Origin of the sequence: Rhizobium sp. BK313, from assembly GCF_014193655.1 — a bacterium.
GTDB lineage: Bacteria > Pseudomonadota > Alphaproteobacteria > Rhizobiales > Rhizobiaceae > Rhizobium.
In genome coordinates this window covers 1-57246 of the sequence record NZ_JACHZQ010000016.1, presented here as the reverse complement: position 1 = coordinate 57246, position 57246 = coordinate 1, and the positions used below count along the sequence as shown (strand labels likewise).

Genomic DNA, 57246 nt, shown 5'->3' with positions numbered 1-57246 from the left:
CTCCACCTCCCAGGGGGCGCCGGCTCGCCGATCAATCCGCAGGCAATCAAATAAGAACGGCAGCGGATATCCAATCTGGAGGAAGAATAGGAATGACCCAAGAAGTCGCCGAAACCAAAGATGATATGCAAATCATTTGGGATCAGCCGATCGTAATGGACGATGGGGTGGTGCTCAGAGCGGACGTTTTTCGCCCGGTAGGCGAGGGGTCCTACCCTGTCATCATGACTTATGGCCCGTATGGTAAAGGACTGCATTTCGAGGAGGGCTACAAAACAGCCTGGGACCGAATGTGCGCCGAAGATCCTGACGCCGTCAGCAACACCTCCAACAAATATGCGAATTGGGAGGTAGTCGATCCGGAAAAATGGGTGCCAGATGGCTATGTCGTAATCCGGGTCGACTCGCGTGGTGCGGGACGGTCTCCGGGTTACCTTTGCCATAACAATGATCGCGAGCAACAGGACTACTATCAATGCATCGAGTGGGCGGGCAGCCAGCCCTGGTCAAACGGCAAGGTTGGTCTGAACGGAATTTCCTACTACGGCGCTAACCAATGGCGCGCTGCGGGAACACAGCCGCCTCACCTCGCCGCAATCTGTGTCTGGGAAGGGTGGCACGACAATTACCGAGATGGCAACCGCCACGGAGGTATTCTTTGCACTTTCCGAAAGCATTGGCAGGATATGCAGGTCAAAACGGTGCAGCACGGCGTCGGCGACCGAGGCCGACGAAGCAGAGTCACGGGGGAACTGGTTTGCGGACCCGAGACACTGAGTGACGAGGAGTTGATCGCAAACCGGGAAAATATGCACGAAGAAATGCTCGCGCGCGAGATGCTGACCGATTACTATCTCGAGCGCTCGGCAAAGCCCGATCGAATAAAGGTGCCGGTTCTATCCGCTGGCAATTGGGGCGGCGCAGGCCTCCACGCCCGGGGTAACTTCGAAGGGTTCCTCGCCGCTGCCTCGCAACAAAAATGGTTGGAGGTCCACGGCGGGTCTCACTGGGCTCCTTTCTATACGGACCGTGGGGTCCATATACAGAAGCAGTTCTTTGATTACTTCCTGAAGGGGCATGACAATGGCTGGAACGAGCGTCCTAAGGTTCAGTTGTTGGTCCGGCATCCCGGCGAACGCTTCGTTGAGCGTTACGAAAATGAGTGGCCTCTGGCGAGGACATCGTGGGAGAAGCTGCATCTCTCTCACCTGAGCGGAATTACGCCGACAAAACCAGCCGTCGAAAAGCAATTGTCATTCGATGCGATGGGCGATGGCTTGACCTTCCTGACAGAACCAACCGAGGCCGACACGGAAATTACTGGCCCTATCAGTGCTCGATTGGCGATCTCGTCGTCTACTAGGGACGCTGATCTATTCCTGATCGTGCGCGTGTTTGCACCCGATATGAAGGAAGTAACGTTTCAAGGCGCGCTCGATCCGCATACGCCGATCGCGCAGGGTTGGCTTCGAGCGTCCCATCGCAAACTCGATCCGAAAAAAAGCCTTCCTTACAGACCCTGGCACACTCACGATGAAAAGCAGCCACTAGAGCCAGGTCAGATCTATCAGCTCGACATCGAGATCTGGCCGACGTGCATCGTCGTTCCCAAAGGCTATCGCCTCGCTCTCAGCATACGGGGTAGGGATTATGTCTATCCGGGTGGCAGCGGAGGGCGTTTGTCAAACATGAAGAACGAGTTTACCGGATGCGGTCCGTTTCTGCATGATGATGAGAATGATCGGCCCCCCGAAGTGTTTGGCGGTACAACGACTGTGCATCTTGGAGAAGGACACGATAATTATGTCTTGCTTCCGTACATCCCTGCTACGTCGTAAAGGTCGTATAAAGCACACCAATATTCGGGGTTTAAGCCGGCGCGATGTGGCTTGGCGGCTTTCCTTCATCAGCGCGCTGGCTTTTGGCGGGGGGTGGAGCCTGTTCCGTGATTGGACTTCGGACCTCGCACAGGGTTACTGCTGCTATAGCAAGGAACCAGGCAGACAGCAGGATTTCTATCAGCATAAGCGGTTTGGTCACCGGGGATTTGGTAGGATCGATCTGGACAGAGCAGGAGCGCATGGAAAACCTGATCCCGGGTCTGACCCCGGCTCCTAATCGGTAAGACCCCGCACGTGGAGTCTTCAGCCTGTCTCTCACGTAGTCGACCCCGCGGGGTCGACTACGAATGCCATTCCGATCGGCGGACGCGTTGGCAGGTACCATCGCCGAATATGTCCGCTCCTCCGCTTGCCCTACGGCGGTTAAACGGGTTCCGGTTTCCATAGTAGATCGGTCGTTAGTAGATCGGTCGTTCGGATATAAGCGCGAGCGCCTGACATTCTTGTGCCACCGACACAGGCGGATGCGATTGCACGAAGGCCGGGATCCGGCATTTTGTGCACATGCCGGGATCCACCATCAAAGGTACGGCGATCGAGAGCAGCGGTCAGCCAGGCGAGTGAATTTGGCACGCGCTCGACACTCGCTCAATACATCTACAACAAGCAGCAAAGGCCGATTTTCTATAGTGATGCGGCCGGTCGCACGAGCGCGATCGAGCACAATGCTGCCGGTCAAATGACCTCGTTCACCGACGCGCTCGGCGAAAGGACCACGTATCAATACGACGCGAATGCAAATCTGGCATCGGTCACGAATGCCAACAATGCCACAGCGGCAAGCTACATCTACGATGCCTTTGCCCGCGTGCGGACCTATACCGATTCTGAAGGTTGGACGGTCACATTCGACTATGACACTGCCGACCGCATCACCAAAATCACTTACCCGGACGGGACATCGGCTCGCTACACCTATCAGAGGCTGGAGTTCGTCTCCTACAAGGACAGAGAGGAACGGCTTTGGCGATATCAATTGACGCCAACAGACGTCCAATTGCCGTTGTCGAAGGCGCCGACCATGCCCTGGTAACACTCCCGGCACAGCATCCAGCGAGGATTGCGGACCTCATCGGTGCCAAAAATCCGGCGCGCCGTGTAGACCTTGACCAGCCGGAACGTATGGCAGTCCGGGCAAACCCGACGCAAAAGGGCATACGTCTCCGCCTCATGGTTCACGACCGCGCTCTGCAATGCAGCCATGATCTTCTTGCCCTTGTCGATCGACAAGCCAATGTCGCCGTCGAACCGGCGCTCCCAGCACTTATCGATGCGGACCTCCTTCCGGCAGATGTCGCCAAATTCGTTCCTGCCCTCGATCGTGATCGTCCATTCCGCTGCCATGGCTTTGTCGCCGAACAAAGCGATGACGATGGACTGCTCCGGCCTAACAATCCGTATTCGACCCCAGAAAAATTACCGGAAGGCGGCGCCCGATGAGCCAGCATGTGATGCCGTGCAGCAGAATCCAGTACGTGCGGTAGGCAAAGGCGGAGCGCGCGCTCGTCAAGTCCGTGAGCACAACATGCGCCAGCCCATCGGCAACTTCGATATGTCCTTTCGGGTCCTCCAGGACAATGTTCAAAAAACGCAGCGCCCGCTGCAGCGCCTGGTCGAGGGTCTTGGCATGCAGCACACAATGGCAGAGCAGCGTGAAGCTGCCGCGCCGCATAGGTCTGCCGCCCATGCCAAAGAATTCGTCTTCTATCTCGGCCGCGATCGCAAGCCAGAGCGCACCGTAGCTTTCCGCGGAGATCGGCGCGTCGATCCGGGTGACAGGCCGAGCGCCGTCAGCGCTCGTTCGGGGGACTTTCCTTGTCGCCGAAGGCAGTCGATCGCCTCCTTCACGAAGAAAGCTGATATCATCCGCCGTCCGGCTTCCGTCATCGTCATCCCTTGTGAGGTATGGTAAAACTGTCCGAAAGTTTGAGGCGCTTTTGTCATCGAATGCAATATCGTGCGGCGATAGGGTAGGGCAAGGCGCAATGCAAATCGCGTCGTGCCGGGGGATGCGATGCGGCGGGCGACTGCGCGACGCGGGAGGCCCTCGGTTGAAATCGCCTGCGCTGGAGGAGAGCGACGATGTTGATCCGCGGGAAGACCTTTGTCGTCACCGGTGGTGGTTCGGGCCTTGGCGCGGCGGTCACGCGTATGCTCACACGTGAGGACGCGAACGTCGTGATCGCCGACGTCAACACGGGTGCCGGCGCCGAGATCGTCAGCGAATTTTTAACCAGCGTGGCTTTCATCAAGACGGATGTCACCCAAGAAAAGGACGGCCAGGCCGCGGTCGATATGGCGCTGGAACGCTTCGGCCATCTGCATGGGCTGGTCAATTGCGCCGGCGTCGCTCCCGGCGAAAAAATGATCGGCCGCAATGGCCCGCACCGGCTCGACAGCTTTGCCCGTACGGTCGGCATCAATCTCGTCGGCACCTTCAACATGATCCGGCTCGCTGCGGCGGCAATCGCCAAAGAAGAGCCGGACGCAGAAAGCGAGCGCGGTGTCATCGTGAACACGGCCTCGGTCGCCGCCTTCGATGGGCAGATTGGTCAGGCGGCCTATGCGGCTTCCAAGGGCGGCGTCGCCGCCATGACGTTACCGATCGCCCGGGAATTGGCTGGCAGAGGCATTCGGATCGTCACCATCGCGCCAGGCATCTTCGAGACACCGATGATGGCCGGCATGCCGCAAGAAGTGCGGGATTCGCTCAGCAAGAGCGTGCCCTTTCCGCAACGGTTCGGGAAGCCGGTGGAATTTGCAGCATTGGTGCGCCACATCTGTGAAAACGTCATGTTGAATGGCGAAGTCATCCGTCTTGATGGTGCGTTGCGCATGGCGCCACACTGAGGCAGGCTCGTTGCGGGAGGTTTTGATATGACGTTAGAAGATCCGATCGTCATCCTTGGCTCGGCCCGTACTCCAATCGGCGGCTTTCAGCGGGACCTCAGAGTTTCCACCGCGCCCGAACTCGGTGCGGCAGTTATCCGCGCTACGCTCGACCGCATCGGCATCGGTGTGGACGCCGTGGAGGAGACGGTCTTTGGTTACGTTCTGCCCGCCGGTCAAGGCCAGGCACCGGCCCGCGATCGGGGCTGGCTTACCGTTTGCCACGGGAGCGACCACCGTCAACAAGTTGTGCCGTTTGGCAATGAGGGCCGTCATGTTGGCACATGATCTTATCAGCACCGGCAGCGCTTCGATTGCCGTTGCCGGGGGATGGAGAGCATGACGAATGCCCCCTTTCTGCCCGATCGTGCCCGCGGCGACTACCGGCTCGGGCACGGGCGCGTCGTCGATCACGTGTTCCCGGACGGGCTGGAAGATGCCTCTGACAAGGGACGCCTCATGGGCACCTTCGAGGCCGACCAGTTTACCCGCACCGCACAAGATGACTACGCCATCACGTCCTTGACCTGTGCACGGAATGCGATCGAGGCGGGGGCGATCGACGCCGAGATCATTGCCGTCACGGTGAAGGCAGGGCGGTGCGAATTGGTCGTCAGTCGCGACGAGCAGCCCGGCGAGGCGAAGCTGGAGAAGATTCCGACGCTGAAGCCGGCTTTTCGCGAAAACGGTACGGTGCCCGTTGCGAACGCGTCTTCCATATCCGGCGGCGCGGCCGCGCTGGTGTTGATGTGGCGCTCTCAGCTGAGTGCGAGGGCATCGCCCCGCAGGATGTCGACCTGTTCGAGATCAATGAGGCCTTTGCAGTCGTCGCCATGGCGGCGATGCGCGACCTCGACCTGCTGCACGACAAGGTCAATGTTCGCGGCGGTGCCTGCGCAATCGGCCAACCGATAAGCACCTCTGGCGCCCGCGTGATTGTCACCTTGCCTTCCGCGCTCAAGCGCTTCGGCATGAAGCGCGGCATGGCGACGCTCTGCATCGGCGGCGGCGAAGCGACTGTGATGGCCGTCGAACTGAACTGAACGGTTTCGAGGAGGAGACCCGGGATATGATCCTGACTGAAGACCAGGTCCAGATTCGCGACATGGCGCGAGATTTTGCCCGCGAGCGGCTGGCGCCGGGCGCGGCCGAGCGCGACGAGAAGAGCCGCTTCCCCCGCGAGGAACTTAGGGAGATGGGCAAGCTAGGCTTCCTCGGCATGCTCGTGCCTGAAGCCTACGGTGGCTCGGAAACGGGCGTGATCGCCTATGCCGTGGCACTCGAGGAGATAGCCGCCGGTGACGGCCCTTGCTCCACCATCATGAGCGTGCACAGTTCCGTCGGCTGCGTGCCGATTTTGAAATACGGCACAGAGGAGCAGAAGCAAAACTTCCTGCCGAAACTTGCGAGTGGTGAATGGATCGGCGGCTTTGCCCTCACCGAGCCGCAGGCCGGCTCCGATGCCTCGAACCTGAAGACCCGCGCTCGCCGCGACGGCGATCACTATGTCATCGACGGCGCCAAGCAGTTCATTACCTCGGGTAAGAACGGCAATGTCATCATCGTCTTCGCCGTCACCGACCCGAATGCGGGCAAGAAGGGCATTTCCGCCTTCATCGTGCCAACCGACACGCCCGGTTACCAGGTCGTGCGTGTCGAACACAAGCTGGGCCTGCACTCGTCCGACACATGCCAGATCGCCTTTACCGGCATGCGCATCCCTGCAGACCATCGGCTCGGTGAGGAAGGTGATGGCTACCGCATTGCCCTGTCGAACCTGGAGGGCGGGCGCATCGGTATCGCATCGCAGTCCGTCGGCATGGCGCGTGCAGCTTTCGAGGCGGCGCGCGATTATGCCCGCGAACGCACGGCCTTCGGCTCACCGATCATCGACCATCAGGCGGTGGCCTTCCGGCTTGCCGACATGGCGACACAGATCGAGGTAGCCCGCCAGATGGTGCTCCATGCGGCCCAGCTGAAGGAGGAAGGGCAACCCTGCCTTACCGAAGCGTCCATGGCCAAACTGTTCGCCTCGGAAATGGCCGAAAAAGTCTGTTCCGATGCGATCCAGATCCATGGTGGTTACGGATACATGGCGGACTACCCGGTCGAGCGCATCTACCGCGACGTCCGCATCTGCCAGATCTACGAGGGAACCAGCGACGTCCAGCGCATCGTTATCGCACGCAATTTGTAGAATTTTTGCGGCCATACCCGCCGAGGGGAGTAACGGTGGGGCGGCCGGCAAGGGAGGTATCACAGCATATGAATGAGGTTCCAAATCTGAGCCTGCACGTCCCCGAGCCGGCGGTCCGGCCCGGCGGCCAGCCGGATTTCTCCAACGTGAAGATCGCAAAGGCCGGGTCCGTGCCGCGACCGGCGATCGATGTGGCACCGGAAGATATCCGCGATCTCGCCTATTCCATCATCCGTGTTCTCAACCGCGACGGCGAGGCGGTCGGCCCATGGGCCGGGTTGCTCTCGGATGAGGAACTGCTGACTGGCCTGCGCAACATGATGAAGCTCAGGGCCTTCGACGCCCGCATGCTGATGGCGCAGCGACAAGGAAAGACTTCCTTCTACATGCAGCACCTCGGCGAGGAAGCCGTCGGTTCCGCCTTCCGCAAGGTGCTGAACAAGGGGGACATGAATTTCCCGACCTATCGACAGGCGGGGCTCCTGATCGCCGACGACTATCCGATGGTCGAGATGATGAACCAGATCTACTCGAACGAGGCGGATCCCTTGCGTGGCCGGCAGCTGCCGATCATGTATTCGTCGAAGGAGCATGGCTTCTTCACCATCTCCGGCAATCTCGCCACCCAATATGTCCAGGCTGTCGGCTGGGCCATGGCGTCGGCCATCAAGAACGACAGCAAGATCGCGGCCGCCTGGATCGGCGATGGCTCGACCGCCGAATCCGACTTCCATTCCGCCCTTGTCTTCGCCTCCACCTACAAGGCGCCTGTGATCCTCAACATCGTCAACAACCAATGGGCCATCTCGACCTTCCAGGGCATTGCCCGCGGCGGCTCCGGCACCTTTGCCGCCCGTGGCCTCGGCTTCGGCATCCCGGCGCTGCGTGTCGATGGCAACGACTACCTGGCGGTCTATGCCGTCGCAAAATGGGCCGCCGAGCGCGCACGGCGCAATCTCGGCCCGACGCTGATCGAATACGTCACCTATCGCGTCGGCGCCCATTCCACGTCGGATGACCCGAGCGCCTACCGTCCTAAGACCGAATCCGAGGCCTGGCCGCTCGGTGACCCGGTGCTGCGGCTGAAGAAGCATCTGATCGTGCGCGGCGTCTGGTCCGAGGAGCGCCACGCCCAGGCGGAGGCCGAGGTTCTCGATGAGGTCATCGAGGCACAGAAGCAAGCCGAGAGCCACGGAACGCTTCATGCCGGCGGCAAGCCGTCGGTGCGCGACATCTTCGAGGGCGTTTATGCCGAAATGCCCGCCCATATCCGCCGCCAGCGGCAGAAGGCAGGATACTGACATGGCAAGAATGACAATGATCGAGGCCGTGCGCAGCGCCATGGACGTCTCGATGGGGCGTGACGACGATGTCGTCGTCTTCGGCGAAGACGTCGGCTATTTCGGTGGCGTTTTCCGCGCCACGCAAGGGCTCCAGGCCAAATATGGCAAGACCCGCTGCTTCGACGCACCAATCAATGAATCCGGTATCCTCGGCACTGCGATCGGCATGGCGGCCTACGGCTTGAAGCCATGCGTCGAAATCCAGTTCGCCGACTATATGTACCCCGCCTATGACCAGATCACCCAGGAGGCGGCGCGCATCCGCTACCGTTCCAACGGCGACTTCACCTGCCCGATCGTCGTACGCATGCCGACCGGCGGCGGCATCTTCGGCGGGCAGACGCACAGCCAAAGCCCCGAAGCGCTGTTCACCCACGTCTGCGGACTGAAGGTGATCGTGCCTTCCAACCCCTATGATGCCAAAGGCCTGCTGATCGCGGCGATCGAGGATCCGGACCCGGTGATGTTCCTCGAGCCCAAGCGGCTCTATAACGGCCCCTTCGACGGCCATCACGAACGGCCGGTCACGCCCTGGTCGAAACATGAGCTCGGCGAGGTTCCGGAGGGGCACTACACGATCCCGATCGGCAAGGCGGAAATCCGCCGGCCCGGCAACGCGGTCACCGTAATCGCCTATGGCACGATGGTGCATGTAGCGCTTGCCGCGGCAGAGGAGACGGGGATCGATGCCGAGGTGATCGACCTGCGCAGTCTGTTGCCGTTCGATCTCGACACCATCGTCCAGTCGGTGAAGAAGACCGGTCGCTGTGTCGTCGTACACGAGGCGACGCTCACCTCCGGTTTTGGCGGCGAAATCGCTTCGCTGGTTCAGGAGCACTGCTTCTATAGTCTCGAAGCGCCGGTTGTGCGCGTGACCGGCTGGGACACGCCCTATCCGCACGCACAGGAATGGGACTATTTCCCTGGCCCCGCCCGCGTCGGCCGGGCGTTGAAAGAAGTGATGGAGGGCTGATGATGGGCGAGTTTGTCATCAAGATGCCCGATGTGGGCGAAGGCGTGGCAGAGGCCGAGCTGGTCGAGTGGCACGTCAAGCCTGGCGACCCAGTACGCGAGGACATGGTTCTCGCCGCCGTCATGACAGACAAGGCGACGGTGGAAATTCCCTCTCCGGTCGATGGCGTCGTGCTCTGGCTCGGCGCCGAGGTCGGAGACACGGTCGCCGTCAAGGCACCGCTGCTGCGTATCGAGGTCGCCGGCGAGGGCGCAACCGAGGCGGCTCAAACCACCACGACTGCGCCGCCTGATAAGGCTGAACCGGTTAAAGACAAGACCACAGAGGCCAAGACGACTGCACCGCCTCCCGCCAGACCGGTCGCCGAAGCCAAAATCATCAAGCCGGAAAAATTCGCCGAACGCCCTGTCGCTCGCGAACCGGCGGAGCGACCGCTTGCCTCGCCTGCCGTCCGCTTGCGTGCCCAGGAGGCCGGCGTCGACCTGCGCCAGGTGGCTGGTACCGGCCCGGCCGGTCGCATCACCCATGACGACCTCGACCAGTTCATTGCGCGCGGCACCCAGCCCGCCGCCGTTGCTCCAACCGGGCTCGCCCGCAAGACCGCCATCGAAGAGATCAAGGTGACCGGCTTGCGACGCCGCATAGCCGAGAAGATGCGTTTGGCAAGCTCGCGCATTCCACATATCACCTATGTCGAAGAGGTCGATGTCACCGACCTCGAGGACTTGCGCGCGACGATGAATGCCGGCCGCAAATCCGATCAGCCGAAGCTGACTATCCTGCCCTTCCTGATGCGGGCGCTGGTCAAGACGATTGGCGAGCAGCCCGGCGTCAACGCCACTTTCGACGACGATGCCGGTGTCGTTACCCGCTACAGTGCCGTCCATATCGGTATCGCCACGCAGACGCCGTCCGGCCTGACGGTGCCCGTTGTCCGGCATGCGGAAGCCAGGTCGATCTGGGATGTCGCCGCCGAACTCACGCGCCTCGCCGATGCCGCCCGCAACGGCACCGCCGCGCGCGAGGAACTTTCCGGTTCCACGATCACCATCACCTCGCTCGGCGCGCTCGGTGGCATCGTCACGACGCCGATCATCAACCATCCGGAAGTGGCGATCGTCGGCGTCAACAAGATCATGACCCGGCCCGTCTGGGACGGCACGCAGTTCATCCCGCGCAAGATCATGAACCTGTCGTCGAGCTTCGACCATCGGATCGTCGACGGCTGGGACGCGGCGGTCTTCGTGCAGCGGATAAAGGCGCTGCTCGAAACCCCCGCACTGATCTTCATCGAAGGTTGATGACATGAAAGAAATCGTCTGCAAGCTCCTCGTCGTCGGCGCCGGCCCCGGCGGCTACATCTGCGCTATCCGTGCTGGCCAGCTCGGCGTCGACACGGTGATCGTTGAATCGGCGAAGGCCGGCGGTACCTGCCTGAACATCGGCTGCATCCCCTCCAAGGCGCTGATCCATGCGGCCGAGGAATTTGATAAGGTCCGCCACATGACGGCTCAAAACGCGCTTGGCATCATGGTCGAGGCACCGAAGCTCGACCTCGCTCAGACTATGCGCTGGAAGGACGGCATCGTCGGCCGGTTGAACAGCGGCGTGCTTGGCCTCTTGCGCAAGGCCAAGGTCAAGATCGTACACGGGCAGGCGATGTTCCGCGACGGCAAGACCGTCGAGGTCGAGACCGAGACCGGAACACAGGTCATCCGCGCCGAAACGGTGGTGATCGCGACAGGCTCCGAACCGGTCGAATTGCCGTTACTTCCCTTCGGTGGAGCGATCCTCTCGTCCACCGAAGCACTGTCGCTGACGAGTGTTCCGAGCACACTTGCCGTCGTGGGCGGCGGCTATATCGGCCTGGAGCTCGGCACCGCCTTCGCCAAGATGGGCGCGCAAGTCACCGTGGTTGAGGTAATGTCGCAGATCCTGCCGCAATATGATGCCGAGCTCGTCAAGCCGGTCGCCAAACGCCTGAATGAACTGGGCGTGCGCGTGCTGACCGGCGCAACGGCAAAGAGCTATTCCGGGGAGGCGTTGGTGATCGAGACCGTCGCCGGCGAGGATGAACGAATTGCCGCAGGCAAGGTGCTCGTCACCGTCGGGCGCAAGCCGCGCACCGAGGGATGGGGTCTCGAGGAACTCGATCTCGATCGCGCCGGCCGCTTCATCCGTATCGATGAGCGCTGCCGCACATCCATGCGCGGCGTCTACGCGATCGGCGACGTCACCGGCGAGCCGATGCTCGCCCATCGCGCCATGGCCCAAGGCGAGATGGTCGCGGAGATCGTGGCCGGCCGGAAGCGCGCCTGGGACAAGCGTGCCATCCCGGCGGTCTGCTTCACCGACCCCGAGATCGTCACCGCCGGCCTTTCCCCGGACGAAGCACGCGCTCAAGGCTACGATATCCGTGTCGGCCTCTTCCCCTTCGCTGCCAACGGCCGCGCCATGACGACCCAGTCGGAAGATGGTTTCGTCCGTGCCGTGGCGCGCGCGGATACGAACCTGGTGCTTGGCCTGCAGGCGGTCGGCGCTGGCGTCTCGGAGCTCTCCAGCGCCTTTTCCCTGGCGCTCGAAATGGGAGCGCGGCTAGAAGACATCGCCGGCACCATCCACGCCCATCCGACCCGCAGCGAAGGCCTGCAGGAAGCCGCATTGAAAGCACTTGGCCATGCTCTGCACATCTGAACCAATTTACCAATTACCCGCGAGGGGCGCCAAACTTCAGATTTTCCAGCATTGATAAAGTCCGGGATGCATGGTGTGCCAACTGCTTTTGTCCAAGCCGTCCATGAGCTAGCGTCGACGTAGGAGTTTCCTGACTGTCTTCCGGCGCACGGTTTGACCCCACCATAGGCGTCTAAGGCTAACCCCTGACACGCCTAAAGAAATGAAGATCTAGCAAAGCATTAAGTTGCGTCGACTAGGGTTAATTTTCGAGGCCGAAAGGGGTCAGAGTTGCCAGCCGATTCACATGCTTCAACGGCCGCATGCGTGACGAACTCTTGAACGAAAGCCTGTTCTTTGGCCTAGATCATGCCCTCGGCGCCATCGCCGAATGGGCGGACGATTACAACCATTTCCGACCGCACTCGTCGCTCGGATACAAGACCCCGGCAGACTATGCCGGAACCGGCTCCAACGCTGCGCAAGATGAAAGCTTCGCGTTTCCGCCGGTTGCTCACACCGCGCCACTTGGCCTATTCAGAACCGCCGGGGCTCTAGTCGCCGCTGGATGAAAGTTCCATGGCAGGTCACTTTGGCTCGGCGGGTCGAACATCTAACGGGTTAATCTCGTCTGAGCCTCAGGGTTTCGGGTGCAAGGGGCGGATGATTTCGTCGGCACGTGCCGGCTGGAGGCTTTGCTCGTCCGGATGCTGAATAAGTAGCTTCATTTGACCTGGCCCTACCTCTACCCGGTCATGCCAGCAGCCAAAAATCCACTCGATGCGATAGAGACCAGGCTGAAGATCGAAATGGGCGGGATCAAATGTCCGGCTGACGTCGTTGACGAGATTGGGGGAAACCTCGGAATAGATTTTACGCCCAGCAAAGCCGAGGCCTGCGACACAGTCGGCGGCCCTGCCTGCCGGTCGTTCGAGCCGAAGTGAGAATGCATGAACGCCGGCAGTTCTTATCGCCAGGTAGGCGAGACCTTTGGCAACATACATCGGCTCTGCCGGGCGCATGGCAAGAACGCGATCCATGTCGATCCCTGGACCTTCCACGGTGAATCCGGTGAGTGGCGTTGGTTCGATCTTGATCTCAAGCAGCGGGTCGATATGGACGGCGTTTATGACAGCCTGCCATCCTTGCGTTGCACCGACAAACATGCCGTCCGTGCCGACGGCAGGAAGCGGATGGGCAGGTGCAACTGCCTGGGGTTGATTGCCGGTGCCCCAAATTTCGGGCTTGCTGATTTGGGTAGCCCAAGGCGGCAAAGTAGGGGCCACCCTGCTGGCGGGCAATGACGAGGAAACCCACCAAACAGTGCCGGCGATGATGATGCCGACGATAGGGGCCGGTCCGGCAAGCAGGCTTACTCGATAGAGCCAATCTCGACGCCACAGTTCGCGATGAACAAAGCCTAGTTTTCCGATCAGGGAAGTCATGAAAATTCCGCAGTCGCCGTGCTGATATCTGCATGAGTGATTTCAGCCAGATTAATATTCCTTTGGCCCAATAACGGCGCAAGCCGTGCAGCTTGTGCTTCGCGAGCGCGTTCAAGAAGTGTGCGGGCCGTGCGCGCATTGCCGAAGTTCGGCCTTTGCATAGCCGATGCAAAAAACGCTTTGAGTGTTTCTTCGGACTCAGCCGAGATATTCAGACCGTCCCGCCGGGCCATGACATGGATGATCTTAAGAAGGTCTTCGACACTATAACCATCGAAGTGGATTGTTTTGGCAAAACGCGACGGCAAACCTGGGTTGCTGGTCACAAATTGCCGCATCAAGTCGGGGTAACCGGCTGCGATAACGACCAATCGATCCCGCTGGTCTTCCATCTCCTTCAAGAGGGTATCGACAGCCTCCTGTCCAAAAGCATGTTGGCCATCGCGCGATGTCAGGGAATAGGCCTCATCGATAAACAGAATTCCGTCTCGAGCTTCGTCGATCTTTGCTTTGGTCTTGATAGCCGTCTGACCGACATATCCGGCGACGAGGCCGGATCGGTCGGTTTCAACAAGAAGGCCTTTTTCCAATACGCCCAGATCACGCAGAATGGCTCCGTAAAGACGAGCGACGACGGTCTTGCCCACGCCTGGTGGTCCCGTAAAGATCATGTGGAGTGAAATCGGCGCGACAGGCAGGCCCTGCTCCCGGCGCGCTGCTTCCACTCTAAGACGCTGCACCAACGTGCTGATTTCCGTCTTGACCGAGTCGAGGCCAATCATCTGGGCCAGTTCGTCTAGCGCAGCTGTACCCAATGTGACATTGTTTCCGTCCACGACGGCCTGCCGCAAGGCTACGGTCTGACGTGGTTTTATACGATAGGAACCTGGGATTGGCCCGCCGACCACCTGGAACCACAAACGGGTCACGGAAAACAGAAAATAGAATGTCGCCGAGACTACAATTCCGAGCAGGAAGCCGTATCCGAGCCAAGGCGGAAGGCTCGGGGTGATCTTGAAGGTGGATAGAAGACCGACGATCGTCATCACGATCATGCATAGGCCGACAAGCGGCGCCGGACCGAGTTGCGTCTTGAGCCAGGAACCTAAGTTAGCCATTGGCATCACTACACTGTTTGATCGGCCGCCAGTACACATTGTGGGCAGCTATATTGCCCTGACGAAATGAAACGGGCCAAGGCGGTACAAGAGAAATCGTCGCCGTTGCTTCTGTCCCAAGGACCATCAACTGGCCCTTTCCCATTTCATAAGGTGATGGAAATGGAATTGCGACCCGCACTGGTGTTTCTGAAAGATTGAAAACCGGTGACAGATAGCCTCCAGACCGCAGCCTGATTGTTCCGGATGATTGTCCTGGCGGTTTTGCGATCGACACCCAGGCCAGGGGCAGGGGACACCCTGTGTCTTTTTGCCTGAAGCGATCGAGGAATTTTGGAAGCCCCCCCATTGTCGTCAAGGCGTCTGCGATCTCCTGATCGCCGACCTGCGCGAGTTCGCTGCCTATGAGCTGGCCGTCTGTATTTGCTTGAGGCAGGGCAGAGTCCGCCATAGTCAACCAAAGCCAAAAGGCTGATCCAACCAAAATCGCGACGACAGCGAACAATGGCAACCCTGGTGATCCACTCTGCTTGGCGGCCGCCGTTCCGGAGCGCTGCGAAGTTTCAGTATTTTGAACCATGATGATCTGGTGTTTGGGAGAGATCCAATATTTCGCGGAATGCGCGTAGATTCAATCCAACTATAAGCAAAGTCTCTGAAAATTCATTTTCGCTTCAGTTTGGCTTAATCTCCGTAGAAAGCATGTTGTTACACTCGTCTTCTTTAGTTGGCGGAAGATTAATTTTTGCATTTCTCACGAATTTGTGATCGGTGATTGTTTTAACTTTAGGTTGTGTTTTCCATTAAACTACCGCCCACTATCCTTGCGAAGTTTGTTTCTCAACATCTTCTATAAATGTCCCCTTCACCCTGATTGCCTGCCTTCCGCGGATAGCTCGGATTGATCAGCGCGGACGGCATGCTGTATTGCGGGGCCCCACTGGAAATCGCGTTAAACGTTGAGCGAGTGTTGATCACTGTCTATTCTTTCATGAGCAATATAGCATTTGTGGATCCTGATGCTCTTACCAACTATGGCAATGCTCGGAAGGCAGTAACAAAAGATCTTCCTGGCCCATGACCCTGTGTGGTCATCCATCACGCTACCCCATGACTAGCTTTCCAATGGACCAGTCGCGCAAATCCTAAAATTTGCGACAGCTCTGCACCGCCGAAATCTCAGGTAAATTTCTGTCGCAAAATCGCGCGCAAAAGTCCGCCTTACGCGGCGGACTTTTGCCACAGCCGAATGACCGCTTGGCCTTGTCTTTTCAGGCAGGAGCATGGATGGTTCATTGGCGCCACTTTACGGACTGGAATGGCTACGCCGGATATCGCGGTAAACTGCGTGACCTCGGCCGTTGCCCGCACGCCCGGCGCCGTGGAGCAGACCCCGCAACATATTGCCTACATGCTGAGCCGCATTCCGCGTGGACGCTTCCTGGAGCTGAACGAGGCCGCGGCCATGATCGCCTGGCTCGTCGCAAGGAAAATTCTTTCACCACGGGTGCGGTGTTCGATCTCCCAGGTGGACGTGCGACTTATTGAGCCCGGAAACTGGATCAATGTGCCGACGACTTAAATGACTAACATACGCAAATTGATGTTTCCAAGCAGCCTGCGTTCCAGAGCCCAGGATTTTGATGCGCTCACACCAGGCACCAGCTTAACCTTTGGCCTTCTGCTCCAAATATTCCGCGGTGGTGGCCTCATCTGGTGGATAAAGTCCCGGAAGACGTCGTCCATCCAGAACTTTCTGCAGGATCCATTCTTCGAGTGCCTCAGCTTCATGCCCGGCTTCGACGACCGCGTTGACGAGAGCCCTGGGGATGACCACGGCGCCGTCTCGATCTGCAACCATTATGTCGTTCGGATATATTGCAACGCCGCCGCATCCAATTGGCTGTTGCCAGTCAACGAACGTCAGGTGCGCGACTGACGGTGGTGCGCAGATCCCGCTGCACCAGATCGGCAGCCCAGTCTTGCGAATGCCCTCGACGTCTCTCATCGCTCCGTCTGTGACAAGTCCGACCGCGCCCCGCGCTGCCATTCGAGCGCACAAGATGTCACCGAAGATGCCGGCATCTGCGATGCCGCATGATGCGACGACTGCTACGGCTCCTTGCGGAATTTCCTCGATGGCGAAGCGGGTCGATCTAGGAGATGACAATGAATCAGGAGTTGCCAAATCTTCTCGTCCGGGAATGAATCTCATTGTAAAGGCCGGCCCCACGATCTTCGGTTGATCCAAAGTCAGGGTATTGGCACCACGTATCCAGACGTTACGCAGCCCCTTTTTCAAGAGGACCATCGTGATTGTCGCAGTGGATATTCCTTGCAGCGCGTCTACGAGATGAGGTTCCATCGTCGGTCTTTCTGATACGTTCGACTCAAATGCTGGGGATCAATCCGCCGTCGACTCTGATCGTCGACCCGGTGACGTAGGAGGCTCTACAGCTGGCGAGGAAAGCTACGACGTCAGCATATTCTTCCGGCCTACCATAGCGTCCTACGGGAATGTCCTTTGCGCTCTGCGCTGCGATCTCTTCTACACCTCGCTGTTCGCGTGCCGCCTTTGCGGCGTCGAGAGTATGGACCCTGTTCGTCGCGATCCGGCCAGGAACGACGACGTTGACGGTGACGCCGTCGGCAGCCACTTCGCGCGCCAAGGTCTTCGACCAACCCAATAGGCTGGCGCGTAGTCCGTTCGAAACCGCCAGATTAGGAATTGGAACAATCACGCCCGATGAAGTGCTGGTAATCAGGCGCCCCCAACCGCGCTGCCGCATGCCGGGCAGGACGGCGTTGCTTGCGGCAATGACACTGAGAACCATCTTATTGAAATGATCGGTCCAGTTGTCCAGTGGGGTATCGACCGCGAGCGTCGGCGGGGGGCCGCCCGTATTGTTGAACAGGATGTCAACAGGACCAAGTTTGCGTTCGATTTCCGCAATCCGATCCGACAGATGGTCAGTCTCCGCCAGGTCCCAGGAGATCAGGCACGTCTCCGCTTTGTCACCAATTTTGTCGCGCACCCTTTCCAGGCCGCTCGCATCGACGTCCGCCAGTGCAACTTTGCAACCTTCGTTGGCCAGGCGTGTCGCGACGGCGCTGCCGAGACCGCCTGCGGCGCCGAGCACCAGCGCCACTTTGCCTTCTATATCCAAGTCCATTTGTCGGAGCCCCGTCAGTGCCTCTATCGCGATGACACTATCGCTGTCCTTGAGGGGACGACCTATAAATTTGTCTAATGGTCTCCGAGCGGCTCAAGTGTTCCGGATTTTTTCACCGATCAACGTGGCCGACTCCGCCCAGGGGGCGTGGGTACGAATCAGCGGCAGAAGTTCATTTTCAAGCAGGGTGGTCGTCAGCCCTGCTGCCAATTGAGGAACCTTCGCCAGTTCGCGGGCTCTTGAAAGAAGAGAAAGACGCCGTTTGAAGCCTGGTCCAGGCAAAGGAAAGCATTGCAGCTTGCTGACCAGGTCCCCGGCCTCATAAAGGCAGAGTGGTGTGGTAATCGCCCAGGCGCCGCCGTTGGCGACCATAGCTGCAACGCCGAAGGGTGTATCGAACTCGTGGGTTCTAGGTAGGTCGAGGCCAATGCGCCGGAGGTGGCGTTCGATCGAGACGCCCATCTTCCGTCGGGGATGATAGCGGATAAAGGCTAGCGACTGGCAGAGTGCCTGCAGCTGCTCCCGCGTCTCAGGCGCCGGCGTTCCATAAGGTGCAACCACAAAAAATGGCTCTTCGATCAAAGGCCAGGTTTCCAATCCGTCCACGGTCTCGAACTCATCGATCCCGAGCAGGACATCCAAACGTCTGGCGAGGATGTCGTCCACATGTGAGGCAGTTAACCCGGACACAAAGGAGACATGCTCGGCACGCTGAATGAGATGGTTGAAGAGCTCAGGAATGAGCAGCCTGGAAAAGGAGTCGACCAATCCCACCCTGATCAGCGGAAGTTTTCCACGCCCGACATCCTGCAGGAGCGGCGTGATCAGGCGCGCATCCGCAATCAGCGAGCTTGCACGCTGGCGCAGCACGACGCCGCCGAGCGTCAGGCCGAGCGGCCTGACCTCGCGATCGAATAAGCGACTTTTCGTCCTCTGTTCAAGATCGTTGATGACCTGCGACACTGCCGACTGGGTAAGCCCCAATGCGCGGGCCGCCGCCGACATCGTGCCGTGCTCGCATACGCTCAGAAATACTTCGAGGGAGCGAAGTTCGAAAGGCAGCATCTGGTGTCTCCTCGGCCATTACTAAAACTTATACTGCATAGAAAGCTGATCTTGGGTAGCGTCGAAGTGCGGCGGGAGGAAGCCGAATTTCGGAGGAGAGAGACATGGGCAACAAGCTTCTAACGATCGGAACGGGTCTGGCTCTAGGCATATCGATCGGTTCTTTACCAGCGCATGCTGATGACTACGTCGACAAGGCCAAAGCATACATCGCTTCCATAACGAAGCCGGGCGGAGAGTGGACCGGCCCGACGTCAGGCCCCAAGGTCCAGGGCAAGAAGACGATCGTATTCGTGAACTACGATCAGCGGAATAGCGGTGGACGGGCGGTCGGCGAGTTTGCAGGCGAGGCTGCCAAGATCGTCGGCTGGGACTATCGCGTTCTGGACGGTCAAGGAACGGTGTCGGGACAGACCGCCGCGTTGAACCAGGCAATCGCTTTGAAACCGGATGGGATCATATTGGGCTCCGTCGATGCGCTGGAACACAATCCCGAGATCACCGAGGCTGTCAAACAGGGGATCAAGGTCGTGTCCTGGCATTCCGGAACGACTCCGGGCACGATCCAGGGGTCACCCATTTTCACAAATGTGACTACCGATCCGACCGAGGTCGCCACAGCAGCAGGCCTCTATGCCGTCGCAGATTCCAATGGAACTGCGAAGGTCGTTCTCTTCACCGACAGCGCTTACCAAATATGCATCACGAAGACCAACGCTGAAAAAGCAGCGATCGAGGGGTGCAAAAACTGCAAGGTATTGGATGTAGAGGATACGCCCCTGGGGGAGGCATCGACCCGCATGCCCCAGCTCACGACAACGTTGATGGCCAAGTATGGGGAAAATTGGACACACTCGATCGGCATCAACGATCTGTATTTCGACTACATGGCTCCGGCGCTTCAGGCAGCCGGTATCGATGGGGCGGGCAAACCTCGCAATATCTCGGCCGGTGACGGCTCTGAGTCCGCGTTTCAGCGCATCGACACAAATCAGTTCCAGATGGGGACTGTCGCAGAGCCCCTTCGTCTTCATGGTTTCCAGCTTATCGACGAGCTGAACAGGGCGTTCTCGGGTGAAAAGGCCAGCGGATACTCCGCTCCGGTTCATCTGTTTACACCCGAGAATGTCAAGTCTGATCGCGGGCCTGGCGGGATTTACGATCCGGCGAACAACTACGAGCAGCATTACAAGACGATCTGGGGTCTATCTTAACACCTGCCACCCGCACAATCTTTCAGGCTGTGCGGGCTCCCTTCTCTGAGATCCACTGTCGAGGCCACCATGTCTTTTATCGAACCGCCACAGTACAGCAAAAACATGCGCCTGATCGGCCATAGTGATCAAGGTGGTAGGCCCGACGCCGTGCAAATCATGGTCGAGAACGGCTTTGCCTACGTCGGCCACCTGTTTTCGAACGGGATCAGCGTTATCGATGTCCGCGATCCGAAGAATCCGGTCACCATAGAGTATATCCCGGCTCCTCCAAATACCTGGAATCTTCATCTGCAGGCTCACGACGGCATTCTGCTCGTCGTTCACGCCAAGAACATGTGGGCACAACCGGATTTAGCCGACGAACGCAACTATTACCGCGCCAAAACGACGGATATTCACGAGCATGCCCGTGTCAAGGATGAGTCAGCTTGGTCTGCGGGTGTGGCTGTGTACGACATTTCGAAGCCGGGAAAGCCAACGAAGATAGGGTTCATGCCGATCCGGGGCGCCGGCCTGCATCGCATCTGGTATGTGGGCGGACGTTGGGCCTATGCTTCAGCGTTCATCGACGGGTTCAGCGATTACATCATGATCACCATCGACATGGCGGACCCGACTGCGCCGCGAGAGGCCGGGCGTTTCTGGCTGCCCGGCATGAACCTCGCGGAAGGAGAAGTGCCGAACTGGCCTTCTCCATCCGGCCGCTATGGCTGCCACCATCCGATCGTTCATGGCGACACCGCCTATTGCAGCTGGCGCGATGCCTGTTTGGCGATTGTCGATGTCAGCGACCGCACCGCGCCAAAATTGATTTCTCATCGCATGTGGTCCGAAAGCCTCGGCGGGGCGACGCACAACACGTTGCCGCTTCCCGACCGCAATCTGCTCATGGTCCTCGACGAGGCCACGCTCGACAACATGGAAGACGGCTACAAGCCGATCTGGATATTCGACATCGAAGACAACAAGAACCCACGGTGTCTCTCGACGTTACCGACTCCCTCGGATCGAAATTATGTCGATGTCGGGGGCCATTTCGGCCCTCACAATATTTACGAGAACCGGCCAGGTCACTTCGTCAGCTCCGATCTCGTATTCACGACCTATCAGAATGCCGGCGTGCGGGTGTTCGACATCAGCAATCAATATGCCCCGGCCGAAGTCGGTGCGATGGTCGTGGCGCCGCCGAAGAAGCTTATCGATCCCAGGCCCAATCGCCCCCTGGTTCTCCATGCCGCGGACGTCTTCGTCGACAAAGACGGATTGGTCTACGCCACCGACTTCAGTGTGGGGCTGTATGTGATGGAGTACGGCGGCTGATGCGATGAATTGCTACCCCGCGTAACGATGGGACGAGAGATGTTAGATCAGCAGGTTAACAGCGTTCACCAGCCGAGGGAGCCGATGCTGGCAGCCATTGGCATTTCGAAGCGCTTCGGCGGAACGCAGGCGCTCGACAACGTGAGCCTTGAACTCGATCAGGGTTCGGTCGTGGCGTTGCTGGGAGAGAACGGCGCCGGGAAATCCACCCTCATTAAAATTCTGGCGAATGTGTACAAGCCCGACGCGGGAGATATTGCTTTTGAAGGCAAGGCGGTATCAGCGGAACAACTCCCGATCGCCTTTATTCACCAGGATCTTGGGTTGATCGAATGGATGACCGTCGCTGAGAATATATGCCTGTCCTTGGGGTATCCTCGCCGATGGGGGATGATCAGTGTCGATGGAATGCGCGCTCGCGCCTTCGAGGCTCTGCGCCAACTCGGCGTGGAAATCGATCCCGATGAGCGTGTGGAGAGGCTGACGCGCACGGAAAAAGCTCTGGTCGCTATAAGTCGCGTTCTTGCGTCGAATGCCAGGATCGTCGTCATGGACGAGCCGACTGCGAGTCTGCCGACAAGTGAAGTCGAGTTGCTTTTTCGCGGCATCCGGCGTCTACGCGATTCAGGTGCGGCTGTGTTGTATGTCTCGCACCGGCTCGATGAGGTTTTTGAAATATCCGACCGGATTGTCGTGCTGCGCGACGGACGTCTGGCAGGCGAATTCTCCACCAAGACTGCGACTTCGCAAGACATCGTGATGGCTATTATCGGCCGGGAGCCTTCAAAGTTGTTTAGCCGCACGCGAGGCAAGGTCGGAGAGACGAGGCTGTCACTGAACGAGGTTGCCCTCGAAGGCGTTGGACCCGTTAGCTGCGAGTTTCGTCGCGGCGAAATCGTCGGTCTCGTCGGATTGCGGGGGGCAGGGCATGATGCGATAGGCCACGCACTGTTTGGTTTGGTTCCAGTCCTTTCGGGAACTATCGAAGTTGATGGCGGCAAGGTACATGCCAAATCACCACGCGATGCAATGGCGGCCGGCATCCAGCTGATTTGGGGAGATCGAAACAATGGTTCGATCGTTCCGGGTCTGTCCATCAAAGAAAATCTGTTCCTCAATCAAACCGCTGCCGGCCGATCTTTTCTCTCCTATGTATCGCCTGCTCAGGAAAGTGACGCAGCCTTCGCGCTTGGCCGGGATCTCGGCTTGCGGCCGAACGCACCGGACTTTCCCATAGACGCGCTCTCGGGGGGCAATCAACAGAAAGTGGTCATCGGACGATGGCTGACGTTGCGCGGCAAAATTTACGTGTTCGAAGACCCGACCGCAGGCGTCGATATCGGAGCTAGGGCGGATATCTATAGGCTGTTCGAGATGGCTCTAAACGATGGCGCGGCGATCGTGATTGTCTCTACGGATTTTGAGGAAGTCGCCAACGTCTGCGACCGAGCGCTAGTGTTCGACCGCGGACAAGTCGTGGCGGAATTGTCAGAAAAACAACTTACCACGCGCGGGCTGATCAGCGCCGCTTCGGCTGGTAGGGACGATTGAGGAAGAAACAAGATGCAGTCGCTTAAATCTCGTGCGCTGGAGCCGACGCGTTCCGAGCTGGCCACCCTCTCAAGATACCAGGCGGCCATCCGGCTTGTTCCAGTCTATGGTCTGCCACTTCTCGGACTTTTACTGATCGTACTGTTCAGCCTTCTTCTTCCCGATACCTTCCCGACGGCCTTCAATGTTCGGTCAATCTTGAGCGACAAGGCAATTGTGGCGCTGCTGGCGTTCGCCGCGATGATCCCGATGATTTGCGGACGAATTGACCTGACCATCGGATATGGGATCGTGCTTTGGCATATTCTCGCAATCAGCCTTCAGACTGTCTATGGACTTCCGTGGCCAGTCGCGGTGCTTATCGTGTTGTTCTGCGGGATTATAACTGGACTGATCAACGGTCTCCTGGTTGAGATTGCCCAGATCGACTCCTTCATTGCGACATTGGGGACGGGAACGGTTCTTTATGCTCTCGCACTCTGGCACACGGACGGCAGGCAGATGGTGGGTGCGCTGCCTGCGGGCTTTCTGAAGATAAATGGCATCTTCATCTCCGGCTTTCCGATCACAGCCTTCTACGTGGCGGCATTGACGATCGCACTTTGGATAATCATGGAGCGGCTGCCGATCGGCAGGCAGCTCTATGCCATCGGCGCCAGTCCGAAGGCGGCCGCCTTGAATGGTATTCCTGTTCGCAGGTACATTATGGGTTCGTTCGTGGCATCCGGCCTTCTCACGGCGTTTACTGGCGTAGTGCTGGCGTCGAAACTTCGAATTGGGCAGGCGGGTGTCGGCCTTGAATATTTGCTGCCTGCGCTTGTAGGTGCATTTCTCGGATCGACGACAATCAAGCCGGGCCGGGTCAATGTCTGGGGAACCCTGGTAGCAGTTCTCGTTCTTGCCGTCGGAATATCAGGGATCCAACAGCTGGGAGGACGGTTCTATGTCGAGCCTCTGTTTAACGGAGGCATGCTGATCGTTGCGATCGCGCTTGCCGGCTACTCTCAGCGAAGCAAGCGCTATGCAAAGGCCACCGATGTCCAGTCCTGAGGATTTTGGAAGACCAGCGATCTCTTCGAATATCAAGCGAGCAGCGCAAGAGCGCTCGCATCCGAGCTCCGGCCTGGAGCGCTGTCTGACATCCTGAAGGGTGTCGCCTCAGCTAACGGAAGTGCGATTGTTAGGCTGACATCCAGAGTGCGAGGTTGGCGGTTCGAATCTCAATCAAGGCGACCTATTTGAACTGATATTCTGTTACGCGATTGGAGCAGGTCCAAGCTATGGCGACGCGTATACCGACCACATTTCCCGTGGTTTAAACCGGAGCGATACCTTCGGCTGCACCAGGTTTGAACGCGCCGGATTGAATGAAGGGGAAACCCAGGCGAATGGATCCAGCCCATCCATAAACTACGTCACCGCAGCCATAATTTCCCGGACTTCCTTGGCAGAAATGTCGGCCATTTCGCCGAGTTGCACCTGCCCGGCACGTTCCAGATGGGCGACGATATCGTCGGCGGAAATCTTGGTGGGGGCAACGTCACTGCTTTTGACCGGAAGCCCCATGCGGCGGAAGAAGTCTTCCGTCGCAGCGATACCCTGTTCGGCAGCAATTCTGTCGTCGTCCGCCTGGACGTTCCAGACGTTGCGGGCATAACGGGCAAGCATTTCCTGCTTCGAGCGGATTTTGAAGCGCAGCAGCGAGGGCATCACCAGGCTCAGCGTGCGGGCGTGGTCGATACCGTAGAGAGCGGTGATCGCATGGCCGATCATATGGGTCGACCAATCCTGGCGCACGCCCATCCCGATCAGTCCGTTGAGCGCCTGGTTGGCAGCCCACATGACGTTTTCGCGTGCGTCCGGCGAATTTTCCTTTAGAAGCTTCGGTCCCCATTCGATCAGCGTGCGCAGCAGCACTTCGCTGTAGCCGTATTGGACCGGCGTGTTTCCGGGAAGGGTGAGATATTGCTCGACGACATGGGTAAAGGCATCCACGACGGCGTTGCCGAGCTGGCGCCGATCGAGGCTTGCCATGGTCGAGGGATCCATGATTGCAAAAACAGGACGCGCCGCCTCATTGGCGAAGGGAATCTTCAGATCGCGCGTGACCGATGAAATGACCGATACGGCATTGCTTTCCGAACCGGTCGCCGGCAGCGTCAGCACGCAGCCGACCGGCACGATCTTCTCCGGATATCGGCCGGCCGCAAATTCGTCCCACGGATCGCTGTTCTCAGCGGCAATCGCCGAGCCGAGAAATTTTGCCGCATCGATGACCGACCCGCCGCCGACAGCCAGAATGATATCGGACGCTACCTCGCGGGCGAGCCCGGCGGCCTTCAGGACGGTCTCGTAGTGCGGATTGACTTCGATGCCGCCGAATTCCGTTACCTCGCAGCTATCGAGGGTCGCCAATACCTGGTCATAGACCCCGTTGCGCTTGATGGAACCGCCACCATATAGCAGGAGTACCCGCGCCCCCGGAGCGATGAGCGCCTTCAGCGCGGCGATCTACCCCTCGCCGAAGAGAATGTGCGTCGGATTCCTGTATTCGAACTTGACCATGGTGTCCTCCCAATACCGCTATGTCTTGCTATGGTCGGCTGCCAATGCGGCGCAGAGCCTGGCAAGGGCGAGCATGCCGGGATCGTCGAGCCCCTGGCTCTTTTCACCATACATGCGGGCTCGGCCGATGCGGTTCGGTCGGTCGCGGAATGCTTCCAGCGCCTGCTGCGAACCTTGCGCCGCAGCCGTTGAATAATCGGCAGGCTCCGCCTTTCGCAGCGCTTCGGCAACCGCATCCAGACCGTCGATGACGGTCTTGTCGCCAAGTGCTGCACCACCGCGCGCCAGCATGGCGCTACAGATGCCCGACAGCAACTCCGGCAGGCGATCGGAGGCGGTTTCCGTCTGCCCGCGTGTGGCCTTGGCAAGGGTCATGAAGGCCGTCATCACCAGGGTGCCGAGGCTGGAGCCGGTGGAAGCGGATGCCGCCTTGGCGAGTTCCGTGAAGGCGATGCCAAGATCCTCGGTGTGAAAGAGGTCGACCTTGGCAATCCCGTCGGCCAGGCGGCGCAGCATGCCGCCTGTATCGCCGTCCCCGAGCTTGGCATCGGCGGCATTCAGCTCCGTCTCGGCCACCGTAAAGCAGGCCTGCGCCCGCTGCACCGCCCGCCCGATATCCGCAACGACAATCGCCATCAGCCGGCCCTCCAGAAGGGGCAGGAGGCAGGGGCGTGGACAAGCCGCTCGATCTCCTCGTCGAGGAAGCAGAGGCTCAGTGAGGCGCCGGCCATCTCCATGGACGTTGTGTAGCGCCCCACCAGCGGCGCGACGATCTCGAAGCCTGCCTTCTCAATCTGCGGAACGACGCGGCGATAGAGGATGTAAAGCTCTTCCAGCGGTGTCGCGCCGAGGCTGTTGACCAGGAGCGACACGCGGTTCGAGGCGTCGGCCGGCGCATTGGCAAGCAACCGCTCGACCATCTCGTCCGCGATCCTGTCAGCGGGTTTCATGCGGTCGCGCCAGATTCCGGGCTCGCCGTGGATGCCCATACCCATCTCGATCTCGCCTTCCGGCAAGTCGAAGGTCGGCGCGGCAGCACCGGGCACGATGCAAGGCGCCAAGGCGAAACCGAGGGTGCGGGTGCGTTCCACTGTGCGGCGGGCGATTGCTGTGACATCGGCGAGCGATCCGCCGGCTTCGGCAAGGGCACCGGCGGCTTTGTAGGCATAAATGATGCCGGCAACGCCGCGCCGCCGACCGATCTGATCGGCGTCAGCGCTGGCGATATCGTCGGTGCCGAGCACGGTCGTGGTTTCGATGCCTTCCACTTCGGCCATCTCGCAGGCCATGTCGAAGTTCATCCGGTCGCCGCCGTAGTTGCCGTAGAGGCAAAGAACGCCCTTGCCGCCGTTGGCGACCGCGATCGCTTCGCCGCAAGAGGCGACATTGGGGCCCTCGAAGACATTGCCGACCGAGCAGGCGTCCAAAAGTCCCGGGCCGACGTAGCCGGTGAAGAGCGGCAAATGCCCCGATCCGCCGCCGGACACGACGCCTACTTTCCCGGTTGCACCACTGTTACGTCGGACGACCCGCCCCCCGGTTCCATGCCGCATAAGAGAAGGGTGGGCCAACACGAGGCCATCCAGCATCTCGTCGACATAGTCGCGAGGATCATTCATCAATTGGCTCAAGTCCCGTTCCCCTCTTTACGAATTCAAGGCACTGCTGCTGATGGATTGGCCGGCATCAGGTGCTTTTCTGGCAGCTTGACGGATTGGCGAGCCGACGGGCCGCAACCATCACCTCGGACGAAGGGCGATCGCGAACACCAGTGCAGAAGAATTCAGGTTCCGGCATTTACTGACCTCGATCGCCAAAGGAATTATGGGTAACGAGGTTACTTATTATCGGACTTTCGTCAAGAGCCGCGTTTTTGATCACTCGCAGCTTCTGCCTGCAGCCATCGGACGAACGGCGTGAGCATCTCGTGGTGTATTCCCGCCTCGGGATAGGCAAGAATATACGCGTTGCCGTCTTCCAGGACCTGAGGAAACGGCACGACGAGCCTTCCGGCCGCCAGATCTTCACGGATCAGTGTGGTCTGTCCGATTGCCACCCCCAGGCCCTCGACTGCGGCCTGATAGGCAAGTGAGGTGCTGCCGAAACTTACGCTTTGCTGTCCGCGTATATCCGGCCGGCCGGCGATCGCCAGCCAATTCCCCCAGTTATTGGGGAAGACGGAAGAGTGCAGGAGTGTATGTTGCCCCAGTTCATCAAGGTTTCTCAGGGGCTTGACGCGCAGAAGAGCCGGACTGCAAATCGGTACGAGCCGGCTTGGTAAAAGACGTCGGCAGACCATCCCTGGGAGATCGGCGTTGCCGATATAGATGGCGGCATCGACATTGCCGCTTCGGAACGGATTGGGATCGGCTGCCAGCGAAGTGCTGAGCCTGATCTCTCCGGCAGATGCTCCCTCGAACTTGCCAAGGCGTGGCATCAGCCAGCGCATCGTAAACATCATGGAAGCAAAAATATGCAAGGGCTTACGATGATGCTGGTCCATGAGCCGATCGGTTGCCGCTTCGAGCCTGCCGAAGATCTCCTCCAGTGAATCGACATATTCGCGCCCAGCCGGCGTGAGCGTCACTTCCCGATAACCCCGTTCGAACAGCCGCAGACCCAGGTAATCTTCCAGAAGCTTTATCTGTCTGCTGATTGCGCCCGGTGTCACATTGAGATCGGCTGCTGCCTTCATGAAACTGAGGTGTCGCCCGGCAACTTCGAATGCCCTTAGGGCCTTCAGGGGCGGAAGACGACTTGCCATGTAATGTCCTCAGATGAGTTTTCTTCAAACGACGGATTCTTCCGTGAGAATCCATAGCATTTCGGAAGCGGAAAACGACCGAATCCCGCGGAAAAATCCCATTTCCGCAAGAAAATTTTGCGACGCAGGCAAAGCAACGGCATCTTCGCGTGAGAAAAACTCAATCGAGCAGACGCGAACTCGTTTGACGTAACCCCGGCGCTCGCGAAAAATTTCATCGTTCGCCTGTGTCAAAACAAAATACCGGAGACACCCATGTCCAATAGCAAGATCATCATTACCTGCGCCGCGACCGGTGCTTCGATGACGCCGTCCATGTCGCCCTATCTGCCGGTGACGCCTGCCGAAATCGCCGAGCAATCGATCGCTGCGGCAAAGGCGGGTGCGTCGGTCATTCACCTGCATGCCCGCGATCCACAGGACGGCCGTCCCACCAATGCCACCGAGGTCTGGCAGGAATTCATCCCGGCAATCCGCGCCGGATGCGATGCCGTCATCAACATGTCCGCGTCACTGGGAGCCACGCCGGAAGATCGCCTTGAAGCGGTTCTGAAGCTGCGGCCGGAAGTGGCTACGGTGATCGTTGGTTCGATGAACTATGGCAATTTCAAAAAGGCGCGTGAACAGGGCTTTTCGGAAGCCGATGTCGCCAAGTTCAAGCACCAGTGGGAGAAGGACAGCTTCGGCCCGAAAAGCTACGACGTGGTCACGGGCAACTCGTTCAAGAAGATCGACGCCATGATTGCCACCCTCATCGACGAGGGCATCGCCATGGAGTTCGAGGCCTACGATGTTGGCGACCTCTATATCCTGGAACATCACCTCAACAATCGTAAGGTCAGCGGCAAGATCATCCTGCAATTTCTGACGGGTATCCTGGGTGGCATTACCTCCGAAATCGATAACCTTCTGCATCTGAAGCGGACGGCGGAGCGGCTGTTCGGCGATCAGCTGGTCCTGTTCACGCATGGAACCGGAATGGTCAACATCCGTACGGCCGCCTATGGCGGACTGATGGGAACCCATGTCCGTGTCGGCCAGGAGGATAACCTCGTCAACAAGCCCGGCGAACAGTTCAAGAGCAATGCGGAGCAGGTTTCGAAGATAAAGCGGGTCTTTGATGAATTGAACATCGAAACGGCTACCCCCGCCGAAGCCCGCCAGCTTCTCGGCCTGAGCGCGAAATAGCCGGCGATACCGTTGCGAGGGTTGCTTCATCATTTCCGATGACGTTCCTGATCCGAATTTCAGGACAGGTCACTGAGAGTATATCTGGGTGCCCTCGCCAAATTTCGTGCCTTCTGACAGCTCACCAGTAATGGCCAGAGGCCAGCGATCTCCGAGACTTTCGGCCGCTTTCCGGATCAACGATCTATAGCGGTCGAAATCTTCCATGCTGGCCCGGACCAATGGTGCGGTGACGCTGACAAAGCCGACATAAGGGCCCGTCCGATGACGCCGAATTCCCGTTGCCACAGAAGCTATTCCGGTTTCGTTTTCCTGATTGCTGAAGCTGATGCCCGATTGCCGGATACCGTCCAATTCCGCCAGCATCTTTTCCAGATCGGTAATTGTGTACGGGGTCACCGCGCGCATTCCGCCTTGCAGTCGCTGACGAACGTCTTCATCCGCCAGCGTTGCAAGCCAGGCCTTGCCCGTAGCGGTGGAGTGCAGCTCCATCGAAGTCATCGGCTCGACCTGGAGCCGCCGGCGAATGCCGGTCACTGCCAGCACCCATCTCGGCACATCTCTGTCCAGAACAGAAAAAAGGACAAGCTCGCCGGTCTGCTCGGCAAGCTGCCGCAGGATGGGCAGGCATTCATCGAGCAAGCGCGCCCGGCCAAGGAGCCGCATGCCCAGGTTGCTTATCTTGTAGCCGGCGTAATAGCGCTTATTCTCGCTGTTGCGATAGAGGTAATTCAGCGCCTCGAGCGTCGATGCGATCCGCAATGCGATGCTCTTGTTGACGTCAAGCTCCTTGGCGATATCCGAGATCGACATGCCGGCATGGGAGTCTGTCAGCATTTCCAGGACGGCTATCGTCCGTTGAACGGTCACCAGGCTGTCCAATGGATTATGTTTTTCTTCGGTACTCATTCGGTTTCCCTTCATCTTGTCACCCCGGACATAACCTGTCCGCGCCTTGACATTCTAATGTAAACACAAATACAGTAACCATGTTACCTAAAATATCGGAATACCGATACTGTTAACAACTCGGGAGGTTCTTATGCAGCATAAATTGTGGACGGCGGTCTGCGCCGCGGGTCTTTTAACCGTTGTTTCCTTCGGGCAAGCGCGAGCGGAGAGCGATATCACGTTCGCCGCATTCCTGCCCTTGACGGGTTCGAGCGCAGCGGTCGGCATTGAAGAGCAGCAGGGAGTGCAGTTCGCTCTTGAGGAGATCAATGCGGCCGGCGGGATCAACGGCCACCAGCTTCAGATCAATTTCGACGATACGCAGGGAAAGCCTGACCAGGCGGTTCTCGCCTTCAATCGCGAAGTGGACCTGCATGCCATTCCCGCTGCGATTACCGCGTTTTCTGTCCCGAGCCTGGCCATCGCGCCGCTGGTAACGCGCAAGAAGGTGCTGGTGATCAACCCTGCCGCCCAGGCAGACAAACTGGGCGAAGCGTCACGTTACCTCTTTAACACCATGCCGCTCACGCGTGACGAAACCGAAGTTCTCGCCCATTATCTGGTCAAGACGCTCGGCAAGAAAACCGCCGCTATCATTTATGAGAATTCCGCCGCCGGCATCGATGGGCGTAATGATTTTTCGGCCAATTTCACGCGTTTTGGCGGTAAGATCGTCTCGGATGAACCGGTTCCGCCCGGTGATACCAATTTCCGGCCCGCACTTCTGAAGACAGCCTCCGCCAAGCCCGATGTCGTTTTCGTCAACGTCGTTCAGGGCGGTACATTGCCACAATTCGTCCAGCAGGCTGGCCAGCAGGGGAATTTTCCGACGGTTGTCGGCACGACCTTCCTGACGCCTGCCATGGGCCTGCCGGGCAGCGACAACTGGTACTACACGGCAATCCGCGGAACGCTGCCTCCGGCCGTCGAGCAGGGCATCATGAAGAAGTTCGGAACAAAGTCGGTCAGCGTTTATTCGCGCGAGTATTATAACGCGACCCATATTCTGGCCACGGTTGCCAAGGCCGTACTCGATGCCAAGGAGGAGCTTACCGGCGACGCCATGCGCGAAGAACTTCTGAAGATCAAGACCTTCAGAGGTATCGCGGATGTCTCCTTCACATCGAATACCGCCGTCCGCAATATCGATATATTGCAGGTCCAGAAAGGCGTAGGCACGAAAGTCGCCGAAGGCGCAGTCGGTCAAAACTGACCGATCCCGCATCGGAGATGTACCATGCTTTTTCTAAACCTTCTCGTGAACGGCCTCGTCAGTGGCTGTGCCATCGGAGTGGTGGCGATCACCTTCTCGATAATCTATTCGACCACGAGAGTGTTCCATGTGGCGCATGCCGGCATCTACACACTTGCCGGTTACGTCACCTGGTATCTCTCCAGCGAAGGTTTGCCCTTCTGGTTGGCGCTCGCCTGCGCGGTCCTTGTGGGTGCAGCCATGGGCGCATTCATTCAGTCACAGCTCTACAGCCGACTGAATCAGCGAAATGCCACCCCCTTGGTGCTGCTGATTGCTTCGCTTGGCGCGCTTGTCGTCATTCAAAACGTCATGGCCGCCTTCTTCTCGCCGGACGTTCTGCAGATGTCGCCATCCTGGCGTAACGATACGATCCAGCTCTCGGTGGTGACGATAAGCGTCCCGCAGGCGCTCGTCGCGGTCAGCGGGCTCGTGCTTTTTGCAGCCTTGTTACTGTGGTCTGGTCGGACAACGATCGGCAAGCGTACGCGGGCGGTCGCCGCAAACGAGTTCCTTGCCGAAATTACCCGGCTGGAGCCGCGGCGCGTGCACGTTATCGTCATGGCGATCGCCTCCGGCATAATAGCCTTTCCGAGCGCGTTCACCGCTCTCGATCAGGGGCTGCAACCCTATACCGGTACTCTCATTCTGCTGACAGCAACCGTTGCCGTGATAGCAGGTGGTATGGATAGTCTGGTGGGAGCATTCGTCACTTCGATCATTCTTTCCGTGCTGCAGACGACGTCCACCGTGATCATTTCGGGTCAATGGAGCGTCGCTGCTACGTTCGGCCTCTTCGTCATACTGATGGTGGTTGCGCCGAAGGGCATTTTTGCCCGGCGGACGACACGGTAGGGGCACGCTGATGGATTTTATCGCCAGTTATCTCGTAATCGCCGAAATCTATGCTCTGGCGGCAATGTCGACCAATCTTCTGGTCGGCGTGACAGGCATATTTTCGGTTTCCCAGGCGGCGATCTTCGGCGTTGGAGCCTATACCGTCGCGATCCTGACGGGCAACGGCACGGTCGACTTCCCTCTCGCGATGCTGATCGCCCTCGTCTTGTGCCTCGTCATCAATGCCCTCTTTGCTCTGCCTGCCTTACGAATTGCCGGCGACTACTTCGTCGTCACCTCTTTCGGTATGCAGATCGCCGCGACCGCCATCTATATGAATCTCACGGATTTGACCGGTGGCGCTTCCGGGCTTGCAGGCGTGCCGCCGGCCAGCCTGTTCGGCTATGACCTCGACGATGCGATGAAGTTCCTGCCGCTTTCGACGCTGCTTCTGCTGTTGGGCTGCCTGTGCTTCTGGCTCGTCCTGCGTTCGCCTTTCGGGCGACTGGTCAATGCCATCCGCGAGGATGAACTAGCGGTTGCGGCCGCCGGGAAGAATGTGCTGTCGACGAAGGTTGGCGTGGCTGCGCTGTCCGGCCTGTTTGCTGGCGGAGCCGGCGGTCTCTATGCCGTGTTCTTCAGCTTCATCGATCCGACATCGTTCGACATCGACGCCTCGATCCTGCTGTTGACGATGATCGTCGTTGGCGGGGCGCGCACGCTCGTCGGCTGCCTTTTGGGGCCGGCATTGCTGACGGCGCTGCCGCAGGTGCTGAGCATATTGCCGATTTCTTCGTCTGCAGCCGGACCGATGCGGCAGATCATCTATGGAGGCCTGCTGATCCTGTTCATGCTGTACCGGCCGCAGGGGATAGCGGGGCGCAAAATATGAGCAGTCACTATCTTACAGTATCAGGCGTCTCTAAGCGCTTCGGTGGATTGCAAGCGCTCAACGATTGCAGCTTTACCCTCGACCGGGGCCTGATTACCTGCCTCGTCGGACCGAACGGCGCCGGCAAGACAACGATTTTCAACGTCATCACCGGTTTCACACGGCCGGAGAACGGCGACATCCGGTTGGGGGAGCAATCCCTCCTCGGACTGTCTGCTCGTCGAATGGTGGACCTCGGCATTTGCCGCAGTTTCCAGAACCTGCGGTTGTTCACGGAGCTGTCGGTAATCGACAACGTCACGGTCTACCTGCCGAGCAAGACGGACGAGAATCCGGTCAGGCCGCTGCTGAGGCCATTTCATACCTGGGCAGAAACCAGACGGCGCCGGGAGGAGGCGATGGCCTTCCTGGAAGACGTGGGACTGGCTATGCGTGCTAAGGATATCGTCCGCAATCTGAGCTATGGCGAACAGAAGCTGCTGTGTGTGGCGCGCCTTCTTGCGAGTGGCGCAAAGCTTCTCCTGCTCGACGAGCCGACGTCCGGCCTCAGTGCGCAGGCCCTCGAAACCATGCTTGAAGTCGTGCTGCGTCTCAAGGACACCGGCCGGACTTTTCTGGTCGTCGAACACAATACGAGCATCGTCCAGCGGCTGGCCGACAACGTCGTGTTTCTGCACCAGGGCCATGTCCTTGCTCAGGGTGAGCCGGCTGAAATCATTGCCCGGCCGGACCTCGGGGAAATTTATTTCGGAGGAGCATTGTGATGTCGACCGACGTAGCTTTGCTTGAAGTGCAGAATCTCTCCGCCGGTTATGGCAACAAGACCGTCCTCCATGACGTCTCCTTCAAGGTGAAGCCCGGACAGATTCTGGCTCTCCTGGGCCACAATGGCTGCGGCAAGACGACGACCCTGAAGAACATCATTGGAATGGGCGAGCGGGCCACCGGCGATATGTACCTTTCCGGAGAGCGGATCGACAAGCTGAAGGTCTCGGAGCGTATATCCAGAGGATTGCGGCTGCTACCCGAAGGAAGAGGCATCTTCGCGACGCTGACGATCGGCGAGAATCTGGATGTGGTTGCCGACCGCAATTGCCGGGGGCCCGACAATCGCTTCGAGGTCAAGGACGTGCTTGAACTCTTTCCCGCATTGTCCGGTCGGCTCGATACGATTGCGGGAAGCCTGAGCGGTGGCCAACAGCAGATGCTGGCGCTCGGCCTTGCCCTGCTTGGTTCGCCCAGATGCATCCTGCTCGATGAGCCCTCGATCGGGCTTGCTCCCAATCTTGTCGAGCGCCTGTTCGAACTGGTTCGGGACGTCTGCCGGTCTTCGCAGCTCGGAGCCGTTCTCGTGGAACAGAATGTGGCAGCCTCGATGAAGATCGCTGACCACGTCACGATCCTCAACAATGGTGCGGTTGTGTTCGACGGCTCACCCGAAGAGGCCCGCAACTCAAATTTCTGGCATTATTTCTGATGGCAATCGGCTGGATTGACGCCGGGGGCGTTTCCCTTCGATACGAACTCGGAGGTTCGGACGGGCCGCTGGTGGTACTGCTGCACGAAATGGCTGGGACCCTGGAATCCTGGGACCTCGTCATGCCCGCTCTGCAGAAACGCTATCGTACATTGCGTTACGACATGCGCGGGGCTGGGCTTTCGGAGAAGATTCGGGGGGAGGTGAGCGGCGACCAACTCGCCGATGATCTCAAGTCCCTGCTCGATGGGCTGCACTTGAGCGGGAAAGCGGCGCTGATCGGCTGTGCCGTCGGTGCAAATGTCGCGCTGCGTTTTGCGGCGCGCCATCCGGCACATACGGGTGCGGTCGCGATATCGAGCCCGGCCACGCACATTCCCGCGGAACGTCGCGATGCCACCTATGCGATGATAGACGGCTTCCTGCGCGACGGATTGCGGAGCATCGAGGAGAAATCGCTCCTCACCTCCTATCCCGAGGAGTTTCGAACGCTTGATCCCGAGCGCTTTGCCTCCACTCGATCCCGTTGGCTCGGCAACGATCCCGAAAGTTTCGCCGCCATTTATCGGATGCTCGCGTCGTCCGATTTGGAAATGGTGTTTCCTCAAGTCGTTGCGCCGTGCCTCCTGATCGGCTGCCTGCAGGATGCAGGTCGTCCGCCGGAAGGTGTTCAAATGATCGCGGATCGCATTAAGGATGCACGTTTTGTAACCATCCTCTCCGCGCATTTTCCGGCAATTCAGAATCCGGAGGCGTTCCTCGGCTTGGTCTTGCCTTTTCTTGAAAAGAACTGGCAGGGATAATGTCGATACCCGATATGAGAAGGGTTGGTTTTCTCCTGACTGTTTGGGCGGATGTGGTGGAAGCCGGTTGATCTCCGATATCGGAGGGGACCGTCAGATCGATCATCCCAGCGACGCCGTTGCTGAGTGAATCTTCAAATACGCCCAGGTCAGTCATATGTCGTGGATCAAGCCGCTCGGAGGCGGAGACGACATGCTCGAACCCGTACAATTCACCACAGCCGACCAGCGGAGTGCATGGGCAAACAGGCCGAGGCGTCTCGTCCCGATCGCCGCGTTGCAAGCGGAGTGGCGGTGGCCATATCGACCATGCCACATTTCCGGTGCTGACTGAGCTGAGATCGCCAGGATGTTTGTGATCGTCAGGCTAAGTTTCGCGTCGAACTGTTGTATGCCTGAAACTCAGCGCTGTATTTACCTGCCAGTTGAGACCGGTTGCAACATGTTCGCGCGCGTTTCGACAGACGAATTCTCTAATCAGGTTGATCGAAAGCCAATCCCGCAGCGCGAAACAGTGGGTATCGATCGTGGCATGGCACCTCACCGCCTGCAAATTCCAACGCGTGTGGCTCAGTCATCTCCGCGAAGGACGCGCCAAAGGAGCTCAAAAGATTGCCATCGACGCCGACATCCTTGAGCATCTATTTCTCGTGCGGCGGCAGGACGTCGAGAAGAAAATCGGTGATGGCTGGCGCGACCACGTCGCCACTGTACCGCCATCGCCGATGGGGAGCCCATTTACGATCTAGGATCTCGGCACGACACGTCAGAGACATTGGATTTGCCGCGCGAGTTCCTCGGCTATCATTAAGCGACTGAACCTATAGCCAAGAGCATTGATTTTTTATCAAACGTTCTCCACAAGGCCCTTGCAAAATTATGAGTAACCCAGTTACATAAAATCAAGAAGCGCGTGACTGGGAGGATATCGTGAGCTCTTGTGGAACGAAAATGTCGTGGCTTGTTCACGATACCGGCGGCAGTCCGATCGATCCTTTCCTGTCCTCCAAGCGGCAGGGTTGACACGTGTTTGGTCCTATTCTCGCTTCCGGATTGGCGATGGGCGCCGTTTATGCCCTCATCGGCATGGCCTACAATACGATGTTTGCCGCGTCCCGCGTGATGAGCTTTACCACCGGGCAGGTCGGCATGATCGGCGGCGTTCTGGGCTCGCTCTTCGTTGTGGAACTCGGCCTGCCCGTTGCCCTCGGCTTCCTCCTCATGTTGATCGGCTGCGCCGTCGTCGGTGTGTTGACCGAACTTCTGGCGGTGCGCCCGGTGCTCAAGAAGCTCGAGCAGCATCTCTATGTGTTGTCGACGCTGGCGATGGCCATGGGCATGCAGCAGCTTGTCGCGATCCTGTGGGGCACCGAGCCGCGTCCTTTCCCGCGCTTGCTGGCTACACCCGCAATGGGCGTGTTCGACGAGCGTTTCTGGCTGCCGCTTCTGGCTTGCATGGTCGTTGTCGCCGGACTCGAATATCTCTACCGAAGCACCCTGATCGGTAGGGCCTTTCTCGCCGTCGCCGAAGACAGTTTCGCGGCCCGCGCGCTCGGCCTGCCGGAACGGCGGCTGCGGGTCGCGAGTTACGCGCTGGCCGGCATGATCGCCGGTGTCGCCGGCTTTTTCGGCGGCGAATTGATGCTCGCCTATTTCGGCAACGGCGCCACGCTCAGCTTCTATGGCTTCATCCCCATCGCGCTTGGCGGCCTCGGCAACAATCGCGGCGCGCTCGTCGGCGGTTTTGCTCTCGGCCTCTTCCAGCAGGCCGCAAATTTCGCCCTTGGCGGCGTCATCGCATCCTGCGCGGTTTTTGCGGTCTTCATCATCATTCTTCTTGTAGCGCCAGGCGGCCTGTTCGGCAGCATGGGAGGGCGTCGGGTATGAACACTGCATTGCCGCCTGCCGAGATCGGGCAGATACAGAACAACGGCGCCGCGCTGGTGAGCTCGTTGCGCATGATCGGGCCTTTCGTCGTGGTCCTTGCCGCAGCCTTGGTGCTGCCTCTCGTCGGCAACGACTACTGGACCCTGATTGGCACCCGCGCCGCGATCTACTGGATATTGGTGTCCGGGCTCAATCTGGCGGTCGGCTTCGGCGGTCAGCTGGCGATCGGTTTCGTCGCGGTGCTGACGCTCGGCGCCTATGTGGCGAGCGTCCTGGCGGCCGGTACCGTCGGGCCCGCCTGGCCGGCCTTTGCCGCGCTCGGAGCGGCCGGCCTGTCGGGAGCGATTGCCGGAGTGATCGTCGGTCTGCCGGCACTGAGGCTGGGATCTTTCTATTTTGCCATGACGACGTTGGGATTCGCCACCATCGTCACCCAGGTGGCGCTCGCCTGGGGCTCCGTCACCGGCGGCGGCACCGGCGTCGCAGGCCCGGCCTTGCCGGCACCGTTCGACACCACCCTCGGCTTTTACGGACTGTGCGTCGTGCTCGCGGCGCTGTGCACCTGGATGACGGCGAACGTCGCGCATAGCCGGTTCGGACGCGCCCTGATCGTCATCCGCGATGCGGACGTTGCAGCCGAAGCAGTCGGCGTTTCGAAGCCGGCCATTCTCATCAGCATCTTTCTGTTTGCTGGCGCCGTAGCAGGCGTTGCGGGTGGGCTCTTTGCAAGCCTGCAGTCCTACATCACGCCCGATGCCTTCACCTTCGATCTCTCGATCCTGTTCTTCATCGCGATCCTTGTCGGCGGCCGCAGCTCCATTCTCGGTCCGCTCTTGGGCACGATCGTCCTCACCGTTCTGCCGGAGCTAGCGGCGCCGCTCGTTGCCTGGTCGACCTTTCTCTATGCGGTGATGCTGCTCGTCATCGTGTTGACCATTCCGGGCGGTCTTGCCGAACTCTTCGACATGCTTGGTCGGCGGCCGATCGCCACCGGACGGATTATCGCACCACGGCTTGATCTGGTTGCCGCGCTGTTTTCCAAGCCGCCGCGCAGGGAGGCCGTCAACATGCGCGATATCACCTTGCGCTTCGGCGCCTTGCGCGCCATCGACGGGCTCGATCTGCAAGTGCGCCCCGGCGAAGTCCATGGATTGATCGGTCCGAACGGCTCCGGCAAGACGACGACGCTTAACGTCATCAGTGGGTACTACCTGCCGCAGGAAGGTTCGATGATGCTCGGCGAGGCGCAGTTGACCGCCGGCGTGCCGCACAGCCGCGCCGCTGCGGGCATTGCCCGGACGTTCCAGCGCCCGCGCATCGTCGGGGAAGCGTCGGTGCTGCAAAACGTGGCGCTTGGCGGAACGGTGAGCGGTCGGGCGAGCTTCGTTGAGACCCTCTTGGGCCTATCGCGTCATCGGGCCGACGAGGCGAGATTGCGGGCCGATGCCTTGCTGGCCCTGCGCGTCGTCGGGTTGGAATCGCTTGCCTCGATCCGCGCGGATCGGCTTCAGCACAGCGAGTTGCGTTTTGTCGAAATCGCCCGTGCTCTCATGCTGCGTCCGGCCGTCCTCCTGCTCGACGAACCGGCGGCCGGGCTCGCGCCAAACGAAATTGCGCGTCTCGGCCAGCTCATCAAGGCGGTTGCCCAACAGGGCACCGGCGTCCTGCTCGTCGAGCATCACGCCGACCTTATCTTTGACATCTGCGATCACGTCACTGTGCTGAACCTCGGCCGCATCCTGGCGGCCGGCACGCCGGCGGATGTTCGCTCGCATGGGGAGGTGGTCAGTGCCTATCTCGGAGTCTGATCCATTGTTGGCCGTCGAAAAGCTTCGTTCCGGCTACGGCAATATCCCCGTGCTGCACGGCATCGGCCTGACGATCCGTCCGGGCGAGGCCATCGCCCTGCTCGGACCGAATGGTGCCGGCAAGACCACTTTCTTGCGCGCGATTTCGGGTCTGCTGCCGAATTCGGGGGGGAGCATCAGCTTTGCCGGGAAAAGCATCTCCGGCATGGGACCGGCTGAGATCATAAAGCTGGGGCTGGGGCACGTTATCGAGGGGCATCGGGTCTTCACCGGCCTTTCGGTGCTGGATAATCTGCTCCTGGCGGGCTTCGATCTGCCGCGCCAGGAGCGCGTTACCAGGGCCGATGAAGTCCTGTCCTATTTCCCGGAAATCGCAGCGAAACGGAACGAACGCGGCGGCGCGCTCTCGGGCGGGCAACAGCAGATGTTGGCGGTGGCCCAAGGGCTCGTCCGCCGACCGCGGCTGTTGATGCTGGACGAGCCGTCCGCCGGCCTCTCTCCCGTTCTTGTCGACCGGGTGCTCTCCGTGCTGCGCCAGCTCTGCGACGCGGGCACCTCCGTGCTGCTGGTCGAACAGCTCGTGGAAAAGGCGCTTGCCTTTGCCGACCGAGTCTACGTGCTGAGCCGCGGCCAGATGGTCATGGAGGCCGACACATCGGAAGCCGGTCTCTCCCAGCGGCTGGAACAGGCCTATCTCGGCGGCGCGCTGGATAGCCATGGCATTTCCGAGCACATACCGGCGGGCTGAGACACCATTCCGTCGACGCCGACTGACGCATTCGAGCACGGCACTGGCAGATCAAAAGCGTGCCCGTGCCCTACAGATCATTCAAACCAGAGGAAACCACATGTCGACACTGCTGGAAGAAAAGGACGCCATTCGGGACGTCCTGTCGGAATACTGCTTTTGCCTGGATGGCGGGCTTCATGCCGAAATGGCGGCGCTCTTCACGCCGGACGGTGTCTGGGAGACCGCCTTCGGCAGCGGTCACGGACGCGATGGGATCAAGGAACTGCTGTCGCGAATTGGTCGTCCAAGTGGCGCGGAGCCCCGTGCGGTCCATTTGGTCGGCAATATCGTGATCAAGATCGACGGCGATCGGGCAACAGTGCGCTCCAACTGGGTCGAACCGCAGAACAGCCGCCGGGGTCCTGTGATCGAGGCCGCCGGCGCCTACTACGACGATATGGTCAAGCTCAACGGACAATGGCTGTTCAAGCATCGTCGTATCGATCGTTTCGTCGCCGATACGCGCGGTCCGCATCTCAAGTAGTGCCGACGGCAACATAGACACCGATATGAAATGCAAAGCGCCGTGGATTCCGCGGCGCTCAGCTTGTTGACAAACCTTGCTCGACATCCTCGGCCTTGTGCCGAGGCGCTTTCTTTGGTTCTTACTTGATGCGGGACGCTTCGTTGAAGGCCAGCGGCAGGCCGGGAATATCCCAGTCCATCTCGATCAGCTGACCGCGTCCGGAGTGGGTGATATAGGCCTTGCGCAAATCCGCACCGCCAAAGCAGATATTGGTGACGACGGGGTCGCCGGTGTCGACCTGGGACAGAACCTCTCCGTTCGGACGGATCACCGTTATACAGCCAGTGCTGAGCGTGGCAACGCAGATATTGCCCTGTGAATCGACTGCAAGACTATCGAAACGCTGATAGCCGGGAAGGCCGCAGACCAGACGGCCGCCATGGGGTGCCTGATTGGTTCTTCGGTCGAAGACACCAGGCGCGGTGAGATCGAAGGCCCAAAGACGCGCCGTTTCGGTTTCTGCGGCATAGACGGTGGAACCGTCGGGCGACAGGCCGACGCCATTCGGCGTGATCAGCGGATAGGCGATCTCGACGATCTTCGAACCGTCCGGCAAAGCGTAATAGAGCCCGCCATTGGTGCGAAAGCGCGGATAGAGCTTGCCGAAATCGGTGAAATAGAACCCGCCATGCGCGTCGAACACGATGTCGTTCGGTCCAACCAGCGCATGTTCGCCGCAATGGGTATAGAGGGTCCGCTTTTCGCCGGTCACCAGATCCAGCCTGTCGATGCGGCCACCGGTGTAACCTTCCGGCACGCCCGGCCGTCCACGGTTGAAGCCGTCGACCTTGTGGAACAGGAAGCCGCCATTGTTGCAGAGATAGAGCGCGCCATCGGGGCCGAAGGCGAGACCGTTCGGCGCTCCGTCTATATCGAACACCACCTCGACCCGTCCGTCGGGACGGATGCGGTTGATCGTCTTGCGCTGCATCTCGACGACAAGCACGGTGCCGTCCGCGCAGGCCACCGGGCCTTCCGGGAAAAGCAGGCCTTCAGTTACAATCCTGTGTTGTTTCATCTCTTACGCTCCTCAAAGTTGCGAATTGGGCAATATCCAGTGCGCCGCGCCTTGGCTAAGGCGCGGAAGTCGTTTCAATTTTTCGAACCTGGCAGGTTCTTGTCGCTACGCCGTCTCGGCTGCGGAACCAAGGTAGGCTTGCCGCACTCTCGGATCGGAAAGCAGCGCTTTGGCTTCACCCTCCAAAGCGAGCTTTCCTTGTTCCAGCACGTAGGCGTAGTCGCTCAGCTGCAAGCAATGGTGCACGTTCTGCTCGACCAGCAATATCGTCAGCCCGATCTTGCGCAGTTCGCCGATGATGCGGAAAACCTCCTGAACGAAGAGGGGCGAGAGGCCGGCGGAGGGTTCGTCCAGCATGATGACTTTCGGGCACCCCATCAGCGTCCGAGCGATCGCGAGCATCTGCTGCTCGCCGCCGGAGAGCGTCTCCGCCGCCTGGTCCAGACGCTCCCGCAGCCGCGGAAATGTCTGGAAGATCGAGGCAAGCACCTCCTCACGCCGGCTTCGCGAACGCTTGTGCAGCGAGGCGCTGAGGAGATTGTCCTGTACGCTGAGGCCAGGAAAGACCCGCCGGCCTTCCGGCACGAGGATGACACCCTTGCGCGACCGCTCATAGGTCGGCATGGAACTGAGATCCTCGCCCTCCAGCAACACCTTGCCGGTATGCGGCAGCAGGCCGCAGATGGCGTGAAGGAGCGCGCTTTTGCCGGCACCGTTCGCACCGATCACCCCGATGACCGAGCCGGCCGGGACGTTGAGCGAAATACCGTGCACCACTTCGATGCCCGTATAGCCCGTGCGGATATCTTCGATCTTAAGCAGCAAGAGCGCTCTCCCCGAGATAGGCTTCGATGACGACCGGATTCGCGGAGACTTCGGCAAGGCTGCCCTCGGCGAGAATCTCGCCGTGATGCAGGACGATGACGCGATCCGCGAGTTTGCTCACCATCGACATGATGTGCTCGATGAAGATGATCGTCGTGCCTTCGGTGGTGTTCAGCCTGGCAAGCAAGGCCGTGAGCTGATCCAGTTCCAGCCCGGTGAGGCCGGCACCGACCTCGTCGAGCAGGATCAGTTCGGGCCGTGTGGCCCAAGCGCGCGCCAGTTCCAGCCGCTTCTGGTCGACGACGTTCAGGTCGGCGGCTCGCTCGGCAATGAAGGCGGATAGCTGAAACAGTTCGATGACGTCCTTCGCCATCCTGACGGCCTCAGCATGGGTTTCGGCCCGCAGGTAGGTCGATGCCAGGATGTTCTCGAGAACGGTCAGCTCCCGGAAAGGCTGTGCGGTCTGGAAGGTTCGCACCAGGCCGCGGCGGCAGACCTCGTTGGCTTCCATACCGTCGATGTGGCTGCCAGCAAACCAGATTGAGCCGGTGTCTGGTTTCACGAAGCCGCCGAGCAGGGCAAACAACGTGCTCTTTCCCGCGCCGTTCGGACCGATGATCGCCAGACGCTCGCCGTCACGGCAGGTGAGATTGACGCCGTTGACCGCCTGCACACCACCGAAGCGCTTGCTCAACCCTTCGACACGCAGCATTTCCGCCGCAAGACGGGGGCGTTTCGGCTTGGCATCGGCCAAAGCTGCCGTACTCGTGGAAGTGACGGCGGCCTGGTCGCGATGCTGTAGGGAGCGGCGCTTGCGGATCAGCTTTTGCAGCGACGGCACGACACCTGCCGGCAGGAACAGCACGACGGGGATCAGCACAAGTCCGACGATGATCATCGGCGCGCCGGCGAAATCGACGACGGACCGGGTCAATTCCTGCAGCAGGACAAAGATCAATGCCCCGACGGCCGGTCCGAAGGTCGTGGCCGCCCCGCCGAGCATGGCAGGAATGACCATTTGCAGGGACACCTGCCAACCGAAGATGCTGTCGGGATCGAGAAAGCGCAGGTAATGCGCATAGAACACCCCGCCCAATGCGGTCAGAGCCGCGCTGGTTACCGTAGCGACCAGTTTCTGACGCACGACGTTGATGCCGGCGCCCTGGGCTGCGGGCTCGCTTTCGCGCACGCAGAGGAAATAAAGACCCATGCGCCGTCCGCGGATGAACAGCGTCAGCGCCAGGACCAGCGCCGTCATCGCAAGGAAGATCCAATAATAGGCGGAGGGATCGCGGAAGAACAGTTCCGCCGGCGTCGACTTGTAAGGCAGGCTGATGCCCGCCGATCCGCCGATGGATTGCATGTCGAGCGCGAGGAACAATGCGATCTGCCCGATTGCGGTCGTCACCAGCGCGAAATGCAGATGCACCAGATTATAGCGGGCGCTGATATAGGCGATTGGAAGGGCAAGCGCACAGGAAGCCGCAACGCCGATCGCTCCGCCGAGCAGCGGATGCCAGCCGAGATTGATGAACAATGCTGCTGAGAAGTAGCCTCCGAGGCCGAGGAAAACGCCGTGACCGAAGGACAGGAGGCCGGTCATTCCGCCAAGAATGTTCCAGGAGCTTGCCATATATGCCCAGAAGAACACCGAGGTCAGGATCGAAAGCGTATAATGGTCGTTGGTGAGAAGGGGGACAACCGCCAGGATGATGGTGATCGCAATGAGAAACAGATAGGGACGCTGGGTCATCGGCGCTTCTCCAATAGACCGTAAGGCTTGAGCACGAGCAGCACCACGAACAGCACGAAGATCAGCATCTGACCCTTCGAGCCGTCGAAGAAGGTGGCGCCCAGATTTTCGGTGATGCCGATAACGACGCCGGCAACGAGCGCACCGAAGAAATTGCCCATGCCTCCGAGCACGATGATCAGGAACGACAGGAATGTGAAATTGACGCCCATGGCGGGAGACGCCGCAAGGATTGGCAGCAGCACCACGCCGCCGAGCGCGGCGCAGGCGATGCCGATCCCGGTGACCAGGGCCTGGGCGGAATAGGTGTTGATGCCCATCGCTTCCGCGATCGGTCGGTCTGCGGCTGCCGCACGAACCGCGATACCGATGCCGGTGCGCCAAAGCAGCAGGAACATGCTGGCGGTCGCCAGCAGGCCGACGACCCCGGCGATCACGCGGGTATAAGGCAGCACGATCGGCCCGAGGCTGAGGCTATGCGTGGCATAGGAAACGGAGACCACGCGCATCTCGCTGCTGAACAATCCAAGCGCTGTATTCTCGATGACGTAGCTCACCGCGATGGTGATCAACGCCTGCGCCAGCAGCGACTGGCCGACCATCGGCTTCAGCAGCAGCCAGTAGTAGAGGACGCCGACGACGAAGAACGCCGGCACGATGACGAGTGCGCTGAGATAAGGATCGACGCCGTAGCGGTCAAACAGCAGCCAACTGCAATAGGCGGCGACCATCAGAAAAGAACCGTGCGCAAAGTTCACGATGCGCACGACCCCGAAAATGAGCGTCAGGCCGATGCCGACCGTGGCGTACATGCCGCCGACGAGCGCACCGCTGACCACTCCCTGGATAGTTGCCATGAACATGGCAATTTCCTTTCATTTCCTGAATTATTTTAATGAAGCCGGATCGAGTTTCGCGGTGGAGACCTTCTCCGGCCAGATCGTCACGAATTTGCCACCCTGGAGCTGCGTTGCGATCACGCGCCCGATCTGGTTGATCGCCAGTCCATCGGAATCAAAACCATAGGTGTCGTAAGGCATGATGCCGACGGAGGGGCCTTCTTTGAGCTTCAGGTCGGCGATGGTGTCGCGCAGGACCTTCGGGTCGGTGGATGCGGCCTTTTCCAGCGCGGCCTTCAGGAAATACATGTCGCTCCAGCCCCAAGCGCCGGCCGTACCGGGATAGAACCCAAACGCGGTCTTGTACGCTTCGCGGAACTTGACGACGTCGGGTTTCGGCAGATCGTCGTTCCAGTCGGCAAGAGCGACCATGCCGTTGGCGGGTTCGCCGAGCTTCACCATCGTCGCGTTCCATGCGCCCGAACCGAGGATCAGTACCGGTGCCTTCAGCGTGCGCACCGCGCGGATGATGTTCACCGCGTCGCCCGTATAGGTCAGCAACAGCAGCGCCTTGGCGCCCGAGGCGACGGCGCGTGATACGACCGGCGACAGATCCGCCGTATTGGTGTGGAACGCAATGCGGTCGGTGAGCGTGATGCCATATTGCTTGGCGGCGGCGTCGGCCTGGGCGTTGCCGCTGGTACCGTAGGCGCCGTCTTCATAGATCACCGCCACCTTGCGCAGGTCGAGGCCGCTGCTGTCGCTCAGGCCCTTGACCACGGCAAATCCCGCCGAGGTAAACGAACCGGCCAATGTGGCGCGGTTGAAGACATAGTGGAATCCCTGCTTTGTGACTTCGTCCGACGCGGCGCTGCAGATGAGCGCACGCTCCATCTGTTCGCCGACGGGTGCCGCCGCCAGGCACGGTCCCGAGGCAAACGGCCCGAGGATAACAGGCACCTTGTCGCTGGAAATGAGCTTGATCGCCAGCGTTCGCGTCACGGCGGGAACGGAGGTGTCGTCGAGCAGGTCGAGAGCGATCTGCCGGTTTCCGAGCGAGGCGATGCCACCCGCCTTGTTGATCGTTTCGACCGCCAGCTTGGCGCCATTGGCATATTCGCTGCCCTGGTCGCCGATCGGGCCGCTGAGCGACGAGATCATGCCGAGCTTGATCGGATCCTCGGCGCGGGCCGGGCCGGCAAGCGCGAACCCTACGACTGCCGCGAGCGGCAGAAAGCTGCTCCATCTCCTGATATTCATGGTTTTCCTCCTCCAATATTGGTTGATCGTCACTGTTTTCGGGCGCCCTGTCGGCGCGGATCCGGCTACCACCACTTGCCCGGTCCCGGACGTCTCGGACTGCGCTTGGGCAGATAGTTCGAGGTGGCGTTCTGATATTGCATGGCATGGTAGAAACGGGAGTCCGGCGCGATCAGCGAGGCCGGAACGCCACGGTTGGCTGCCATCACCTGCTGTCCCTCGGCGATGAAGATCGACGAGCTGAAGTCGATGAGCCATTTCTGCAGCTCATCGAAGCGCTGGCGTTTGCGCTGCCGGTCCTTTTCTTCCAGCAGCGCGATGATGGCGATGATTGCCTCTTCGTTTTTCTCCCAGCGCGGCGTCCATGTGCCGACATTCGGCGGCCCGCCGGGCGCGGGAAAGATCGGATCCATCGCTGCATAATCGTGGATGATGTCGTAGATCGGCTCGCTCAGATTGTGGGCGCACTCGGTCCGCAGGTAGAGCGGCGGCAACCAGCCGCGCGGCGCGTCGGCAGCGTCCTTGAAGGTGAGCTGAATGCCAATCTCAGACCAGGTCCGCGCGATGATGTCGGCCATGCGCTCGCAATCGGCGCGGCGTTCGAGATAGAAGTCTAGCTCGAGGCCGGAGCCGAAACCCGCTTCTTTCAAGAGGTCCCGCGCCTTGGCGAGATCGTATCCGTAGCCGTTCCCGGCATCCGAATACCATTGACTGAAGCTCTTGACGGGGCTCCGCCACGGGCGGGCTTGGCCGAGCAATCCATCGGCGATCAACCCGGCATAGGGCGTCGCGAAAGCGAGCGCATGGCGCACGCGTTTGTCGCTGAGCTGCGGATGGGTGAAATTGATCTCGATCGACACATGCCCTGCCCAGGTGCGCTGCACGGTCAGGTCGTCGCGGCGGAGAAGCGATACGGCTTCGTCCGGATCGGCGCCGACGACGACAGTCGGCCGCTTCTCGCTAAGCAGACGCAGGGCAGTCGGTCTATCGGCGACCTTCCGCACCTCAATCGATGCGGCATCGGGCAGGCCGCGCCAGTAGTCGCTCCTGCGCGTGAAGAGGATGCTTTCGGGATCCGCCCTTGCCAGGTCGTATGCGCCGTAACCGGCGACGTGGCCGTTCAGCCATTTGATACCCCAGGGATCATCCGGAGTGATATTCTCGCAGATGGCGGTGGAATCGACGACATTCGGCGCGAGGCTGAGCAGCCAGTTGGGAAAGGTCGGGTAGGGCGCGCGCAGGCAATAGCGCAGGCAATGGCGGTCGATGATCTCGACTTTTTTCACGCCGATCACGTCGCGCCAGCGCCAGGAGCTCAACGTGCTGTGGGCGAATGCCTTTTCCAGCACCCATTGCAGATCGGCGGCATTAAATTCATGGCCGCGATTGCTGATGACGCCGGGGCGCAGCCACACGATCCAGTCGCCGTTCTCCTGCTCTTCCCAGCGCAGCGCGAGGCGGGATTGCATGTCGGTGTAATCGGATTCCCATATGCCGTCGCTATCGCGCTTCGCATTCGGGGCGGCCATTGTGTCATACGCTAAAGCGAGACCGAGATAGAGATCCGGGGCGAAGACATAATCGGGGTCGTCGTTATCGAATTTCCCGCCGATCGTGCCCACGGGTATCAACACATTTGAGGTGCTGTTGTCGGACATCTGGTTTCCTCCATGTAGACTTGCTGGCTCTAAAAAAATCACAGAACGTTCCATCTCCGGCAGTCGCTTGACCGCCGAAGGGAAGAAGGGATGCAGTTATGGCGCGTATTCCTGCGTTTGCCGGAGGCGTCGGCGCCGTGCGGTCGGGCTTCGCTTATGCGGCCAGGCCGAGGACCGCTTCCAGCCGTTCCTCGGCGGTCTTGCCGAGCGAAGCCGACATATTGATGATCGCTGGGGTCTCCTTCTGCAGCCGCGGAATGAACTGGCGCCAGATCTCGGTGTCGTTGGTCGGGCGGCCGTCCGACAGGCGGGTATGCGCATGGATGATGGTGGCACCCGCCTCGACGGCAACGATCGGCTGTTCGGTGATCTCGTCGGGCGAGACCGGCAGATAGGGCGACATCGGCGGGGTCAGCGATGCGCCGGTGACGGCGCAGGTGACGATCGTCTTCGTCGGCGTCTTCTGGGTGGCCATGGGGAACTCCTCCTACGGGTCTGTCTTGCTTTGAGTCTGTCTTGGGTGGTTCGTCGTGGGGCTCGTGTTGTCTTCAGTTGCGTTGGGGCAGGTCCGGCTCTGCCGGCACGAAGGCAAAACCGCCGGCTCCGATTCGGCTGTCGCGGCGGACATAGCCGCAATGCGGCCAGCCGAAATGGCAGGGCATGATCAGCGTACCGGTATCGGCGACCCGGTCGAGGAAGTCGCGCCGCGTCTTGCGGGCGACCTCCGGCAGGACGCAGAAGGCGGTGTTCAAGTGCGGATCGGTGATCTGCAGCGGATGATGGAAGATATCGGCGCAGAAGACCGCCTGTTGGTGGCCCTCGCCGATCCAGTAGTTCATCTGCCCCGGCGTATGGCCGGGTGCGAAGACGGCGCGCAGGCAGCCGGCGATCTCATCGCCTTCATCGACGAAATCGACGAGGCCAGCATCGAGCACCGGGATGACGCTGTCGCCGAAGGACGGATCGGCGGCCGGGTTCTGCTCGTACAGGCCCTTGAAATAGTCGAAATCGAGCCTGGGCATCAGATAGTGGGCCTTGGGGAAGGCCGGCACCCAGCGGTCGCCGTCGAGCACGGTGTTCCAGCCGACGTGATCGCCATGCAGATGAGTCATCACCACATGGGTGACCTGATCGAAGGAAGCGCCGGCCGCTGCCAGCCATTGCGGGACGAGCGTGTTCAACAGATGCATGCGGGCGGCGGCGCGCGGCTTGCGATTGCCGACGCCGGAATCGATCAGGATGACCTTGTCGCCTGTCTGGACGATCCAGATCTGGATGGCGATGACCATGCGCTGCAGGTTGGCGTACCAATGGGCATTGGTCAGCCAATCGCGGTTGCGGGCGACCACCGAGGCGTCGAAGTCCGGAAACGTCACAAAGGGATCATGCGTCGGACCGACATATTCGATCAGGTTCGTCAGGCGGATATCGCCGATACTGCGGGTATAGATCATCAGGCCAGTTCCTTTGATCGTTAGCGGACGGCGCCCGCGAGAGACGGCGTCGTATCCTCGAACGGGAGATCGCGAATGGCCGGCCGCGTCGAGAAATGCGCATGCCATTCGTTCAGCCGAGGCCGTGTCTGGCGCCAGTGCATCGATGCAAAGCGGAAATCGATGTAGTTGATTGCCACCGCGACGCTTAGCGTTCCGAGCGTGGAGCCTTCGGCAAAGAGTTCGTCGGCACGTATTTCGAGATAATCCAGTGTCGCATTTATCTTTGCGGCGGTGGCATCCAGAACCTCCGGCCATTGCCGGATTTCCGGCTTGGCGGCCTCGACCAGGCGCATGATCAACACGTCCACGAGGCCGGATGCGAGCGCATGCATCTGCAAGGTCTTCAAACGCCGCCGTGCATCCTTCAGGACCAGGATGTCTCCGCCGGCCAGCTCATTCAGGAATTCGCATATCACCAGGGAATCGAAGATTACGTCGTCGGCATCGGTGATCAGGGTCGGAATCTTGTTGAGCGGATTGACGTTCATTACGGTCGGCACATGCGCAGCCAGATGAACGGAATGAATTTCCAGGTCGATCTGGTCCAGCAGCTCGAGCTCCGCTGCTGCGACCAATACTTTTCTGACATAAGGCGATCTAAGGGAACCGAGCAATTTCATCGCGCGCGTCTCGCAACGCGCAGTGCCGGGTCCGCCGACAGCGGCTCGCCGGATAGGCCGGCATTCTTTGTATCGTGGCAAATCATCTTCAGGCTTTCCGTTATATTTCCGGCAGTTAGCGCCAGGTCCGTTGTGGCATTGTTTCCAAACGAACGGTCGGAACGAAATGCTCGAATTCGGCACTGCATTCGCCCCGTTCGTTTGGAGCATGTCGCGAATGCGGTTTCGCGACATCGCGAGGTGATCGCCTCAAGGCACAGTCACAGCGCTCGCGGCACCGTTGGAAACGGCCACGTTCACATTGAGTGCAGCATCGTGGATCGATCGAAGTCGGCTATCTCAAACGAGGCGCCTCAGTTCGGAGCCAGGGCGAAAGCGCCGTCCTTTCCGCTATTGGCCTTTGACATGACGAGTTCGTTATCCGGGAAACCATTGTGGTCGTCTGGCGTGAAACGATAGTTGGCGTAGAGGCCGGGATATTGTGCCTGCTGGTTCCACCAGCCCTCGATCTCGGCGGGCGACGAACCGCTGCCGCGCACGGCGTCGGCAATTAGGTTGATCGCATCGGCGCCGGTCAGTACCCACCAGAGCGTCGTATCGCTGAGTTCGATCTTGCCCTTGATCTCGTCGACGAAATTCTGCACCCGATCCGGCAGCTTGTCGTCACCCCCGTAGGTGGTACTGCGCGTGCCATAGATATAGACCTTGTCCCAGTTGGCGGGCTTATCGAGCAGCTTGCCGACCTCGCCGGAGCCCATGGTCGAATGGCCGACGAAGGGAACATCCCAGCCGATCGCGGCTCTCGCATTCAAAAGGCGAGCGACCAGGCCGGTCGAGACTGTCCAGACGATGACCGCCTGGGCACCCGAGTCGCGCAGACGCAGGAGGTCCGGCGTCAGGTCGGGCTGGTTGGCGTCGATCTGGGCCTTTTGAGCCAGCTTCAGACCATTCGCCTCGACGTCGTTCGAGGAGTCGGTGACCATCATCGTGCCGTAGCCAGTGCTGTCGCCGACCACCGCCACGGTCTGGACCTTCAGCACATCGCGGCAATAGCGGCGCGGCGCTTCGGCGCATTGCAGATTGTTCGGCGCGATGCGGTAGGCCTGCGGATATTTCTTGTCGATCAGCGACGTGACGCCGCAGATGTGCACGTTGGGGATATTGCGTCGTGCGATGATCGGCGTGGTCGCAAGGCCCTCACCGGAATTGTTCGGACCCCAGATGGCGTGGACTTTCCGGTTGCTGATCATTTCCTGCACGGCGTTGACCGCCTTGGTGGGATCGCCTTGCGTGTCGCGAACGACCATCTCGATCTGGCGGCCGTTGATACCGCCGGCGGCATTGATCTTGGAGACGATGTAGTCGACGCCGCGTTTGTTGCCGATGCTCGGCGCGGAGCTCGGGCCGGTCAGCGCGGCGGGATAGCCGATCAAGATCGGCGAACTATCCGCCAGCGACGGACGCGCCAGAATACTAGCGCCGCCAAGCGCCAATGCGCCTTTGGTAAAGGTTCTGCGGGTAATAGGCATGTGTTTTGTTCCTCCCTATGGCCAGTATTCGAGATCGTGCAGGGCGTAGACAAGCAGCCTCACGACATGGCGCGCTCCCGTCACGGCCATGAGGTTCGACTTGTCTTGCAGTGGGTATCGAATTTTAAGTAACGGCGTTACCATATTATCCGCCGAACTATGGTGTCAAGTCCGACAGTTCGATATGGTTGGAATCAGCCGAGGCTCATGGATCAGCGGAGTGGGGATGACAGAAGGCGATAAAGACACGCAGTTGGACAGCTTGGTGACGGTCCGTCGCACGATGGAGGTGCTCGAGATGTTGGCCGACGCCGACGCCGGGCTCTCGCTATCCGACATTGCCAAGGCGCTCGACGTGAACAAGAGCATTGCCCTGCGCATAACGACCACGCTCGAAACGCTGAATTATCTATACCGGAACAGCGAGAACAAACGCTTCTATGCCGGCTACAAGATCAGCAATGTCGGCCTGCGCCTGCTCAGCCGCGCCCGGCTGATCGACGAGTGTCAACCGGTGCTTCGCCGGCTGGCAGAGCAAACCGGGGAGCTGGTGTTGTTTTCGGTGCTCGATCGTGATGTGCCGCGGTGGGTCCTGGCGGCGACGGGGCTTCGTCGGCGCCTGCAGGTCGAGCCCATGACGTCAATGGAAATTCACTCGACCGCCACCGGCAAAGCCTGGTTGGCGACGCTTCCCGAAGATGAAGCGCTGAGACGCTTGCAAGGCGGCATGCGCGCGCTGACGGCGCATACCATAACCGACCCGGACAGCATGATAGCGGAACTGCGCAACATCAGGGCGACCGGCATCAGCTATAGCAATCAGGAGAATGAGGTCGGGATCGCTTCCGTGGCGACAGGTATCCGCCCCGATCCTTCCGGCCCCTATGTTGGTTTCGTCAGTATCACCGCGCCCCTTGTCCGGGCCAGCCCCGAAGATTTCGAACGATATCGGCAATTGGTGCAGTACGCGGCTCACAGTCTCGGTGATCGCTGGCCGCTGCCCGTGACTGTGGAGTTTTCTGACGGAGTGGTGCTAGGGAACGGTCTTCGAGTTCTGTGAAGGGGACAACTGCGTGCGGGCAGCGGTCCGCACGCAGGGCCTATGAACTCTGACTGTTCAGCGAATTGAAGCGCCGGCCGATGCAGGCGATGTCTGGGAGGAGGCAGCCAGGCGCTTCCAGTCTCGAAAGCTTCCTGATTCCCACGCCGACATCATGAATTTGTCATAAATGACGGAGTAAGCCATGAAAAGGTGACGCATCATTCAAGAACATCCTTGATGAGCTACAACAAGATTGAGATCATCCGCGCCGATCCTTCCTGTTTCCGTCGCCGTCAAGGAAATGTAGGCTCTCGGCGGAGGCCGCGACGACAAGCTCGGCATCGATGGCAATTCGGGAGCGGCCGGAGACACGAAAGACAATGGCCTGGCCATCCCGAAGGGTGACGTAGACATAACTCTCCGCGCCCACCAACTCCACCGCTTGGACGGGGGCTTTGGCGCTGAAGGCAGCATCACCTCGGCCATCGGCAAGATGGAGGTCCTCCGGCCGGATTCCGAGTGTCGCATCGTAACCATCCGGGCTTATGACGGGTGCCAGGATTACACCGCTTTTTTCCGTGATCCTAAGCAGATTCATTGAAGGTGAGCCGATGAAGGTCGCGACAAAGGTCGTGGCCGGACGCTCGTAGAGCTCAATCAGGGTGCCGACCTGTTCAATATGGCCGCCATTGAGGACGACTAGGCGATCGGCTAGCGTCATGGCTTCCATTTGATCATGGGTGACATAGACGCTGGTGGTCGCCAACGACCGCTGCAGCCGCTTTATCTCAACGCGCATCTGCACGCGCAGCTTCGCATCAAGGTTGGAGAGCGGTTCGTCGAATAAGAAAGCGGCCGGTTCGCGCACGATGGCACGGCCCATGGCCACACGTTGCCGCTGGCCGCCGGAGAGCTGACGTGGCTTGCGCTCGAGGAATTGCTCAATTTCCAGGGATTGTGCCGCCTTGGCGATCCGGCGCTCAATCTCATCCTTCCGCATCTATTTGATGATTTTGGGGAAATTTGGTATTATGACGGTTTTGTGACAGTCCGGGCTTGCAACGGCCGCCGACCTGCCGAAACATAGTCAGCTAACGAACGTTCCCTTCATCACCCGCAGTATCGGATGTCATGGGACGGCGTCATTTTCATCCGGAGGTATTGCCATGGCCTTGATCACCGGCCTCATCGCACTGGCAGGTCACATCGCCTTGTTGCTCTGGGGAACGCGTATGGTCCAGACAGGGATCCAACGCGCCTTCGGCCCGAACCTCCGGTCTTTTCTGGGACAGGCGCTCAGCAACAGGTTCAAGGCATTTTTCGCGGGCATGGGCGTGACGGCAATCCTCCAGAGCAGCACCGCGACCGGGCTGATGGCGTCGGGGTTCGCGGCAGAGGGCCTTGTCGGTCTCGTCCCGGCACTTGCCGTCATGCTCGGTGCCAACGTCGGCACGACGCTGATCGTACAGGTCCTGTCCTTCGACGTGGCTGCGGCGTCGCCGGCGCTGATCCTGATCGGTGTATTAATGTTCCGCCGAGCCGCCAATCCCCAGATTCATGACCTCGGGCGAGTTATGATCGGGCTTGGCTTCATGCTGCTGGCGCTGCACCAGCTTCTCGATTTGATGACCCAATATGAAGGGTCAAAGGCCCTCGCCTATCTTCTGGAAGGAATTGCATCGACCCCGATCCTCAACATTCTGCTTGCCGCCATCCTGACCTGGGCGGCCCACTCCAGTGTGGCCGTTGTTCTCCTCATCGTGTCGCTGGCCAGCAAAGGGTTGGTCGACCCTTACCAGGCATTCGCGCTCGTGCTCGGCGCAAACCTCGGGACGGCGATCAATCCGGTGATCGAAGGACAATCGGGAATGGTTCTGTCAGTCAAGCGACTGCCAATCGGCAATTTTCTGACGCGCATCGCTGGTGTCGTGCTGGCCTTGGTTCTACTGGAGCCCATCACCCGGCTTTCTGGAATGATCGACAATAACAGCGCCCGCGCTGTCGCCAATTTTCATACAGCGTTCAATCTTGTGCTTGCTATCCTGTTCATGCCGTTCTTAAAGCCATATTCCCTTCTTCTAACCAGCCTTTTCCCCCGCAAGGTCGATAAAGCTGATCCAGCGCGACCGCGTTATCTCAACTCAGCGGCTAAGGAGACACCGGTCGTGGCGCTTGGTGCGGCGGCGCGAGAAGCACTTCGGCTCGTGGATGTCCTGTCTGAGATGTTGACGGGCGCAAAGGCCGCCATCACCAGCAACGACCGAAAGGCGCTTTCCGCGGTGAGGGAAATGGATAATGTCCTCGATAGCCTCAATACCGCCGTGAAAACCTATCTGACATCGATAGACCCCGATGAACTCGGCGAGGCCGATAAGCGTCGTCTCAACGAAATCCTGCTCTTTTCCATGAACATGGAACATGCCGGAGACGTCCTCGACCAGAACCTTCTGCCACACCTCGCCAAGCGTCTTCGCCGCCGGTTGACCTTCTCGAAACAGGGGCAGGCTGAACTTTTACAGCTCTTTGACCGTTTGCAGACGAACCTGCAGACCGCCGCTGCGTTGTTCATGACGCAAGACGAACGCGCGGCTCGGTTGCTTGCAGACGAAAAGGTCGTATTTCGCAGAGCTGAGCGTGAAGGCACGGAAGCACATTTCGAGCGGCTGCGCCAAGGCGGTATCGAAACGGTCGAAACCAGCTCGCTACACCTCGATTTGTTGCGCGATCTCAAGCAGATAAATTCACACCTCGTTGCCGCCGCTGCATACCCGGTGCTCGAGGAACGCGGCGAACTTCTCCAGAGCCGAGCCTCGAAGCCAGACGACAAGTCCGTCGTGGAAACGAATGCCTAAGAAAAAGAACAAATCCTATCTCGGGCAGCTGGCTGAAGAGGCTGACAAACTGTTTCAGGGGCAGGCGATTCATCAGTACGCCGCCATTTGCTACAGACGGTTTCCACAGGACCAAGCCATCGAAATCTTATTGATCACCTCGCGCGAAAGCGGTCGTTGGGTGATCCCGAAGGGATGGGCGATGGACAAACTGCTTCCGCATCAGGTCGCCGAGCGGGAGGCATGGGAAGAGGCCGGGGTGAAGGGCAAGGCGAAGAAGAAGCCTTTTGGCTACTATACCTACCTTAAGTCGCTCGATACTGGCGACACAGTTCCGTCCATTGTCCAGGTGCACCTCGTCGAGGTGACGGCAATCGCCGTCGAATTTCCGGAGAAGGGGCAGCGGTCGATTGCCTGGTTCCCGCCTCACGAGGCCGCCGCACTTGTTCGTGAGCCGGAACTCAAGGGACTTCTTGGGAAAGTCGAGCCTGCCCTTAACAAGCGGCCAAAGCCCGATAAAAATAGCCGGCCTTTCAGATAGCTCGAACGGAGGCCTTGCTTGCTGATGGCGTTTGGGGGGATGTCAAGTAAATCCGCCAGGAGGTTTTTTACAGGGTGCGCTTGGATCACGCGGCCACGCCTGCAACTGCCTTCCAATGTGCGATGGCCTTAAGGCGATGCAGATGGACGGCGATGGCTGACTGTTTCGAGCAAGGCGGAACGAAGAGATTTCGGACCGCCGAAAAGAGGGCCGGGAAGCGTTGTAACCCGCGCGGCGACCGAAACCCCTGTATGACCCGCTCTCGTATTTCGCAAGGGCAGATACGCGTTTTCGGCGCGGTGACGCCAGGTTGGATCCGCATTGAGCATTTTATGGACAGATGCGCTTGGATCAGGCGGCTATGCCCGCAACGGCTATCCAATGCGTATTGGCCTGGAGACAACCCAGCGTCATTCCGAGGCTAACTATCGAATATCGTTGAAATCAGATTCTCAAGTTTAAGATGGTGTGGTTGCCGTCCTCCTCCAACGGCATCGCAATATGCCAAGGTGATGTGGTGTAAGCCACAAAAGAAAGAGGTCGGCAGATGAACGATGTGATCGGGGTGGATCTGGCCAAGAATGTTTTCCAGCTGCACGGGGCGTCGATGACAGGCGATCTGAAGTATCGCAAGAAACTGGCTCGCGGGCTGTTTTTCCAATTTATGTCAGAGCAGTCACCGGCACTTGTTGTTATGGAGGCCTGCGGGAGCGCCCATTACTGGGCGCGTGAGTTGGTGAAGCTGGGCCATGCAGTCAAGCTCATCGCGCCGCAGTACGTGCGCCCGTTCGTGAAACGACAGAAGAACGACGCAGTCGACGCTGAGGCAATCGTCATTGCGGCTCACTCCTACTAGGCATCCGGATCGGCATCGAAGAAAAAACGCTGCGCACGGGCCTCGAAGGCTATGACGACTACGCGCGCCGCGTGCGTTGGCGCTTGATTCCGCTCGTCTGGTGACGCGTCTTACCCGATTCCGGTAAGAGCTTCCTTCAGCTTATGGCATCAGACGATTCAGTGATGAGACGGCCTTATCCCCGCCGGCATGCTGCGGCTAGAGGTAAGCTCAGCTAGCAATTGCCGGGTCAAAAGTTCACATCCCTTCAAGGTGGCCTTATTGGTGCTGGCCGCATCGATCTGTGGAAATGCTCAGGAACGGCGAGGTGTTCAATCTTCTGAAGGCCCGTATACGGCCCGTATATTGAGATTATTCATCAAGCAGGCCATCG

General features: G+C 59.6%; 51 protein-coding genes and 5 pseudogenes (1 of these 56 only partly in view). 32 read left to right on the top strand and 24 right to left on the bottom strand.

What is annotated here, in order from left to right; genetic code table 11:
- The 3 genes from FHT86_RS37220 to FHT86_RS37210 all read left to right on the top strand — a co-directional run.
- A protein-coding gene (locus FHT86_RS37220) for a cyclase family protein (RefSeq protein ID WP_133704433.1) crosses the window boundary here: on the top strand, positions 1-54 show its end. It extends 897 nt beyond the left edge of the window; 54 of the gene's 951 nt are visible here — the last part of the coding sequence; its start codon lies beyond the left edge, outside the window; the stop codon is at positions 52-54.
- Positions 55-92: 38 nt separating this feature from the next.
- On the top strand, positions 93-1838 hold the full coding sequence (locus FHT86_RS37215; protein WP_246779845.1) for a CocE/NonD family hydrolase: 1746 nt from the start codon (positions 93-95) through the stop codon (positions 1836-1838).
- A gap of 742 nt (positions 1839-2580) precedes the next feature.
- Entirely contained in the window at positions 2581-2934 is a 354-nt protein-coding gene (locus FHT86_RS37210) for an RHS repeat domain-containing protein (protein ID WP_133704432.1), read from the top strand.
- Here FHT86_RS37210 and FHT86_RS37205 read toward each other — a convergent pair.
- Together FHT86_RS37205 and FHT86_RS37200 are read right to left on the bottom strand one after the other, a co-directional pair.
- Positions 2874-3245, bottom strand: coding sequence for a hypothetical protein (locus tag FHT86_RS37205; protein ID WP_133704431.1), 372 nt, complete (start codon positions 3243-3245; stop codon positions 2874-2876). The genes FHT86_RS37210 and FHT86_RS37205 overlap by 61 nt on opposite strands.
- Positions 3246-3318: 73 nt before the next feature.
- A pseudogene (locus tag FHT86_RS37200) lies at positions 3319-3788 on the bottom strand (AraC family transcriptional regulator ligand-binding domain-containing protein); the annotation flags it as partial.
- 195 nt (positions 3789-3983) lie between these two features.
- Between FHT86_RS37200 and FHT86_RS37195 the strand changes: the two are divergent.
- The 8 genes and pseudogenes from FHT86_RS37195 to FHT86_RS37160 form a co-directional block, all read left to right on the top strand.
- On the top strand, positions 3984-4751 hold the full coding sequence (locus FHT86_RS37195) for a 3-hydroxyacyl-CoA dehydrogenase (protein WP_133704430.1): 768 nt from the start codon (positions 3984-3986) through the stop codon (positions 4749-4751).
- Between the two features lie 27 nt (positions 4752-4778).
- Positions 4779-5833: pseudogene (locus FHT86_RS37190) on the top strand (acetyl-CoA C-acetyltransferase).
- Between the two features lie 26 nt (positions 5834-5859).
- Entirely contained in the window at positions 5860-6987 is a 1128-nt protein-coding gene (locus FHT86_RS37185) for an acyl-CoA dehydrogenase family protein (RefSeq protein ID WP_133704429.1), read from the top strand.
- A 68-nt stretch (positions 6988-7055) separates the two neighbouring features.
- Entirely contained in the window at positions 7056-8288 is a 1233-nt protein-coding gene (locus FHT86_RS37180; RefSeq protein WP_133704428.1) for a 3-methyl-2-oxobutanoate dehydrogenase (2-methylpropanoyl-transferring) subunit alpha, read from the top strand.
- 1 nt (position 8289) lies between these two features.
- A complete protein-coding gene (locus FHT86_RS37175; RefSeq protein WP_133704427.1) occupies positions 8290-9303 on the top strand; it encodes an alpha-ketoacid dehydrogenase subunit beta in 1014 nt (337 codons plus the stop codon).
- A gap of 2 nt (positions 9304-9305) precedes the next feature.
- Positions 9306-10604, top strand: a complete 1299-nt coding sequence (locus FHT86_RS37170; RefSeq protein ID WP_133704426.1) for a dihydrolipoamide acetyltransferase family protein — start codon at positions 9306-9308, stop codon at positions 10602-10604.
- A gap of 4 nt (positions 10605-10608) precedes the next feature.
- A complete protein-coding gene (gene lpdA / locus FHT86_RS37165) occupies positions 10609-11997 on the top strand; it encodes a dihydrolipoyl dehydrogenase (RefSeq protein WP_133704425.1) in 1389 nt (462 codons plus the stop codon).
- A 290-nt stretch (positions 11998-12287) separates the two neighbouring features.
- A pseudogene (locus tag FHT86_RS37160) lies at positions 12288-12548 on the top strand (integrase core domain-containing protein); the annotation flags it as partial.
- Between the two features lie 66 nt (positions 12549-12614).
- Here the strand turns inward: FHT86_RS37160 and FHT86_RS37155 are convergent.
- From FHT86_RS37155 to FHT86_RS37145, 3 genes are all read right to left on the bottom strand, one after another.
- Positions 12615-13421 (bottom strand): hypothetical protein, encoded by an 807-nt coding sequence (locus FHT86_RS37155; protein WP_133704424.1) that lies wholly within the window; start codon positions 13419-13421, stop codon positions 12615-12617.
- Complete coding sequence (locus FHT86_RS37150; protein WP_246779844.1) at positions 13418-14467, bottom strand: AAA family ATPase; 1050 nt, start codon at positions 14465-14467, stop codon at positions 13418-13420. The genes FHT86_RS37155 and FHT86_RS37150 overlap by 4 nt, the downstream gene beginning before the upstream one ends.
- Before the next feature lie 64 nt (positions 14468-14531).
- Positions 14532-15119 (bottom strand): hypothetical protein, encoded by a 588-nt coding sequence (locus tag FHT86_RS37145; RefSeq protein ID WP_133704423.1) that lies wholly within the window; start codon positions 15117-15119, stop codon positions 14532-14534.
- Positions 15120-15857: 738 nt separating this feature from the next.
- Here FHT86_RS37145 and FHT86_RS37140 point away from each other — a divergent pair.
- Positions 15858-16121 carry a hypothetical protein gene (locus tag FHT86_RS37140; protein ID WP_409527653.1) on the top strand — a complete coding sequence of 88 codons (264 nt, stop codon included), beginning with the start codon at positions 15858-15860 and terminating at the stop codon, positions 16119-16121.
- Positions 16122-16205: 84 nt separating this feature from the next.
- On the opposite strand, the gene FHT86_RS37135 is transcribed toward FHT86_RS37140, so the two are convergent.
- From FHT86_RS37135 to FHT86_RS37125, 3 genes are all read right to left on the bottom strand, one after another.
- Entirely contained in the window at positions 16206-16904 is a 699-nt protein-coding gene (locus tag FHT86_RS37135) for a ribonuclease activity regulator RraA (protein WP_133704422.1), read from the bottom strand.
- Positions 16905-16929: 25 nt separating this feature from the next.
- Positions 16930-17712 carry an SDR family oxidoreductase gene (locus FHT86_RS37130; RefSeq protein ID WP_133704421.1) on the bottom strand — a complete coding sequence of 261 codons (783 nt, stop codon included), beginning with the start codon at positions 17710-17712 and terminating at the stop codon, positions 16930-16932.
- A 93-nt stretch (positions 17713-17805) separates the two neighbouring features.
- Positions 17806-18777, bottom strand: a complete 972-nt coding sequence (locus FHT86_RS37125; protein WP_133704420.1) for a LysR family transcriptional regulator — start codon at positions 18775-18777, stop codon at positions 17806-17808.
- Between the two features lie 104 nt (positions 18778-18881).
- Here FHT86_RS37125 and FHT86_RS37120 point away from each other — a divergent pair, with 104 nt between their 5' ends.
- The 4 genes from FHT86_RS37120 (at position 18882) to FHT86_RS37105 (ending at position 23915) form a co-directional block, all read left to right on the top strand.
- The gene (locus FHT86_RS37120; RefSeq protein ID WP_133704419.1) at positions 18882-19991 is read left to right on the top strand and encodes a substrate-binding domain-containing protein; all 1110 of its coding nucleotides are present in this window, start codon (positions 18882-18884) and stop codon (positions 19989-19991) included.
- 69 nt (positions 19992-20060) lie between these two features.
- Entirely contained in the window at positions 20061-21314 is a 1254-nt protein-coding gene (locus tag FHT86_RS37115) for an LVIVD repeat-containing protein (protein ID WP_133704418.1), read from the top strand.
- Positions 21315-21398: 84 nt separating this feature from the next.
- On the top strand, positions 21399-22865 hold the full coding sequence (locus tag FHT86_RS37110; protein WP_133704499.1) for a sugar ABC transporter ATP-binding protein: 1467 nt from the start codon (positions 21399-21401) through the stop codon (positions 22863-22865).
- 12 nt (positions 22866-22877) lie between these two features.
- Complete coding sequence (locus FHT86_RS37105; protein ID WP_133704417.1) at positions 22878-23915, top strand: ABC transporter permease; 1038 nt, start codon at positions 22878-22880, stop codon at positions 23913-23915.
- Between the two features lie 360 nt (positions 23916-24275).
- On the opposite strand, the gene FHT86_RS37100 is transcribed toward FHT86_RS37105, so the two are convergent.
- The 4 genes from FHT86_RS37100 to gcvA all read right to left on the bottom strand — a co-directional run bounded on the left by FHT86_RS37100 (position 24276) and on the right by gcvA (position 28194).
- The gene (locus FHT86_RS37100) at positions 24276-25355 is read right to left on the bottom strand and encodes an iron-containing alcohol dehydrogenase (protein ID WP_312862682.1); all 1080 of its coding nucleotides are present in this window, start codon (positions 25353-25355) and stop codon (positions 24276-24278) included.
- 93 nt (positions 25356-25448) lie between these two features.
- The gene (locus FHT86_RS37095) at positions 25449-26066 is read right to left on the bottom strand and encodes a dihydroxyacetone kinase subunit L (protein ID WP_133704416.1); all 618 of its coding nucleotides are present in this window, start codon (positions 26064-26066) and stop codon (positions 25449-25451) included.
- Entirely contained in the window at positions 26066-27061 is a 996-nt protein-coding gene (locus tag FHT86_RS37090) for a dihydroxyacetone kinase subunit DhaK (protein ID WP_133704415.1), read from the bottom strand. Before FHT86_RS37090 ends, FHT86_RS37095 begins: the two co-directional genes overlap by 1 nt.
- Before the next feature lie 227 nt (positions 27062-27288).
- Positions 27289-28194 carry a transcriptional regulator GcvA gene (gcvA, locus tag FHT86_RS37085; protein ID WP_133704414.1) on the bottom strand — a complete coding sequence of 302 codons (906 nt, stop codon included), beginning with the start codon at positions 28192-28194 and terminating at the stop codon, positions 27289-27291.
- A gap of 255 nt (positions 28195-28449) precedes the next feature.
- Here gcvA and FHT86_RS37080 point away from each other — a divergent pair, with 255 nt between their 5' ends.
- A complete protein-coding gene (locus tag FHT86_RS37080; RefSeq protein WP_133704413.1) occupies positions 28450-29382 on the top strand; it encodes a 3-keto-5-aminohexanoate cleavage protein in 933 nt (310 codons plus the stop codon).
- Positions 29383-29451: 69 nt separating this feature from the next.
- Here FHT86_RS37080 and FHT86_RS37075 read toward each other — a convergent pair whose 3' ends face one another.
- On the bottom strand, positions 29452-30291 hold the full coding sequence (locus FHT86_RS37075) for an IclR family transcriptional regulator (protein ID WP_166656681.1): 840 nt from the start codon (positions 30289-30291) through the stop codon (positions 29452-29454).
- Between the two features lie 133 nt (positions 30292-30424).
- On the opposite strand from FHT86_RS37075, the gene FHT86_RS37070 reads away from it, so the two are divergent.
- The 11 genes from FHT86_RS37070 (at position 30425) to FHT86_RS37020 (ending at position 40563) form a co-directional block, all read left to right on the top strand.
- Positions 30425-31546: an ABC transporter substrate-binding protein gene (locus FHT86_RS37070; protein ID WP_133704411.1), complete on the top strand. Its 1122-nt coding sequence runs from the start codon at positions 30425-30427 to the stop codon at positions 31544-31546.
- 24 nt (positions 31547-31570) lie between these two features.
- Positions 31571-32440 carry a branched-chain amino acid ABC transporter permease gene (locus tag FHT86_RS37065; protein WP_133704410.1) on the top strand — a complete coding sequence of 290 codons (870 nt, stop codon included), beginning with the start codon at positions 31571-31573 and terminating at the stop codon, positions 32438-32440.
- Between the two features lie 10 nt (positions 32441-32450).
- A complete protein-coding gene (locus FHT86_RS37060; protein WP_133704409.1) occupies positions 32451-33314 on the top strand; it encodes a branched-chain amino acid ABC transporter permease in 864 nt (287 codons plus the stop codon).
- The gene (locus FHT86_RS37055; RefSeq protein WP_133704408.1) at positions 33311-34078 is read left to right on the top strand and encodes an ABC transporter ATP-binding protein; all 768 of its coding nucleotides are present in this window, start codon (positions 33311-33313) and stop codon (positions 34076-34078) included. Before FHT86_RS37060 ends, FHT86_RS37055 begins: the two co-directional genes overlap by 4 nt.
- On the top strand, positions 34078-34791 hold the full coding sequence (locus FHT86_RS37050) for an ATP-binding cassette domain-containing protein (protein WP_133704407.1): 714 nt from the start codon (positions 34078-34080) through the stop codon (positions 34789-34791). Before FHT86_RS37055 ends, FHT86_RS37050 begins: the two co-directional genes overlap by 1 nt.
- Positions 34791-35594, top strand: a complete 804-nt coding sequence (locus FHT86_RS37045; RefSeq protein ID WP_133704406.1) for an alpha/beta fold hydrolase — start codon at positions 34791-34793, stop codon at positions 35592-35594. The genes FHT86_RS37050 and FHT86_RS37045 overlap by 1 nt, the downstream gene beginning before the upstream one ends.
- A gap of 527 nt (positions 35595-36121) precedes the next feature.
- Positions 36122-36343: a hypothetical protein gene (locus FHT86_RS37040; RefSeq protein WP_133704405.1), complete on the top strand. Its 222-nt coding sequence runs from the start codon at positions 36122-36124 to the stop codon at positions 36341-36343.
- Between the two features lie 277 nt (positions 36344-36620).
- Complete coding sequence (locus FHT86_RS37035; RefSeq protein WP_133704404.1) at positions 36621-37481, top strand: branched-chain amino acid ABC transporter permease; 861 nt, start codon at positions 36621-36623, stop codon at positions 37479-37481.
- On the top strand, positions 37478-39289 hold the full coding sequence (locus FHT86_RS37030; protein WP_133704403.1) for an ABC transporter permease subunit: 1812 nt from the start codon (positions 37478-37480) through the stop codon (positions 39287-39289). The genes FHT86_RS37035 and FHT86_RS37030 overlap by 4 nt, the downstream gene beginning before the upstream one ends.
- Complete coding sequence (locus FHT86_RS37025) at positions 39243-40037, top strand: ABC transporter ATP-binding protein (protein WP_133704402.1); 795 nt, start codon at positions 39243-39245, stop codon at positions 40035-40037. Before FHT86_RS37030 ends, FHT86_RS37025 begins: the two co-directional genes overlap by 47 nt.
- Before the next feature lie 100 nt (positions 40038-40137).
- Complete coding sequence (locus tag FHT86_RS37020; protein WP_166656679.1) at positions 40138-40563, top strand: nuclear transport factor 2 family protein; 426 nt, start codon at positions 40138-40140, stop codon at positions 40561-40563.
- Between the two features lie 121 nt (positions 40564-40684).
- On the opposite strand, the gene FHT86_RS37015 is transcribed toward FHT86_RS37020, so the two are convergent.
- From FHT86_RS37015 to FHT86_RS36970, 10 genes are all read right to left on the bottom strand, one after another.
- The gene (locus FHT86_RS37015; protein ID WP_133704400.1) at positions 40685-41623 is read right to left on the bottom strand and encodes an SMP-30/gluconolactonase/LRE family protein; all 939 of its coding nucleotides are present in this window, start codon (positions 41621-41623) and stop codon (positions 40685-40687) included.
- A gap of 105 nt (positions 41624-41728) precedes the next feature.
- Positions 41729-42448, bottom strand: coding sequence for an ABC transporter ATP-binding protein (locus FHT86_RS37010; RefSeq protein WP_246779841.1), 720 nt, complete (start codon positions 42446-42448; stop codon positions 41729-41731).
- The gene (locus FHT86_RS37005) at positions 42438-44201 is read right to left on the bottom strand and encodes an ABC transporter permease subunit (protein ID WP_133704399.1); all 1764 of its coding nucleotides are present in this window, start codon (positions 44199-44201) and stop codon (positions 42438-42440) included. The genes FHT86_RS37010 and FHT86_RS37005 overlap by 11 nt, the downstream gene beginning before the upstream one ends.
- Positions 44198-45064 carry a branched-chain amino acid ABC transporter permease gene (locus FHT86_RS37000; RefSeq protein ID WP_133704398.1) on the bottom strand — a complete coding sequence of 289 codons (867 nt, stop codon included), beginning with the start codon at positions 45062-45064 and terminating at the stop codon, positions 44198-44200. Before FHT86_RS37000 ends, FHT86_RS37005 begins: the two co-directional genes overlap by 4 nt.
- A 24-nt stretch (positions 45065-45088) precedes the next feature.
- Entirely contained in the window at positions 45089-46300 is a 1212-nt protein-coding gene (locus FHT86_RS36995) for an ABC transporter substrate-binding protein (protein WP_166656678.1), read from the bottom strand.
- A 65-nt stretch (positions 46301-46365) separates the two neighbouring features.
- Complete coding sequence (locus FHT86_RS36990) at positions 46366-47958, bottom strand: ABC transporter substrate-binding protein (RefSeq protein WP_166656677.1); 1593 nt, start codon at positions 47956-47958, stop codon at positions 46366-46368.
- A gap of 154 nt (positions 47959-48112) precedes the next feature.
- Positions 48113-48433 carry a 3-keto-5-aminohexanoate cleavage protein gene (locus FHT86_RS36985; RefSeq protein ID WP_133704395.1) on the bottom strand — a complete coding sequence of 107 codons (321 nt, stop codon included), beginning with the start codon at positions 48431-48433 and terminating at the stop codon, positions 48113-48115.
- A gap of 73 nt (positions 48434-48506) precedes the next feature.
- On the bottom strand, positions 48507-49412 hold the full coding sequence (locus FHT86_RS36980; protein ID WP_133704394.1) for an MBL fold metallo-hydrolase: 906 nt from the start codon (positions 49410-49412) through the stop codon (positions 48507-48509).
- 20 nt (positions 49413-49432) lie between these two features.
- On the bottom strand, positions 49433-50074 hold the full coding sequence (locus tag FHT86_RS36975; protein ID WP_166656676.1) for a glutathione S-transferase family protein: 642 nt from the start codon (positions 50072-50074) through the stop codon (positions 49433-49435).
- A gap of 353 nt (positions 50075-50427) precedes the next feature.
- Positions 50428-51603 (bottom strand): ABC transporter substrate-binding protein, encoded by a 1176-nt coding sequence (locus FHT86_RS36970; RefSeq protein WP_133704392.1) that lies wholly within the window; start codon positions 51601-51603, stop codon positions 50428-50430.
- A 226-nt stretch (positions 51604-51829) separates the two neighbouring features.
- Here FHT86_RS36970 and FHT86_RS36965 point away from each other — a divergent pair, with 226 nt between their 5' ends.
- Positions 51830-52663, top strand: coding sequence for an IclR family transcriptional regulator (locus FHT86_RS36965; protein WP_166656675.1), 834 nt, complete (start codon positions 51830-51832; stop codon positions 52661-52663).
- 241 nt (positions 52664-52904) lie between these two features.
- Here FHT86_RS36965 and FHT86_RS36960 read toward each other — a convergent pair.
- A pseudogene (locus FHT86_RS36960) lies at positions 52905-53639 on the bottom strand (TOBE domain-containing protein); the annotation flags it as partial.
- Between the two features lie 172 nt (positions 53640-53811).
- Here FHT86_RS36960 and FHT86_RS36955 point away from each other — a divergent pair.
- The 3 genes and pseudogenes from FHT86_RS36955 to FHT86_RS36945 form a co-directional block, all read left to right on the top strand.
- Positions 53812-55497, top strand: a complete 1686-nt coding sequence (locus FHT86_RS36955; RefSeq protein WP_133704390.1) for a Na/Pi cotransporter family protein — start codon at positions 53812-53814, stop codon at positions 55495-55497.
- Positions 55490-56017, top strand: coding sequence for an NUDIX hydrolase (locus FHT86_RS36950; RefSeq protein ID WP_133704389.1), 528 nt, complete (start codon positions 55490-55492; stop codon positions 56015-56017). Before FHT86_RS36955 ends, FHT86_RS36950 begins: the two co-directional genes overlap by 8 nt.
- Positions 56018-56564: 547 nt before the next feature.
- Positions 56565-56861 (top strand): annotated as a pseudogene (locus tag FHT86_RS36945) (IS110 family transposase); the annotation flags it as partial.
- Positions 56862-57246 lie beyond the last annotated feature (385 nt).

Bases quoted from the DNA above. Each gene is read 5' to 3' on its own strand.
- FHT86_RS37215 (WP_246779845.1), top strand. From the start codon at position 93: ATGACCCAAGAAGTCGCCGAAACCAAAGATGATATGCAAATCATTTGG.
- FHT86_RS37210 (WP_133704432.1), top strand. From the start codon at position 2,581: ATGACCTCGTTCACCGACGCGCTCGGCGAAAGGACCACGTATCAATAC.
- FHT86_RS37205 (WP_133704431.1), bottom strand. From the start codon at position 3,245: ATGGCAGCGGAATGGACGATCACGATCGAGGGCAGGAACGAATTTGGC.
- FHT86_RS37195 (WP_133704430.1), top strand. From the start codon at position 3,984: ATGTTGATCCGCGGGAAGACCTTTGTCGTCACCGGTGGTGGTTCGGGC.
- FHT86_RS37185 (WP_133704429.1), top strand. From the start codon at position 5,860: ATGATCCTGACTGAAGACCAGGTCCAGATTCGCGACATGGCGCGAGAT.
- FHT86_RS37180 (WP_133704428.1), top strand. From the start codon at position 7,056: ATGAATGAGGTTCCAAATCTGAGCCTGCACGTCCCCGAGCCGGCGGTC.
- FHT86_RS37175 (WP_133704427.1), top strand. From the start codon at position 8,290: ATGGCAAGAATGACAATGATCGAGGCCGTGCGCAGCGCCATGGACGTC.
- FHT86_RS37170 (WP_133704426.1), top strand. From the start codon at position 9,306: ATGGGCGAGTTTGTCATCAAGATGCCCGATGTGGGCGAAGGCGTGGCA.
- lpdA (WP_133704425.1), top strand. From the start codon at position 10,609: ATGAAAGAAATCGTCTGCAAGCTCCTCGTCGTCGGCGCCGGCCCCGGC.
- FHT86_RS37155 (WP_133704424.1), bottom strand. From the start codon at position 13,421: ATGACTTCCCTGATCGGAAAACTAGGCTTTGTTCATCGCGAACTGTGG.
- FHT86_RS37150 (WP_246779844.1), bottom strand. From the start codon at position 14,467: ATGACGATCGTCGGTCTTCTATCCACCTTCAAGATCACCCCGAGCCTT.
- FHT86_RS37145 (WP_133704423.1), bottom strand. From the start codon at position 15,119: ATGGTTCAAAATACTGAAACTTCGCAGCGCTCCGGAACGGCGGCCGCC.
- FHT86_RS37140 (WP_409527653.1), top strand. From the start codon at position 15,858: ATGGCTACGCCGGATATCGCGGTAAACTGCGTGACCTCGGCCGTTGCC.
- FHT86_RS37135 (WP_133704422.1), bottom strand. From the start codon at position 16,904: ATGGAACCTCATCTCGTAGACGCGCTGCAAGGAATATCCACTGCGACA.
- FHT86_RS37130 (WP_133704421.1), bottom strand. From the start codon at position 17,712: ATGGACTTGGATATAGAAGGCAAAGTGGCGCTGGTGCTCGGCGCCGCA.
- FHT86_RS37125 (WP_133704420.1), bottom strand. From the start codon at position 18,777: ATGCTGCCTTTCGAACTTCGCTCCCTCGAAGTATTTCTGAGCGTATGC.
- FHT86_RS37120 (WP_133704419.1), top strand. From the start codon at position 18,882: ATGGGCAACAAGCTTCTAACGATCGGAACGGGTCTGGCTCTAGGCATA.
- FHT86_RS37115 (WP_133704418.1), top strand. From the start codon at position 20,061: ATGTCTTTTATCGAACCGCCACAGTACAGCAAAAACATGCGCCTGATC.
- FHT86_RS37110 (WP_133704499.1), top strand. From the start codon at position 21,399: ATGCTGGCAGCCATTGGCATTTCGAAGCGCTTCGGCGGAACGCAGGCG.
- FHT86_RS37105 (WP_133704417.1), top strand. From the start codon at position 22,878: ATGCAGTCGCTTAAATCTCGTGCGCTGGAGCCGACGCGTTCCGAGCTG.
- FHT86_RS37095 (WP_133704416.1), bottom strand. From the start codon at position 26,066: ATGGCGATTGTCGTTGCGGATATCGGGCGGGCGGTGCAGCGGGCGCAG.
- gcvA (WP_133704414.1), bottom strand. From the start codon at position 28,194: ATGGCAAGTCGTCTTCCGCCCCTGAAGGCCCTAAGGGCATTCGAAGTT.
- FHT86_RS37080 (WP_133704413.1), top strand. From the start codon at position 28,450: ATGTCCAATAGCAAGATCATCATTACCTGCGCCGCGACCGGTGCTTCG.
- FHT86_RS37075 (WP_166656681.1), bottom strand. From the start codon at position 30,291: ATGAGTACCGAAGAAAAACATAATCCATTGGACAGCCTGGTGACCGTT.
- FHT86_RS37070 (WP_133704411.1), top strand. From the start codon at position 30,425: ATGCAGCATAAATTGTGGACGGCGGTCTGCGCCGCGGGTCTTTTAACC.
- FHT86_RS37065 (WP_133704410.1), top strand. From the start codon at position 31,571: ATGCTTTTTCTAAACCTTCTCGTGAACGGCCTCGTCAGTGGCTGTGCC.
- FHT86_RS37060 (WP_133704409.1), top strand. From the start codon at position 32,451: ATGGATTTTATCGCCAGTTATCTCGTAATCGCCGAAATCTATGCTCTG.
- FHT86_RS37055 (WP_133704408.1), top strand. From the start codon at position 33,311: ATGAGCAGTCACTATCTTACAGTATCAGGCGTCTCTAAGCGCTTCGGT.
- FHT86_RS37050 (WP_133704407.1), top strand. From the start codon at position 34,078: ATGTCGACCGACGTAGCTTTGCTTGAAGTGCAGAATCTCTCCGCCGGT.
- FHT86_RS37045 (WP_133704406.1), top strand. From the start codon at position 34,791: ATGGCAATCGGCTGGATTGACGCCGGGGGCGTTTCCCTTCGATACGAA.
- FHT86_RS37030 (WP_133704403.1), top strand. From the start codon at position 37,478: ATGAACACTGCATTGCCGCCTGCCGAGATCGGGCAGATACAGAACAAC.
- FHT86_RS37025 (WP_133704402.1), top strand. From the start codon at position 39,243: ATGTTCGCTCGCATGGGGAGGTGGTCAGTGCCTATCTCGGAGTCTGAT.
- FHT86_RS37020 (WP_166656679.1), top strand. From the start codon at position 40,138: ATGTCGACACTGCTGGAAGAAAAGGACGCCATTCGGGACGTCCTGTCG.
- FHT86_RS37015 (WP_133704400.1), bottom strand. From the start codon at position 41,623: ATGAAACAACACAGGATTGTAACTGAAGGCCTGCTTTTCCCGGAAGGC.
- FHT86_RS37005 (WP_133704399.1), bottom strand. From the start codon at position 44,201: ATGACCCAGCGTCCCTATCTGTTTCTCATTGCGATCACCATCATCCTG.
- FHT86_RS37000 (WP_133704398.1), bottom strand. From the start codon at position 45,064: ATGTTCATGGCAACTATCCAGGGAGTGGTCAGCGGTGCGCTCGTCGGC.
- FHT86_RS36995 (WP_166656678.1), bottom strand. From the start codon at position 46,300: ATGAATATCAGGAGATGGAGCAGCTTTCTGCCGCTCGCGGCAGTCGTA.
- FHT86_RS36990 (WP_166656677.1), bottom strand. From the start codon at position 47,958: ATGTCCGACAACAGCACCTCAAATGTGTTGATACCCGTGGGCACGATC.
- FHT86_RS36985 (WP_133704395.1), bottom strand. From the start codon at position 48,433: ATGGCCACCCAGAAGACGCCGACGAAGACGATCGTCACCTGCGCCGTC.
- FHT86_RS36980 (WP_133704394.1), bottom strand. From the start codon at position 49,412: ATGATCTATACCCGCAGTATCGGCGATATCCGCCTGACGAACCTGATC.
- FHT86_RS36975 (WP_166656676.1), bottom strand. From the start codon at position 50,074: ATGAAATTGCTCGGTTCCCTTAGATCGCCTTATGTCAGAAAAGTATTG.
- FHT86_RS36970 (WP_133704392.1), bottom strand. From the start codon at position 51,603: ATGCCTATTACCCGCAGAACCTTTACCAAAGGCGCATTGGCGCTTGGC.
- FHT86_RS36965 (WP_166656675.1), top strand. From the start codon at position 51,830: ATGACAGAAGGCGATAAAGACACGCAGTTGGACAGCTTGGTGACGGTC.
- FHT86_RS36955 (WP_133704390.1), top strand. From the start codon at position 53,812: ATGGCCTTGATCACCGGCCTCATCGCACTGGCAGGTCACATCGCCTTG.
- FHT86_RS36950 (WP_133704389.1), top strand. From the start codon at position 55,490: ATGCCTAAGAAAAAGAACAAATCCTATCTCGGGCAGCTGGCTGAAGAG.